Raw genomic sequence first — 52,762 nt, forward strand, 5'->3', positions numbered from 1 at the left:
ATATCGGTAGTCTGAATCGTCTGCACCACACCGTTGCTGCCAATAACGATCTCACCGTTATCACCAATCACCCGGTCATTACCGCTTCCGCTTCTGACCGTATCAGCACCCTGTCCGGCGATAACGGTGTTATCACCTTCACCCACATTAATCAGGTCAGCTCCACCGATACTGGTCTCAGTCGCCCTTGCACGCGTAAGGATAGCGTTGCTGTATACCAGTTCACCGTTATCACCCAGCACGACATCCGAGCCACTGCCAGTGGTGATCGCATCACTGCCCTGACCACCGATAACAATATTGTTACCGGAGGTAGTACCGACCGCGATAGTGTCATCGCCGCCGTGAGTGTTACCGGCATTAACCCGGGTCACCATACCCGCACTGGTGGCACTGACGCCGGTATAACTGATTGACCCCAGATCGCCCAGCACCACGTTGTCGCCGGTGGCATCAGTGACAGAGTCACCACCCAGACCGGCAATAATACGGTCATTGCCTTCACCACCCTCGATGCTATCTTTGCCAGCAGCAGTGATGTCATCGCTGGTGATCAGTGCAAGGCTGTCCAGTTCACGGGCCAGCAGTGCATTGCCTGCTGCGTCCTGTACTGAACCGTCATCACCGAAGAGGATGTCGTTGCCGGTTTCGCCGAAGATAAAGTCATCACCGGCATTACCGCTGATAATATCGTCCCCGAACCCACCTCTCAGGGTATCGCTACCGTCGTTACCCTCCAGGGTATCGCGACCCACATTACCGTAAACGAAGTCATCACCGCCGTTGGCATAGAGACGGTCATCACCGTCATTGCCATAGAGTATGTCATCCCCCTGGCTACCAAAGATCAGGTCATTATCTTCATCACCATGAACACGGATCGCCAGCGTGGCAGCACCGGCATAAATTTCATCGTCACCGGTATTACCAAAGATATCCAGACGACGGGCCTCACTATCACCCAATGGAGCCAGTACTCCGTGAGCCGGACTCAGCAGATCATCAGTGGCGGTGATCGTAATGCTGTCGTTGCCAGCGTTGGCATAGAAGGAGGTCACGCTAACCCCGTCAAGATAGACACCATCAATGGTGATCTGATCCGCACCCTGACCTGCCCAGATAACCAGATCATTATTGTAATCACCATGGCTGGCGGTGTAGGTAATATCCCCGGCCGCCATACCGACAATGCGGCCATCACTTAAGGTGGCGTTATCGGCATCGGTGTCATCAAAGTCACTGATATACAACGCGTTAGAGCCACTGCCTGCATCTATATTCAGCAGGCCGTTGATACCATCCAGAGTGCCGTGAGCCGTGTCCTGATTGCTCAGATCAGCGTTTGCATCACTGGTGACGTAGATTGAATCTTCACCGGCAAAGGTGTTGATACTGGTTTCCGTGTCCTGATGAGTCGAGAGCACATTCACGGTATCGCTGCCGCTGCCTAAATTAATTTCAAGCTGACCAATGTTGTAGTAGTTAATACCCTCCATGCGGGTTTCAACGGTCGCATCACCAATCACCCGGGTAATTTCAACATCGGCATATGCCCCCTGGAACTGAATCAGCCACTCATCACCCACCCGGGTTACCGACACATTGTCAGTGTAAGGCAGGTAATCCTGCTGATCCGACAAGTCACTGTTTACATAGGATGCAGGCTTGTTGTTCGGGTTCAGAATCGGCCGTAGCGCTTCAATGATCTCCGCCTGAGTGGCCGTGACCGCAATTGAAGCGGTTAACTGGCCCAGAATTTCTAACTGATAGGCACCCGTTGATGCCGGAGTCAGCGTTTGAATCCGGCCGGTTTGTGCGCTCAGAGCGCCCTCTCTAAGGGTACTGGTTTTAATCTCTACGGTGGCGTCCGCTGCTGCGTTCAACCCGGTTATATCGGTAATTTGCAACTGAGGGACAGACTCACCAGCCAATTCACCACCAAAGGTGATGGTAAAGGTATAGCCATTCACGATCTCCTGCCGCTCTACCAGCAAACCAGGCCCCGCATTGAAGTGAGTCTTCAGTGCAGTCAGCAGAGTCGATTCCTCAAGATCAGCGATCTCGATCGCCACACCATCGATATCCAGTGTGTAATGGCCCGATACGGCGCGTATATAGAGCGATTGCACCTCTGACAGGGACGGCATATCCAGACCGGTAATACTGTCATACGTCAGCTGCATTTCATTGCTATCGGCATCACCAGAATCATTCACAATCAACTGGTTATTACCGGTACCACCATCAACCACCAGCAACGCCGCAATTTCATCGGCTAACTGTTGCTGGCTACCCACAGTAACACTGTCGTCATCATCACCGGTTTTCAGGGTCAGAGCGCCTGCCACCGTCTCAACGGCTATCCGGTCATCTCCCCCTTGGGTATCAATCGTGGTACTGCCGGTATGAGTCGACTCAATCGTCAGATCATCAACGCCTTCACCCAGTTCAATCGACAGCGCTTCAATATTGGCATAACGGATGCCACCGGGGATTAATTCATCACCCAGTCTGATGTCATCACCCATACCAAAACCGGTGATGGTGTCAGAGGTTAAGGTGCCACTTTCCGCAGCCGGGCTGGCGCCGTTATACAGATTGAACACATCCACCTGGGTCTCTTCGGTCACCCGGGTGTTCATGTTAACCGGATTAATGTAATAGTCGCGTGCCGCTGGCACCGTGCCATTTGGCCAGTCACCGACTAAGGTAAAGCTCTGGCCATTTTGAGACTCAATCTCCATGGTGACAGTTTCGCCGGTGGCGTTATCAACCACAACCAGTTCAAACAGACCGTTCTCAAGGTCGAGATTAAAGCCCGGTTTGTGAGTGAAGCTGTCTTTGTCCCAGTATTCTGAGGCGGTGTCAGTCACCACAATTTTTCCGCCGACCTCTGTAATCGAGGTGAGCGTGCCTTCGGTTTTATACCAGTTATGTTCCTCCGGTAATAAGAGTGGATCCTTAAGGCTCTGACCGGCACTCTCAACCAAACCACCGTCGATAGAGATCGGCCCGCGAATACGGTTGAGGCGTTCGCCTAACGGTTCGAATACCTGCGCATCCCCCCCATCAATAATGTTGTCATCAACGGCGGACAGGGTAACCGTCTGAATATCATCCCAGGCCACCTGGCCAGCACCTGGTGTACCCGCAGCAAAGGTGATACTGGATTTGCCTGGGTTGACCTGAACCAGATTATGCTCGGCGGTTTTACCGTCCTCGAATGCGTAGTTACTATGATAGGTACGGGTTTCAATTCCGGCGAAATCAACGGTCAGCAGATCTGGCACCAGCAAACCGGTGGCAGGATCAAGTACCATTGGCGCCCCGGACAGCACCACCTGATAGGAGTCATCCTGCCAGGTTTGATCGACATATCCATCGACATCGGTCATCAGGTAGCTGACTTCGAACCGGTCACCTGCACTCAGGCTCAGACTGGACACCAGATTTGCCCCGTGACGCTGGGCATATTCGGCGTAGTTCGGATCAGCCAGTACACCAGCAGCATCCTTAAACCGATAGCTATCGGTGAGCGGGTCATAACTCTCAATAATCGCGACCTTCCCGGCATTGGTTCCGCTGGTTACCTTCAGTAACATGCCATCCATTTTCACATAGTTGCTGTCCGTCGCATGGCCATCGAGTGAGATATTCAGCTTGTAGTTCTCTGTCATTCCCTCCAGATAGGTTGTTGAAGCGGTCTTACTGTCGTAGGTGACCGTCGTGCTGGTAGAGCTACTAAACAGAGATTGCTTTAAGGTCGTCACTTCCGTGCGCACGTTAGTATCGGTGGTGTAGGTAACCGAATAGCCCACTTCGACACGATAGCTGCCTTTATTGGCAAACAGGAATTCCAGCATCGGATCCTGCCTACTGCTGCTGCCGTTATCCGCCAACCAGCTAAAGTCTTTATCATAGGTCATCTCGGTGCCGTTAACGGCGCCGGATGTCATGTCGAACACCTTCATGTACGGCACATAGGACTGTGTGGAAGTCACTTGTGTTTCCACCACACGCAGGGTCGTGGTGGCCCCCGTCAGGATATTGCCTGAAGATGACAACGATTTACTGCTGGTGATGCTCGTAGTGACATCACTATAGGCATGACCATAATCGATATCGAACAGGCCCTGAACCTGAGTCTTACGCCCATTGGAAATAAGCGCATCATCGATGTTGTTATTAACCAACACCTGATGACCGGTTGCGGTAGCACTGTCACTCAGACCCGCCGCATAAAGCTGGCTCATCAAGCCGTCAGCAACGACATCATTGATCGGATCAGCGGCATCGATATCACTCTGACTCACGATATGAGTGTAAGTGATGCCATTCACCGTAATCGACCACGCATCCCCCACGGCGGGTGATGCATCAGAATCAATATCCAGTACGTACAGGTCCCAACGATCCCGGGTATCGGCCTGTGGCAGATTAACCGCTTCATTGTTTGTAATCGTCAGGCTGGCAGAGACACTACTTTCATCATCCGCAACGAACACTAAGGCTCCCGCATCGACAGTCACCGTAATGCCCGCCAATCCATTGGTCAGTGCTGTGGCAACGCCCGCTAATCCACCGGTTGCTCCGGCGGTACCATAAATCGTCGACAATGAACTGCCGGTGTAGGCCACGTCATTATCATTAGCGTCCTTAACCGTTATAGTCCAGACATCGCTGCTGCTGTAGCTGTATCCGGCATCAATGGTCAGCGCCTGGGAATAAACTGTCACATTAGCGCTGCTGCGGGAGGCTTCAGTGTTTTCAGTCACCACGGCATTCAGGGTCAGGCCCGGACTGGTCGTACCACTATCACGGGTAATCCTCAGGGTATTATCTGCTGTCACATAATCAGCGGTATACGCACCTGATGTCAGCTGAGTGGCCAGATCTGCGCCCACAACATCAAGTTCAGCATCGCTGGAAGGCGCACTGAGGTTACTGGCCACGGCTGTTGAGCCAGCCAGAACACGCCAGTTTTCAGCCGTAAGCGAGCTATCCAGAACCAGTGTTTGCTGAATAACTTCTGCGGATCGGGCCACGGCCCCTGTACCACCAGTGCCACTGTCAGCGGTGGTCATATCCTGATTTTTCAGCTGTTTGACACTGAAACCATTGGTGGTTGCCGTTAGCTGATAGGTTGAAGCAGCCAACGCCTGCAGCTTAGTATTCAGATCGGTCTGGATAGCCGCAGCGATATCTGCCAGGCTGGGCGCGTCAGCAGCTTTGGTATAACTGCTGGTATAGCTGCCTCGCTGACCATCGACCTCTACCCACCAGGTCTTAGCGGTACTGACTGGCCCGGATACCGTAAAGGTCGCTTCAACCAGCTGAGTGGTGCCTGTATCGACGGCACGATCATCAACTACCCTGACACTGATCGCTTTACTGGCATCGTCAGTAATAATCAGGGTTTTAGTGGCATTGTCATACGTGATCCGATAGTCCTGCCCCAACACTGCTTTCACAGCGCCAACCATGCCTGTACCCACCGTGTTGAGGTTATTAGCACCGGAAGACTTAGCAAAGGTGTAATCCTGACCATCAATGGTAACAATCCAGTCCTGCCCATTGGCAATGCCGAATGAAGGCGCCTTCAGAACCAGACTGGTCTGCTGCAATGCGGTGGATGTTTGCACCGCAGAATAGGTCGTTTCATGGGTGATCGACAACTTAAAGCCGTTGTCAGCATTGGTGATCACAACATCGTCGGCGGAACTTCCCTTAGCCGCACTAAAGAAGCTATCCAGCCCGGTATTGGCATCTTTCAGCTTATTCAGTAGCGCCGTAGCAAGGTCAGCACCACTGGTGCTAGTAGCCTCTACGTCATAGGTCTCACCGGAGACAGTGACATGCCACCGATCACCCACAGTAACGGTAGCTGGGAAATTAATACCCGCGGAGGTGTACCAACCGCCTGTACTGCCGGCTTTAGAATCACTATTAACAGAACCGGCAGCGCTGAACAGCATCTCATCGGTGACTTCAAAGAGGTAGCTATCCGTTTTATCTGAGCCGCCCCCTTCAATGGTGATATGCGACATGGAGTCGTTAATTGCCCCTCCCACTTCGGAGTTGCCGATCAGAATGTTGGACTCTGTATACCAACCCTTATTGTCACTCCCCGTACCGGCTACGCCATCAGTGTCACTGATGATCTGACCACCGGTGCCATTAGCGAAGCCGGTTGCATCTTCATCTTCAAGCAGCGGTGACTGGGTGAAGTCAAACTCCGTGGTAACCTGCTGCGGCAAGCTGAGATGCAACTTATAATCGGTCCCTTCGGGTACACCTTCCCATACCGGATTAAGGCGATTGGTATTGCCTTCAACCTCGACATAGTAAGTGCCTGCTTCGGTGATTTTGTAATTAATGTAGCTGTTGTTGTAATAGGTAGCGGGCAGAACCGAGGTTTTCCCCTGATCCAGTTTCAGCAGGTTGGTTTTGCTCTGCCAATAGACGCTGTCACCAGCAGCATAATCCGAATCCACATCCGCCCAGAAACTAATTCCGGCAGCCCCCGCAGCATCAATCATCGGCTGGGTAACGGTGAATTTGAAGTAATCTTTCGAGCCATCGCCACGACCATTAACGGTGATGTGCGGTGCCGCTTTAGAGTTGGAAATCGTCGGATCAGTGGCGGTGGTCCAGCGTGCGGCACTCACATCCTGAGCCGACTTAACGGTGTCGTTGCCTTGCAACTCTTCCACCTCAGCCAGCCCAAAACTCGCCTGAGCCGAACTGCCGGAACTGCTCACGAGAACCATGCCTTCGCCCAGCACCGCTTCAGCACCGGTTTCAGTAACCTGTGCACGACCATTGTTTTGCAGGATCAGTAACGTTGGTGATTCATCATCGGCGATAGTGACATCAACCACACCCATGGTAAGACCATCGTAATAAGGGTCATCACTGGTCACTGTATGACTTAAACGACCGTAATGAATGCCTTCAACCTCTGCATCATCGATAGCCGTAAAGGTAACGGTTTGTGCTTTATACCAGTCGTCCGGCGTAAACGTAAGTGTCGTGACACCGCCGGTTGATAACTGTCCATCGCTGGCGATGGTGATCGTCACATTAGCTGACGGCTTATGACTTAACATCAGCTCATAACTGTCACTACGCAAAGATGCAACCGCTTCAGCCACCAGTGGTTCACTGCTGCTCTTAGCAATCAGAACCGTCGGAGACACTGAACGCACATCAATGCTGCCCATGACCTGCCCGCTATAGAAGGCATCATCGGTGATCACTAAGTGGGAGATCAGACCATCCGGATCGCCACCATTCGCGGCACTGTAGGAGACGATTTGTGGTCCCCAGTCCGCGGCCGTGAAGGTTAAAACGGTTTTATCCGTCACCATCGAATCAGGGGCATCAATTTCAATCTTAACGTCCGCTGTGGGTGCCTGCGACAACGCCACCTGGTAGCGGTTATTAGCCATCAGGGTCACTGCCACATCAGGATTATCATCAATCACTTTATGGGACGTCAGATCATCATCCACCACTTCTGCAGAGATCTGGCTTACCTGAAGGCGATCATATCCATCACCATCCTGATCAGTATCGCCCTCCTGAACCGCATGGCGGATCACCACATTACGCACACCTTCAGCCAGATCATCATCCGGAGCGGTGACGGTGACCAGCTGCGGAATAAACCAATTGGTACGATCGAACAGCAGCGTGGTGGAGTCTTCGCTGCCATTCAGCGCAACGCCTTTACCGCCCTGCTTCAATTCCAGTTCAGTTGCCAGAACGGCACTGGCGGTTACCCGCACAACATCCTGCGGCGCTCGGGTCAGAACCACTTCATAGGTATTGTTGGTTTTGTTCCGGTCCGCCAGTACAACACCCGCGGCATGTTCAAATGTACGGATAGATGAACCGACAGGGCGAATAATGACACCTGCTTCATCATCGTCCATGACATCGGCGGAGATGGTTTTAGTCAGTGCCTGGAAGCGTGCATCACCGGTCGTCAGGGTGTGTTCCAGCAAGCCACTGTGGCCCTGCAGGTCATCCGCAACCACGGTGACCGGCTTGCCATCGTTGCCACCCGCCGTATTAAAGGTGTCGCTGCCTAAGCCACCGATCAGGTTCAGATCGAGGTTTTCACTGGTGCTGTAAACATAGAAGTTATCGTTGCCTTCCATGCCATTAATAATTAATCGCTCAACCCCTTCAAAGCCGATAAAGCGACCGGCACCGTAAACCCCCTCTTCAGTAATCACATAATCATCACCGAACTCGGTACCCAGAATAGTCACAGTATCCAGACCATCGCCACCGCGAATATTGACCGGAGCGTTCATCGCGTAGTTGATGAAGTCGGCACCCTGACCACCATTAATATTGGCGACCGGTGCGTTTTCATCGTCAGGATCTACCAACACGAAACTGCGGACTAAGAAGGTATCGTTATCTTCATCACCATTCAGATCAACAGAGGCAACGTTGCGATAGACAATAAAATTGTCCTCTCCGATACCACCATTGAGAGACGCATCGTAGCTGATACCGTTACTGATATAGCCCTGTGACACCAGTGTCGTCGCGAAATAGTCTTCCGGCTTCAGACCCGATTCAACATTATCCCGGGCCGAATTGAATACCTGTCCTACCTGGAAGGTATCGTCACCGGCATCACCATACACCGACATCTTCGCGGTGGTGTCATCGAAAGTGAAGCTGTCATTACCATCACGGCCATAGACGTTGATTTCGTCGTTATTATCGATGTTGTAATTAACACGCTGGACAGGTGCACCGACCACCGTATTACCCGCGGCATCCACCTGCAGGGCAAAGATACTATCCGGCCGGAACAGGAAGCTATCCGCCTGATCGGTTCCCTGAATCGCAACCCGGTCAAAACCGGTGTCAGCGGCATCATCATCGATCGTGATGACGGATTCACCTTCACTGGCCAGGCCAATGTAATACCAGTCAGAACCCGTTTCACCCCGCAGCACCAGTTCACCACCGATGCCATCGCGGTTGGTTTGCAGATCACTGGCGTTGTAGTTAACCCGAATCGTATCGTCATCGGCCCCCGCATTCACTTCAGCATAGGCCCCGGTGTCGGACAGGGTAACCGAATCATTGCCCGCCCCCGTATTCAGTTCGATATTCGCAGCGCCTGCAGCGGAAACAAACAGTTTGTCACCACCGGCACCGGTATTAACCGTAACGTCGGTTGCATGGTGCAGACTTTCAATTGAGACTCTATCCACGACAATCTGACTGTTGTCATTGGCATCATCGGCATTCAGGTTGAGGACGATATCTTCGACGCCCACCATACGCACGGCGTATTCCCCCAGGCCTTGCAGCGTATCAAACGATACCACGTTCTCAACTGCACCTTTACCGGTCACAAACTCATCTGTAACCACCAGCGTTTCACTGATCGTCATGAGGACTTCTACCGACTCAGCTAAATAGAAACCATAGTCATCCTGCACACCATTGATATTAATCTCGTGATCCACGGCCTGGCCATTGATATCACGGGTAATGATTAAACCATCAAGCAGTGGCGCTTCGACATCGGTACGCAGAGCCTGACCGCCATCCAGCGTTTCGATTAAGCGGGTGACGTTGGCATCATTGAATTCAAGATCACCGATAGCGCTCTGGCCAACGGCATTGGCGTAAGCTTTCCAGTTAGCCGCGGTGAGATAAACACCGTCATCCAGCACATGACTGGCGGCAACATCGTTGGCAGCACTGTCCTGATTAAAGCGACGCAGGGCGACCGCTTCCAGAATTTCCTGGTGCTGGGCGCCCACACCGTAGTAGGAATAGCTGTAATAGGAGTGATCCAGATTATCGACTATCTCTGCATACAGGGTATTGAGCAGAATCTCTTTGCCCCGGGTCGCATCGCTATTACCCACCGTACCGCTGACCCAGTTAACCCCCTGAACACCAGACGTATCACCAACGGTGTAATTGATCGCCAGAATTTCACGGGTATCAATTTCACGCACCACGTTATAGTTGGTTTTACCCGCGGTACTATCGGCCTGCGGTCCATCCCCATAACCATTATCGTTACGGGTAAGCGCCTGCACATCATCCGCATTAGGGTCTAAACGGCCAACATAATCACCCAGTGAGGCATTCCAGTCATACGCCGCATCCCAGGTATCGTTATCCCAGATATTCTGAGAGTACTCGTAGCTGGTCGAACGAATCGATGTGTCCAGCTGAGTCTGCTTATACACCCTTAGTGCGGAGTCAGAGGCGATGTCATAAACCCGGCCATCCGGTAAGCTGCCATTTTTAAGCTGGTCACGAACCCCCGACAGATCCAGATAGCTTCTCAGATTCTCAAGCGCCGTCACCACATTGGTCACCAGGCCGGTAGCATCGGATATCTCATCCAGCATTGGATCGATCAGCAGGGCATCCAGTACATCCATAGAGAAGTCATAGGTGCTGATGAGGTTCTCACCCATCAACTGCAGACCCCGCTTCACAAAACCATCTAAGCGATCAATAAAGGTTGTGTCCGATACCACAGGGTTTGAATCTGCCAGTGCGGTAACAGCCCCTAGCAAAGGATTGAGGTATTCGAGTGCGGTAAATTTCTCGACCAGAACATCTTTCGATAAGGTGACACTGGCCTCTGCCACATCGCCATTCAGCAGATCGTCAAGAACCCCCACCTGAGTATCTTTATGGGCGCGGATTAACGCGCTCTTCAGATCATCCGGTGTAAAGCCGGTACCGGTGGTCAGCTCAGCCAGTTTGGTGAGATTGAAATCAAAATCAACCGTTTCCAGCTGCTGCTTCGCTAAGGTAATGTCCAGACCGGCATTATCTCTGGCATTAACCGTCACCGTGTCGGTATCCGCGCCACCCACAACCCGAACCAGGCCGGCAATACGCGACATATCGTAGTTTTCAGGCAGTATTTTAGCCACGGTCCGTTCAGGCAGGTTGTCAAATTTATACGCCGCTGTGCCGGTAATCTCTGCCGCACTATAGTTCTGCACGACATTAATCGTGGTATCGCTCTCCTTCTTCGCTTCGACATCGTAGAACAATGAGATCATATCCCAGAACAGATCTTTGCCAGGCGTCGATCCGGCAACACCAACGCGGTCATATGAAGCGTATTTTTCATCGCCTACACCAGTCACGCCCCCCCAGTCAGTGGTATAGGTGTAATGATGCGTACCAAAGAACCAGTAACTCGCCTGGTGATAAACCGGCACATTGCGCACGTAGACATCCGTCAGAAACAGATCCGGATCGTATCCCCAATTATCAATTTCAGGCGCGCTGTTAGACGAGCCCTGACGTACCTGATCACTCTGAATAATACTGCCGGTGACCGTCTGGCCGATAACCCAGTTTAAGTAGGTGCCGAAGAAAACATCGTCCAGCGTCATATTGCCCGCTTTGATAGATCCGCTATCAGCCAGGCTATTGAACAGATCAAAATCGATCTCATCGGGTAGTTTGGGTGCAACGATAGAACGACCACCGGGTTTACCCTCCAGGGCAACATCCGTGGCGAAGTAGTTCTCCCAGTCACCATCGGGATAGTTTTGCCCCCACTCCTGGCCAGCGAAGTTCAGCGCCTGTTCCAGCGAGTTGGTATTCGCCACATAGGCATCGACAGCCGCAGTATTGTCCTGGCGGACATTAAAAATCCAATTGCCAAAACGTTTCTGCACCAGACTGGACAAACTAACCCCATGCACGGGGTTGTAGCGTGCCCGTTCAACCCCCTGAGCAAAGAGTTTTAACGCAACGGTTAAGTTAGCTTCAAACAGACGCCAGTGAGCCTCATCAATCACAGGGTTGGCATCGGCCTTCACCCATTTCTGGAAGAACGCTTCCCACGCGGCAGCATCATAACTATTTTCCCGCTTGCTGAAGACCACCTTATTATCGGTGATAGTTTGCGTATCAAGCACGTCATCAAGTATGTTCTGCTCAACGGTATAGGTGGCATTGGATTCAGGATAAGTAACGTTAAAGGTTCCACCTGCACCACCATAATTGATATGGTCATCGCCAGACCCCAGACTCAGCAACAGGGTGATATCGGCATTCAAGCCGTACAGGTTAATGACATCCTCACCTGCACCGGTCAGCAGGGCCAGACGTTCAATACCCTGAACCCCCTCAACCTTAAGACCCGCACCGTAGATGTACTGTTTATCGTTTTCATCGGTGAAGATATTAAACTCATCGCCAAGACGTGTGCCCGACAGAATCAGGGTATCGAAGCCAGAACCACCAAAAATAGATACGCGATTATTTTGCACGTAGTTAATCATGGTGTCTTTTTCATCTTCGGCGGTGAGATTATTCTCATCGCCAGCACCGGCAACGATACCGCCACCGCCCGTATCGCTCGCGGCACTCGACGGGGATACCCCACTTTGCAGATGGGATTTCAGGAAGAAGGTGTCGTCATCCGCTTCACCATACAAAGACAGCTGGCCAATATTATGGTTGACCTCAAAGTAGTCATTACCTGTACCGCCGTAGAAGAAGCTATTGTTATTCACACCGGCGGTAATACCGTTGAGGCCTTTAACCACTTCGATCAGCTCGCCATGGCCATCATCCACAAAGTGGGTTTCGATAACACGTCCGATCAGGAAGTTATCATCACCGGCATCACCGGAAACATTCAGCGACGCCATGGTGCCATCAACAACAAAGGTATCGTTGCCACCGCCACCGTGCACAGACACGGTGCCAAGGCCATCGTTGTAGTAAACCCGCTGATAGAATTCAGGGTCTGCCATGGAGATTGACGGTGTAGTGCTGGCAATCGCATCCGCAATATCAACCGGCTTATTGATCAGAGCCGGGTTGCTGGACTGCAATAAGTGGAAGTTACCCTGCACATCCTGAGTCGCGCCCTTAAAGGTTATATACCAGGGGTCACGGTTAGTACCTGTCCCCTTGATATTAACATCGGTGATCTTCTTCTCACCGGTCAGCGGATCGGTCAGCGCTAACAGCGCCGCTTTAATAGTGGCTGCATCATCGCTGCTGTTTAACAGACTGGTCGCCACCCCATCATAACTCAGGGTGTAACTACCGGTCTGACCGGGCAATAGACTGTAAACCTGAATTTCATTATCTTTACGCTCAAACATCGCGTCGATATCTGGTTTACCCGCCAGCAGGGCAGCACCGGTACCATCTTCCGCCAGACGTTCCACAAAGGAGCGAATAACAGAGACCGACGCCGCCGTCGCATCATCAACCTCAAAGCGCATAAATTTCTTCTCTGAGGTTTGGGGGGCATCCACCAGCTCGATCATCAGCGCATCGCCACCCACAGAAGCCACCCGGGCAACAATACCGGCACCCGCCAGTTTCGACTGGATGGTGGCAGCGGTATCTGTCGCAGAGACATTGATGTTGCTATCGTAATAGCTGAGCACAAAATCACTCAACGCATTAGTGGCTGAGTCTCTGTGCCGTTCTAACAGCTGATACTGGGTATCAACATCTAAGTGCATCAGGTCATCGGCATCATCAGCACCGCGAATTTCAAGCACATCGCTCTCTGTCGCGCCGGTCCCACTATCCATGATATGGATGTTGGACTGATCATCGACAGTGCCACTCAGGGTCATCACATAGTTATCAGAACCAAAGCCACCATCGAAATAGGCGCTCTTGGTGAAATCTCTCACGCCATAGTCGTTACCACTGGCGCCACCGTATATTTCAAACTGCTCAAACACCCCAACTGTTGTCTCATCTTCATTAATGGCGACATCTTTGGTTGGGTCCAGCAAGGATTGCTGCTGCCCCGTGACCTTGAAGGAAGCATCCGACAAGCTGAAATTGAGATCTCTCTGCTCTATCAGGGTATCGATATCATTATTATCGACATCGATATCTTCGAAGATATCGGTACCACGACCACCGGTAATAACATCATTACCCTCGCCACCATTGATACGGTCGTTGTACTGACTGCCGATCAGACGGTCATCGCCGTCACCACCGCTGAGGCCCAGATTATCCACAGCCCGTGACAGTATGACCGCATCAGAATTAATGGTGTTGCCCAGAATCGGTTCGTCATTCGGGCTAAAGCCCGCAATAATGAAATCATCCCCGCCCAGCGCATCGATATTAATAGTGTCGAACTTGTCTGTGGTATCCGACTCATTCGCTTTGCGATCAATACCTCGAACGGTAATCGTCACCTGCCGCTCGCTTAAGTGATCCGCCTGGGTGTCATCCACCCGGCGGTGCACAACCTGCACGGTTTCGGTGTTTTTCTTCAGAACAGGATTGAGGCTGGCATCAACCAGACCGGTATCCTGTAACTCGTGACCCACAGTAAAGTAATCCCGGATACTGGCATCGTCGCCACCCTCGATTAACACGCTGTCGTTGGCGTTATCGGTATTGTAGGTCGGGTCTTCAAACCAGTCGGTGCCACCATCCAGAACCGCTTCACCGCCGCCCTCAGGAATGGACCAGGTAGGCTTCTCGATCATGCGGGGCACATTCTGTTCAATAGTCTGGAACGATGACAAATATCCCTCCGCCGCACCTGTCGGTGAATTCAGCGGCAGGACCGCATAATCACCTGCGCCGTTGAGCTCGATATGCCAGTTACCCGCAGCATCTACCCGTTCAATCACCTTGTAGCTGGATGAAATATTGTCAATCAGCGCCTGTACACCGGCACCACTGAAGTCATATGTCTGGGTGATCGCAAGCGTGGATGAGAATCCGTCTAACGCAATCGTGAAAGGCGTATTGCGGCTTAAGCCATCACCATTGACCGTAATCTGAGTCGCATTACCCAACTGGTCAACCGCGTTCCAGGCGGCAAATTTTGTTTGCAGCTCTGACACAACATCCTGCGCCGCATCAGAAGCGGTCGTTGCAGCGGCTGTCGCGGCCGCTGTGGCAGCGGCAGACGCCGTTTGCAGTGCAGCATCTGTCGGTGCTGCGGCTGCCGCAGCAATCGCTAAAGTCTCCGCCTCTGCAGCAGCTTCGGCCGCGCTCCTGGCGGCATTCAGCGTGGTTAGATCAACCGTAATGGATGGGTAATCCGGGTGGCTGAATGTTGTACTGGAGACTCCCAGAGGCAGCGTCATACTGACATTAATGTCCTGAGCCACCGTTAAGTCTTCGAGTGAACCGCCCCCACCAGGGTTGACCACAATCGCCTGGCTCGCGGGATTAACGAACTCAATCCGGTAAACGCTGGCCTCATCATACACCAGCACATTCACACCACCGCTGATCAATGCCGTCTGTAAGCCCGCCGCCGTCAGATCAGCAGCTGTCAGTTCAACACTGAAATCGCCGTAATACAGATAGGTTCCGGCAACCACATCTGTCTTATTGATGTATTGCTGTTGTTTGTTATCCGCCGTATTAACATCCGCTTTGACTTCCATATTCTGGATGTTGATGAAGCGATCCATAACATAGTTGGCACCGCTGTTCTGGTCTGCATCCAGAATGGCGACGGTCCATGGATCATTTTCAATCCCCGAACCTCCGACCCAGACATCGGTAATGGTATCCAGCGATTCCAGATACAACTCCACGTCAAGGGCGCTCATGTCACGCTGCAAGACCACCGATTCACCGTTATAGGTGAAGTAAGCATGGTCCTGCCAGTCTTCCAGATACAGCTCTTGCGTGGCAACAACCCCATGACTCAGGTTGCGGGAGAATGCCTCAGTCGTCTGCACCACGGAGCCGCCCAGAGAGTATTGTTCTGCACGCAATTGCAGATAAGCACCCTCTTCGGTTTGCCCGGCCTGCAAGAAAGTGACCTGCCACGGATCAGCCGCAGAGCCCGCTCCGGTCACATGAACATCGTCAATGGCATCCAGCTTTTCAAGGGCGGTTTCTATTCCCGCCGCACTCAATACACTGATATCAATCGCTTTATCGCCATACCAAAGCGATACCGGGCCAGCGGCCAGGGTTAAATTCTGCACTCGCCCGTTGTTGTTCATCTCCTGTGACTGGATAACCACCTGATCGGCCACCGCCAGCATGGAAATTTCAGCCAGCTTCATCACTTCATAAGGCGTATTAACCGTATCCAGCGGAGTGAAACTGATGCTCCAGTCACCCACACCATTAATGACAACAGCAACAGTCGAGGCTCGTAAGCCATCAATAGTATTAAACGCGGCCACAATATCGGCCTCGGTCATTGTGCTGTTGAGTAATACCCGCTCAGTGCCGTACCAGACCATCGCGGAGTCGGTGCTGAAATTGAGATGCTGTTCACCATTGGTGAAAGTGAACACAGCATCTGCAGGGTCGCTCACACCGTCGACATAGCCTGGGTTAGGCAGCGTAGTGTCGCTGGCAGAAACGGCCAGCGCATCGGTGATTTTTTCCACTACGGTCAGGTTCAGGTCAAAGAAATCGCCATCGGTATCTGTTGTGGCATCCAGCAACTGAATAATCCACTGACCCGGTTCAGAGCCCATGGTAGCTTTCACCGCACTGATATCCGGATGGTTCAGCAGCGCCGCTTCTATGGCCGCAGCCGTTGCCTCTGCCAACGACACCTGTACGGTCTCGCCAACCCCATTAACAAAGCTATACGCGGCCAGGTCCAGGGAGATCTCAACCGTCTGGCCGTTATAGGAAAACTCAGCTTTAAACGCATCGGCCGGTACACTCAGGGCCTGACGGTCATTCCCCGGGAAAACCACATGATCGGTTACCGTCGAAGAGATTGCCGTCTGCGTGCTGACGGCCGCGCTGCTGTCGACCAGATCAAAACTCAACAGACTATAGTTACCATCCGCATCCTTGATAGCATCCAGTATTTGCACCACCCAACTGCCAGCGGTATCACCGGCCGTCACCACTACGTCGTCAATACCGAAATGCGCTAACAACGCTGCTTCTATCGACGCTTGCGTCGCATCAGCATCGACAGCAACGGTGCCGCCACCGTAACTGACCGAGGTGATTTTGCTACCCGCAGGAACCGTAAACGACTGCTCTATATTGGTCGGCAGATTAATATCATCACCCAGCACCGTGGTTCTGGTGATGATTCCGGCCCCCAGGGCGCTGCCACCGACAACAAATTCAAGGGTATGGAAATTACCATCCGCGCCTTTGGCTGCTTCATCAGCAGCAGGTCCGGACGGGTTATCGGAGAAGCGAATCAGCCAGGGGTTATTGATTGTTCCCTGACCACTCACACCGACACTTCCAGCGGGAATACCGCTGAGGCTTTCAAGTGCTGCCTGCACCTCTGCGGTTGTCATTGTTGACGATAGCGCAACACCTTCATTGTTGTACCAGACAATGCCATTTACATTGACGGGAGCATCTTCGTTGTAGTCCAGTACGTCAAATGCCAGCAGCTGGGCACCATTGCGCGGGACTTCGCTCATGCTATCGGTGATAGTGGTGACATTCGGGGCGTGATCCGCGTTAGACAGATACTCAGCACCCAACACATCCAGATGATAGAGATACTGCTGCGCCCGCGTATCGTTGCGTTCAGTCATTGGGCCGCTATGCTTCTGCACGTAGTACTGGTGCGCCAGGATCAGATAGTTACTGTTCAGATCGGTCGTCGCGCCATTGAAAGTAATCACCCATGGATTGGCTTGCGTACCATGAGTGCTCTCGGTGGCTGGCGCCGCTGGCGTAACGGTGACATTACCCACGCCGATAGCGGTGATAGACTCCAGCGCTGCCTGCACCTCAGCCGCACTCATACCGGCAGTAATCGTTACTGAGTTGCCCACTGTTCGGCCATCATCGGTTTTCGTGTCATCGTAACCGTAAAAGACCGTGACGTTATCCAGTCCGTCCGCCAGCCACAGTTCCTGCTGGTTGTTTTGCGGTGATGACGCCTGATAGTCTGCCACATTAACGATGGATTCGAGTATCGGAGCCCCGTTAGATGTGGTCAGGTACTTGCCCCCCTCCTGCAGATCATAACGATAGAAGTACTCGCCCTGACGCACGTTGGTGATATAGCTCTGAGGTTCTTGCGGTACATAAATCACATGGCCATTGGAATCTTTGACCACATCGCCGTTTTCATCCAACTGCGGTGTTTGTGCAAGGAAGGCGGAGTAATCCGCAGGATACACCTGATAATTACCGTCGACATCCCGGTCTGGCTGCCATTCACGGGCTTTATCCCGACCCAGCGTGATATCCACACTCAGCAGCGAGGTATCCATCAGGTCACCGATGGCAATATCGTCACTCTCTTTCTGGGTATCGAGTTTTAACGCTTCGATATCGTCCATAACAATATAGTCAGACGCAAAATCGATAGTTAATTTAGCCCGGGTATCCCGTGTTACACCATCTGCTAAGAAGAGCGCAGCATTGAGCTTGCGCAGATCGACATGACTGGCATCGTCATTAACGGTGATATCAAAGGTGTCGGTACCCAGACCACCCAGCATCAGCAGATTGGCACCCGCCGCCAGCGGCGCATACTGCCAGACCACGGTATCATCACCATCACCGGCATCGACATTGACAGAGCCGGTACCCGCATTAATGATATCGTCTCCGGCATTACCCTGAATATCATTCACACCACCCAGGACAGGGTTACCATTCTCATCCACACCACCCACGGAAATCTCATCATTACCCGCACCACCTCTGATGGTGTTATTGCCTAAACCACCGTCGATGAAATCACCAAACTGGGTTCTGAACTGAGAGTTTTCTTTGGTAATGGTTAACACAGGACCACCCGCACCATCAGTGGGCATACCCTGATCGTTGTAATGCGCGTAAGGGGTACCATCCAATTGGTAAATTGGCGTTATCCGCACCTCACCATCCGGGTCGATAAAGGTTGCGATATCAGTGGTAATATCCTCATCGCCACCTTCAACGTAATCGTTACCACCATAGGTTGCGATGGTATCGAAACCGTCACCACCGAAGACCCGGTCATGACCGTCACCGGTGAAAATGATGTCGTCACCGGCGTTACCACGGACCGTCAGTCCGTCATAGGTGAAGTTCTCGCCTTTAACCACCACCTGGTCATTGCCATCACCAGTTTCAATCAGATAGGTATCGTTCGCATTTCCTGCACCGAGATAACCGGTATCGATGGATATAACATCGTCTTCGATGCCCGCTTCCAATGCGTTACCAGTGTTTGCTCCGCCATTTATATACAGCCCCGCGAGGACCGCGGTATTTTCAGGATCGGCAATCATCTCAATGAAGTCACTACCGCCACCCAGCTCAACGTCGATGTGATCCACGCGACCATTCAGACGTTTCAGGCTGTAGCGGTCATTACCTGATGTACCGGCAATGGTTAAGGTATTTACATTTTTAGCCAGATAGACCTCAGCGACCAGCCCGGTACTGACAACAATGATATCTTCACCAGGGTTGTTGCTTTTCAGGCTGCGTATACGGTCACGCAAGGCGGTCTCTTCCGCTTTGGTGTAATACTCGGTATCGAGATAACCCTCTTCCGACAGCTTTTGCAGGGTTAAATCAATATCCGGCGTAATAACATCAACGGTATAGCTATGGGCATCCGCATCGGCTCCCTTGTCATAGCTTAAAATCAGGTTGCCAGTGCTCTGATCATCACGTTCCCAGGAAGCGATGTGATCTGGTGCATGATGGATACATTCAAGTTCGAAGGTTGCCAACACCTCATTGACGAAACGGTTGCGTGCTTCAAACAGGGTTATCTTAGTCAGACCAGCATCGATACCGACCCACAGGAACGCCTCCAGGAACAGGTTCAGGGTGCCCGACATATCAAACAAACACTGCGGGCCATGGGTAATCCGCTCAACCAGCTCTGAACCATAGAGCTTGCCATCACCCACCGGCAGATCATCAAGGAAATTGGTTTCCTTATCGTTGAGATCAAAACCAATAATCGCTTCAATACCCCCTTTGACACCCGCTTCAACCAGGCCACCCAGCCCCAGACTGGCGATAACACCCACAGCAGCGCGCAGTGTGACTTCCGCTTTATCATCAACGGTATTTTCCAGACCGTGATCATCCAGATAGAAGCCATCAAATAAGCGCCAGGATTCAGCCACATCAAAATCGGTATTCATCCATTCACGGAAGCCACGGGTATCAAAGCCGAAATCAAAGTTGGTACTGGCCCCGATCTCACCGAAGAAACCGACGTTAAAACCAGGATAAACCGGGAAGGTCTTCTGATATTCAAAAAACAGATCAAGATCAGGCAGGTCGTACCAGAACAGATCGACCTCACCCCGGCCCGTGATAAATTGCAGCAGGCTGGCCGGATCTTCCAGAATCGGAATTCTGAAGTTCTTCTGCCCCTGAGGATTACCAAAGGTTGCCCGGTTATTGGTTGGTTTATTCGCGCTGGACTTGCCACCTTCTACGCCATCCTGCGACGGACCGGCGATAGTTGACGCGTGGGAACCCAGCTGGGCATTACGATCGGTCTCTGATTTTGCGCCGGCGGTATTTTTAGAGGTGACCGGCGCGGAGGTATCTGTGGCATAGCCTCCGGTCAGATTAAAGTCACCAAAGTCGATATAACCGGCAGATTTTAACGTTTTCGCTTTGTCCAGAAAGTCGATGGTGGCTGCCAGAGCGGCAATCACTTTCTTCGCAGTATCAACCGTTGTGGCAGGCAATCGAAGGTAGGCAATGTCGAGGATTTTAAGCTTCGCAACGCCCATATCTATCTCGGTATTAAGCAGATCAATAACCGGCTTAAGTGGCAGAATAATATCGGAGATAGTGTCGAAGGTATCACCCAGGAAACTTTCAAATACCGAGCCCGCATCTAAGCGGACATTCTGTAAAGTGATATTCGGGTCGCCAAAGGAGATGCTCGCACCACTTTTGGTAGAGAGGGAGCCGCTGGCTAAATCCTGGTAGTAAACGATGGTTGTATCAATAGACGGCAACACATCTGCCGCCGACGTCGACACCTTGGTAAACAACTTCGCCTCGGCAAATGCGTTGGCATTGATGACCAGTTCAACTTTTTCGCCCAGCTCTAAACGGCCGTCTGCGGCAACGGTGCCGGTTGTTCCACCAATATCTTTAATATCAAAACCAAAGTGGCCGCTGATACCTGCCCCTTTGTCGTTGATAACATTCCCGGCGCTGTCGTATTGCAGCACCTTACCGCCGGTTTCGTCAGTCACATCGACCTTTAAGAAGCCCAGAGTACCCTGCGCGGTAGAACCGTTTTTCAGGCGCGCGTCGACATCCAGAGCGATCTCTTCGCCCTTAGCGTTGATACCTGAGGTATTGAGGAACAAACCAAAATCAGGGCCACTGCCTAACGGAGCCATATTGCCTAAGCCGATACCCAACCCCATCAGGTAATCGATTTCAGCAATCAGGGAGGCATCAACATCCAAACCTAATCCGGGCATGCCCACGGCAAAATCAACCGGCAGCTCACCATCGACCAACACTCCGCCAAACTTGATATCAAAACTTAATAAGCCATTAGCTGAGAAAGTTAACTCAATGTCGTCAGCACTGGTGGGCAAGCGTGTTTTTATCTTGCCATTTTCATCGTACTGAACCGCACCGGAAGCATCTAATAATGGCACCACAAAGGAGAACAGCGGGCTATTAATCGTTTTCAGCCCGTCATAAAGCCCCTGACGGATTTCGTTCAGCAGCGCTTCAAACACTTTGCCGCCAACGGCTTCAAGATCCTGTAATTTCTTACCCAGCCCATTGATATAGCCGCTGGCATCCTTTTCACCCAGGACACTGGTCTCAAGACTACGCAGGCTATTCGCCAGATCATCAAACGGCTCACCACCCACCAGCGGCAGTTCGATATTATCGATACCATTGGCCACTTCGTTAATGGCCGAGAATGCGCCTTCCAAACCTTCGCGAACGGTTTTCGGGTCATTCAACAGATCCAGTAGCAACACGATAACGTCGAAATTCATATTGAATTTCGGCAGGTTGTAATCGAAGGTGCTGACAAAGTTCTGGCTTTGATCGACACTGAATGCCGCTTTGGCAAACAGGACATTATCCGCAACGCCATCCGCATCAAGGTCTTTATCTGTGCCGCCCAGCGGCAGTGCCTCAATTGGGAAGAACATCGGCAGATTAAGACCGGCTGAACCATAAGCCGACGCCTGGAAGCCGTCTTTCACTTCGGTTAAGTCTAAATAGCCGTTACCATTGGCGTCGGCGCCTGGGTTACCCATATTGGCGTAAAAACCCAGATCGATATTAGCGCTGCCGTGTTTTCCCAGTAAACCGATGGTCCCTAATGGACCTGCGTCGAAGCCCAGCGCAATATCAAGATCATCGACCCCTCCGTGAAGCGATGCATTGATGCCTGTCGCTTCATCAATGTAGAACAGAGGTGTACGAACATCGCTCAGATCAAAACCGAAACCGAGGTCGAGGCCAGCTTCCGCCCGCAGATCTATTTTCCCGTTCGCTTCAACGTTGATAGCGTCTAATGCACCATCAGGCAGGCCTAACCAGGTGTCGATACCCAGGGCATCAATATCCAGCGCCAGATCAAACTGCTTTTCAGCAATCAGATCGAGGTTCAGATCGAAATCAAACGCAGAGTTGGCGTAGCTCATATCAACCATGTCGGCGTCTGGAGCAATGCCCAGAGGCGCTAACAAGATACGCAGCTCTTCATTGAGCATATCTTCCAGCTGCTGGACGTTACGCGCCGCATCTCGAACGGTGCTAACAGCATTGCTAAGGCCTGCGGCAAAACTGACACCGCCATCACCGAGAATATCGGCAAGGCTGGCATCGATTAAGGCGATCTTGTCATACAGCACACCATCTTTGATATTGAAGCGCGACAGACTTTCTCCGGTCGTCGATGGATTGACACCGGTGGTGTCGATAAAGGTCGCGCCCGTTATCTCATCATCGATAATGGTCTCTATCAATACGTCGTTCGCATCGTAGCTGCCCATTAACTCCCATGATGTCTGGGAGTATGTTTGCACAACACGCACATTGTTCTGGAACAACTCAACGCCCCAGAAGGTATCCGAGGTGGCCGTATCTTCCCACTCCAGCAGCGTGATGCCGGTTCCGTCTTCAAGGATCTCGTAGCGGCTGGCCTGTGGCCCTCCCGCCGGAGAGATAGCATAGCTATCGGTTGCCAGAACAGCGCCAGCCCCCCAACGCTCTTCATAATAGTTGACGACATTACCGGTTTGCTGGCCCAGTACTTCACGATCGGTACCAACAATATCTTTAAGAAGTTCATCGACCCCACCGATAATCATATCCAGTGACAAGCCGCCTAATGAGAAAACTTCTTCTAAATTATCAAACTGAACAGAGCTGGGGATACTGGAGAGGAACTGCGACATTGACGCATTTTCTGGCAAGCTACTGCTGCTGGCGGTGATAAACCCAACCTCATTGCTGAAACCATCCAGCGCACCCGAGAGCGAGACAGGCAACAACACCTCAAAGTGAGCATCGCCCTCCAAGCCAGGCGAGCCCATCAGCGATGCGGAGCTATCACTCAGCATATCCTGATAATGAAGCACACCATCGAAGCCCATACCGACAGAGGCGCCCACGGATAGCGCCGCATCATTCACCTCAAAACCAACGGGCCCTAAATTCACGCCAAAATCGAAGGCTTTTATGAGATTACCGGCAACCTCATCCGCCAGATCAGCGGCCAGAATTTCCTCGGCGACCGTAATGATCGTAGAGTTGCCATCAGGGCTTAATTCGATAGCCGCAACGGTATAGAGTTCATCGGTATTGCCAGACCCTTGCAGATAGAAAGTGTCGCCGACCATAAGCTTACCGGCACTGGTGCTTTTTATCGCACCAATATGATTACCTGCAATAGTAATCGTGGCAGGCGTGGTATCAGCAGAACCGGCAGTAATACCGGTAATATCAATATATTCTTCGCCGAAATTGAAATGCGCATCCAGACCCGGATCACGCACATAGAAGTCACCGTCATCATCAACACCAAAGTTGAACATGAAGTCGATGCCACCACTGATCACCAGCGGCTGAGACTGAGTAATATCGATAGGCAGGTCAAAGTTAAAGTCACCAAACGAGATCAGTTCATTCAGATCCAGATTGACCAGTTCGCTGAAGCTTTCCAGTGTCAGGGCAACACTGTACTCTTTTAAATTCGACGACGAGGCGACATTAATAGCAAAACCATCATTCAAGCCGGTGGTTTGCAGGTGCTGCAGCAGGTCTTTGGTGGTGGCAGAACTGTTGACTTCAAGATAGGCATCAATCGTGTCGACAAACGCCTGCACTTTAGTCTGAATAGTGCCGTCTAAGTTGGTGACTTTATCACCCAGCAGATCAGACAAGGATAGATCGGTAAACGGAATAGTTGTTGTATCGTCCAGATAGTTATCGATTTTGCTACCCAGATGCGAAGACCAGGTCGCCAGCTCACCCAGACCGATACTTAACTTGGTTTGATCCGACAAGCTCTTAAAGTGATCGGAGGTCGGCAGCAAGCGCTGCCCTTTAACCGCCTCTTCCATCATCAGATCGGTGGTGACGAAATCAGGGTGACTCATACCCATCACATGACCCATCTCATGCATCAGCACGGTCAGCAGGTCAATGCTGTCATAGGCTCCGTCATCAGTGTCATTGTTTGCAGTGGCGTCGACATACCAGGTCGCACCCGCGGCATTGTCGTCAAGGGTAATGGTGTATTCCAGGCCATTCGCACCGGCCGCACTGGTCGTCCGACCGATGACATTGCCACCAATGTCTCCGACGGTAACCGTAACATTTTCTAAGTTGATCAGTGCTGCCGCAGGCAAGACTGCGGTCCAGCGGGCAATCGCTTCAGCTTTCAGCGCCTCTAGCGCAGCGGCATCAGTGGTCGCATCAATTGTCGCGCCCGTTCCGACCTCAGCCGTAGTAACAAAATCACCAAAGCCCTGGGATGTTTTAAAGGCAGTCCACAGCCCCTCACCCGAAGCAACCGCATCCAAACCTTTGGTTGCGAAGGAGCCGTAGGCTTTGACCTCATGTAAAGTGCCGGATTCATCGGTATAAGAGTACGCGGTGTACTCGCCATCGGCATCGGTTTGCGGCGCCGATTGAGTAATTTTTTCCGAGATAGATGAAAAGTCTAGGATATCTGCCGACCCGGTAGAGAACACCTTATCCTGACCAAACTTTTCATTAAAACTAAAGGTCGCTTTAGCAACGTCCACTTTAAAGTCGGCCACCAGATCGGGGGCAGTCGTAAACTCAATGCTGAACTTATCATCAACCGCACTGGTTACCGCTACCGCTATACCCTCCAACCCATTGAGTGCCGTTTCAATATTGGCGAGCGTTGCTGCATTATCAGCGCCAATAGCAAAAGCAGCCTCCAGACGGGCAGGGTCGGGAGTCACACCGGCAGACAGTTCAAAATTGGCAAATGACAGCGTAATTAATTCGCCTTCGGCAAAAGAGCTGGCGGTTAAATCCAGTTCAAACAAGGACGAAGCGGTCGACAGATCGGTGATCACGATACCGCCGCTGTTGCCTCTGAAAATATCATTGCCGGAACCGCTTTCCAGGTTTTGAATATTCTTGTAGTTGGCAACAATAACAGCGCCATCCAGGATCGTAGTAATGCCCGATCCCATCTCCAGATTAGCCGTATTCAGAGCAATACCGGTCACATCGGTATAAGCCGGACTGGTAAACTCAATATTGAAAGTAAAGTTACGCTGATCTTCTGCCGCAGCAGGATCGGGCTGAGTGACATTAACCGTCAGACCCGCAACTTCATTCAGCTTGGTTTCGATCTGTTGCATCATCTGCTGATAATCAGCAACTGCCGCAATATTCACTGAAACCGCGCCGGTTGTGCCATCAGGGTGATCAAATGTGAACGTAAACTCACCACCACTTATCTGATTACCCAGGGTAATCTGATGGATATAGTTTAGCTCGGTACCATCTAATGGGTCCTTCGCCGCAACGGCGGCCTGAACCAGACTATCGCTTGCAGCCGTTAAATGGGTTGGCGTAAAGATTAACTTCCCGGGGTTATCAAACCGGTCCAGATTCAAAAAGGTGATCGTAAACGTACCCGGCGTCGCCGCATCAGGCGTCACACTGACATTATTCACCCCGAGAAAAGACTCAAGCGCAGTTTTAATATTCGCAGCGGTGGCAGTGGCGGTTGCCGCCACGGTAATATCCGCCGTGGTGAAGCCACCAACCGCTGAGTAATCACTGACGGGCAGTTCAAGGGTAAACTGATCGCCGGCAACCGCATTAAGCGCTATAGACTGCTGCTCATCTCCCTGCTCCCGCAAGGCGGTACCCCGTGTCAGATCGACAGAATAGTTGTCGGTCTGACCGTCCAGACTCAGGGTGTTGCCATTCTCATCAGTTTCGCCACCATCTATCGTATCGACGCCGCCCTGACCAATCACAAAGATATTGTCATTGTCGTTACCGACAAAGGTGTCATCACCGCTGGAACCGATCACTTTGGTAAAACCGGCAACAGCGTTATTAGACAGGTTGAACTGTGAGTCTGCAGCGACCGCTGCATTGATAAGACCGGACAACGAGTTCCAGCGCTCACCCAGTACCGAGGTCGCGCTGCCAAACAGCACTTTAGACTCGGCAATCTCACCCCACACCGGCACCTCAACCGCATTCCATAAGGTATAATTAACCCCGGCGGTGCCATCTACTGCCACCCCGGTAACGGTATCTGAAGCATCGGTATTATTGTCATAATCCTGATAATTCAGGGTAATATCACCCTCAGAAGAGATCACCCCCCGTAAACGGGCATTCCCGTGGAAGGTGAAGATATTGTCACCACCACCGCCAACAATATTTTCAATCCCTGTGGCAAAAACGTAGTTACCCAGTAAAACGTCGTCAGACAGGGGAATACCGAATCGTTTCAGTGCTGAACCAAAGACCTCGTCCCGGACCATAATAAAATTGGCACCAATGGTTAACAGAGGCACTTCGGCATCATCCCGGCCAATACTGATCAGGTCGGTAAGTTCACTAATGTTATCGGTGGTAATTTCCCAGATATCATAATGCAGGGTATTTTTTACATCACTGCTACCCAGTTGGCCTTTAAGGCCATAGCCCGCCTCGGAAAGATCTAAGGTGTCAAAGAAGTCGCTGACACCTGCGACCTTAATATCGGGGGCTTCAATAACTGCAGTGGCACCCCACAAGCCACTGAACTTATAGGTATCTGCACCCCAGCCACCGGCTAGCACATGAATACCGGGGGCAACAACATTTTCTGAGAACAGTGAAGGCTCACCGTTGATCGCCGTGGAAACCACTGCATTGGCAACAAATTGCGCATAAGGGTTAGCAATCGTGTTTTCAATCAGATTACCACCCACCTCAAACAGATTACTGCCTAATGAGGCATTACCCAACGCCGCAACAGGGTTAAGGGTGGTGTTTAAAGCGATGTTTAAACCGGCGCCGTAGGTTACATTATCGATATTCTGGATGCGCCCGGTAAAACCTGCCTTCTTACCTAACAGACTGGTTAAAACCGTTTGAGTGAAATCATCTTTGGCATAGCCAGTAAGAGCATTAGCGTTATCGCCAATCACAAGGCTATCCGTATCGTTAAGGCGGCTGGCAGCGGTGACCTCAAGTATCCAGGACTTAGTCTTACTGCTATCCGGATTCACACTAACCGTAATTTTGTTTGCACCCAGCGCCGCATCAAGTGCGCTTTGAATGGCGCCCCTGGTGGTTGCATCGTTCTGGTTAACCGGGATATCAAGGGTGCTGACGCCATTGACAGATAAACGGAACGTAGTGAGAGACTGATCCACTAAGGTGACACGTTGCTTTTCTGCCACATTCACTGCACTGCCATTGGCAATGGTGACAATATTGGCTGCCACTCCCGGGGCAGCAATGGCGGTGTCTTTAACAATCTGCAGGGCTGTGCCATCAACGATTAAAGGCTGCTCAGCCGCGCTGATATCCGCCACTACTTCAACCCGGAACTCATTACCCACCAGGGTAGCGGCCTGGGTGTTGATAGCCGATGCGTCAAGCGCCGCATTAATACTCGCCAGCAACACATTATTGTCACCGTCATAGGCAATGGGATCTGTGGTTACACCACCAAAACTAAGTGTAAATGTTCCACTGATGGTTTCACCGGCAACCACGGGAGGCATTGAAAACTTATAGATCCGGTTAGTTTCAACCAGAGTGGGATTACTACTATCGGTGCGATCCAGATAGGCATCAATCCGACCCACCTTAACCGGTGTTAAGGACTGATCGGTTGTGGCCGCTGATAAGCCGTAACCGGTGCCCCCCATAGACTCGACAATATGGGTCAGTGAGGTCAATGTAATGATGAACTTATCACCACTCAACGTCACCGCTGCAGTCGCTTTGCCCGCCAGCTGAGTATTGAGTGCGGTTTCGATACGTCCGCGCAGCGTATCAGCCGTTTCAGCTGTGCTCAGCGCAACATCCACAAAGACGGAACCGGTTACCAAACTGTTATCCGTCACAGTCCTCAGATTGTACTTCAGCCCCACGATTCCCTGCGAAGCACCGTTAATGTTGAGACTTTGAACTTCCTGTCCATTGGTAAGCTGACTTGTAATCGTCGATGTGCCCAGAACAGTACCGGTAAAGATACTATTCTTAGCGACAATGGATGGCACAGAGCCACCCGCAATACTAATGGTGAACGGGCCGGTGCCGGTAACGGTCACCGTACCCGTTAGAGTCGGTTGCTGATTAATGAGCTGCTGTAGTGCGGCCTGAATAGCATTTTTATCGGCATTCTGGGCTAAGTCTGCTGTCTTATAGGTACCGATATATAAATTATAAGGATCTGAATTGGCACCATGAGTAATGGTAATCTCGTGAACCTGTGGCGTTGCGGTAGTTGAGGGCGTTAACACCAGATCAACCGCTGGCGCCGAGAGCGAAATATCAGTCAGCGTGGTGATCGCTTTATCACCCGCTACACGCCAACGCAGATCATATGTTCCCGCAGTCTCACCGGCGCTGACCAAAACAGTTTTTGGTGTTCCGGCAGGCAGCGCCATCGCCTTGTATATAGCATTTTCAATACGTTGCGCTACGGCAGCATAGTTAAGGGGGGCCGTCGTTTCTTTAGTAAAGACTGCTACACTGCCTGACACAGAGGCAGGGGGCAGCACACCGGTGAACTCAACCATGTTGTTCTGATTGGTGTAGGTGATGAGGTAGCCTGCCTCATTCTTAGCCACCGAAACAACTTTTGAGCCCGCAGCCAGACCAAATTCTGTCGCTAACTTCGCGTTTATTTTATTGGCAATGGTCGTCGATATATCGTCCGCTGCAGTGCCGGTCCTTAAACCGGTAATGGTTTCAATGGTTTGAACGCCTGCGGTGGAGGTGGTGACATAGTTCAGATTGAAGTCAGTCGAATCGGTTACCAACAGCTGCTGCTGTATCGGAGGGGTCAGATAGATGGGGGCGGTGGTGACTGATGTAGTGTCACCCTGCACCCTTAATGTAAAGCTGCCACGCTGAGCTTCGGGAATAGACAGGCGCTGAACTTCAGCCCCCCGATGACCATCGACCACGGTATCAACCGCGACGGATGACTTCGAGGTGTTCGCCAGATTAACGTATGAAATTTGTCTCAGGTCTGCGAACGTCCCACCGGATATATCAACGGTATTTTTCACCGCAAAATCAGGCGCGGTTAACGATAACATTCCCACCAGGCCATCAACATTGAGTAGCTGTGCTGACAGCGGTTTGATGCCCGTACCGCCGATCACTGTTCCCTTAAAGGTCGTTTTACCCGCGATGGAAAAGGTATTGGCATTTACACCACCACGCACGATGGTATTTTCACCGACATCGGTAAAGACAAAGGTCTCGAAAACACTCTCACCGAGCAACTTGTCCACCAAGCCTGATGCCTGAGCATCGGTACTTAACGCGGTGGGCCTTGGCGCTACACGCTCGACAGTGAGCGACAATTGGCCGGCATTACCCTCTACCTTGCCTTTTGCAGCCGTTGTAGCCAGTTCAAATTTGCCACTTACCGCCGTCGTGGTATAACTCAACGCTGAGCCATCCAGATTCTTAAGCGCTTTAGTTAATACAACATCGCCCGGATCATTAAAGGTAATATTCAACTTCGTGTTAGCCGCCGTACTGCCAAAGCGCGGCTCTTTAACGCTCACCGAGCCTTCACCCAGCATCTCGCTAAGTTTGTTCTTCAGCTCGACAATATTCGCCTCTTTATTGTCCGCAACAAAAGTAATCATATCGGTTACTTTGTGCACCCCGTCTCTGACGGTAGTCACAGTGGGCGTTACCGATGCAGCGGTTACCTGCAAAAGATCGACATTGACCAGTTCTTTATTGGTAAAGGTGATATTCCAGCTATTGGCTTTGAAGCTTTCATTTGTTGTTTCGGCGGTGACCGGTGAACCATCCACGGTCACACCTGTCACTTTCACTGCGAGATTCACCTGAGAGCCTGTCGCCGACGTAAACTTAAGCTTATTCAGTTCGGTTTGGATTTTTAAAGCGGTGGCTTTAACGTCGACCTTACCAGTCGCGGCATCGGTAACAATCTGAATAGGTGTTGCGGTGGTTTTCAGCGCATTAGAACCACCTGGGTCCTTAAAGCTTAACTTGAAAGTCCCGGTGGGCAGCTCAGCACCGGTAAACGCGAGTCGCTGCACCTCTTGAATCTTATAATCCAGCGCAAACTCACCCTCAGTCGTGTTATCAATAATGAGCGGCTGTACCTCTTTAACCGCACCCACCTGTTCAAAATTGAAATTCAGTTCATCTGCAACCTGGCTAAAATCGATATCCAGTACATGACCATTCGCGGTCAGTGTACTGGTGTCGATGGTTACACTATTGGCTTTACGTAACGCTTCAGGCACCGCAATCGCCGCCAGCATGTCGGCCATCGACGCGGAGCCAAAGATAAAGGTCGCATCAGCATTGGGGGCCAGAATAGTCTCAAATGCGTGGATATTGCCAGGCAGACTACCATCGGCCAGAGTCGTCACCCGTCCCTGTAAATTATTCGTCCCGGTTAAGCCTGTCACATCGACAGACATATCCGTGACATCATTTTCACCCGGGGTTTTAAAGGTGATTTTCCACTCTTTCAGATCCGCGGTGAAACTCTCAGTCTGCACCTCAACCGTGTATTTCTGGACAAAATTACGCTTCAGATTATTTAATGCGGTCTGAATAGCTAAGCGCGTATTTTCTTTTTTCAGTTCAGCTGTCGCGGCCGTTGTATCAATGGTAATAGGGCCGGTGGAATACTTACCAATCTTTAAAACAAAACTACCTTCAGTAACATTGTTGAGTGTTAGCTGCTTAACTTCACGAACAGAAGAGCCCTCAACTGTTGTCCAGATAGCAGGCTTACCTTTAAGCGTTGAAGCGTTAGTAATCGTAGCGGTATTCAGGCCACTGATTTCAGGGTTTAAGACGGTAATTTCAAACTTATTGCCTGCCCCGGCAACAACGACATTGGCAAATATCTGTGGATTGTGTTCGTTTAGTTTTTGCTGAATCTGGGCTGCAACATCGCTGGGGGTTGAACCCGATGCAATCGGTACAGTAACAGAGACAGCCAGGTTGGGCGTTTCTACCCCGGCAACCGTTTTAGTATATTTGAAACCGAAGGTAAAGCTGCCGGATTCGGCCAGTCCGAGGTCGATATTAATTGAACCGTTGGTGTGTTTAGTAATCAGCCCCGTGGTCGCATCGATGATGTTAGAACCTGGCTCCACGGAGCCAACCACCGGCGCAGCATAGGTCAACCCGGTGGTACTGACAATCGTCATTAATGGGATGTTGGTGTAGATCGGTTTTTTGAACTCGACATCAAACGCTCCGGTCCCGGTGCCTGCGGATTTAACTGTCACCAGATCACCGACCGGGGCTACCCCGTTTTCAGTCAGCAGGGTCCTGAGCTTAGCTTCCAGTGCGGTTTTTATATTGGTCGCCGTCGCCGTTTTGGTGCTGCCTACCGTTATAGTAATCGGCGCAGTTGTTTCAACCGAGCCATCCGGCTTAGGAAAATTGTTCAGTTTTACCGTAAAATTGCCAGATGTAGCGCCACCCAGAAATATTCTCTGAACGTCATTGGCGTTACCTTCACTGTTAACCCGGACCGTATTGGCTGTCAGCGCAAAATGACCAGACACGTCACCAAACCCGGAAAGGGTTTTAGTCCAGCTGGTTTTATCTTTAATGAAAGTACCGGTGCCTGCCAATAAGCTGTTGCTGTTAAACAGGTAGGTCATCTCCTGAGTAACATTGGAGAAATCGAGCACATCACCACGGGTTTTCAGCCCTTCGTCGGTGGTTTTATCATCTTTACCTTTTTGGCTTTCAATAACTTCGTCCTGGCCCCAGTCATTGATAAACACATAGTGATCGTAGCCTTTACCACCAATCAGGGTATCGTCACCGATGCCTCCATAGAGGACATCATGGCCAGCGCCCCCCACGATGCTGTCATCACCCAGACCACCACTCAGATGGTCATTGCCTGCTCCACCGTTGATAACATCATCACCCTGGCCGCCACTGATGCGGTCATTACCTGCGCCACCGCTGAGGTTATCATCGCCTTCGCCACCACCAATGGCATCATTGCCCAGGCCACCATACAGAGTGTCGCCCTGTAGCGTGCCAGTGATAATGTCCTGACCAGCACCGCCATCCCAGACTCGTCCGGTTTTAACACTGACCGCCTGAGTGTAGTTATCAGAAAAAATAAGGTCGTCGCCACTACCGGTACCATTGACCAATAAGCCAAAGTCACCCAGTACGGTCATACTCTTAACCGTACCAGCACCTGTATCGGTGGTGCCTTTCAAACCATCGATGCGGTCTATGCCACCCGCTTTTAATCCCGTACGGGCTGCGGTAAATTCCACCGCATCAATGATGATGGTCTTAATGGTGGTGGTCAGTGTGTAACGGTCTTCGGGGGCAGGACCGCTGGAGGTGTATTTTTTTATGATCGTCAGCGGATCAGGATTCGTTTCAGTCTCTGCACTTAAAATCACCGTGGCCTGAGTGGTTCCTCCGGTGGTTTTTTTCTCCTGACGCGCTTCCGCTATCAGCTTAATTTCCGGGATATTCAGTCCAGCGGATAAAGATTGGAAGGTGATAGTGAACTCGTAAGGAGTAGTTCCGGCAGCCGAGCCACTTCCTGTCACAGTCACCAGCGGAAGCGAGGGTGCCGGGGGAGGCGTCGCGGTCGTGTTGGTAGTCGTCACCGGCGTTGCTTTCAACGCCAGAGAGTTGAGCGCTGCAGCCATCTCAGCAGCAATCGAAGCGGCACTGCCTGAGTTGCTGATCTCTCTGGTTTCTACCCCACCCAAAGACAGCCTGAAACTTTGTATGTTGCTTAGTTCCTGAGCAACCGTTGGCGCGGTTTTCACTTTTGGGATGGTCAGTTTTTGTACTTCGTTGGTGGCCGCTGGGGCGACTACACCATCGCCAGTATTTAAAATACCAGTGACCGCTTTATTAATGACACCCGTAGTCGACTTACCCAGATCCACAATCACATCTTTCGTGTTAGTAGACTTGTATTGCGAGTAATCGAGAATATTAACGCCATCGGTTTTAGCAATATTGGCGCCTGCCACATAGACGTTACCGGTCACCAAACCTTCGGCCAGGGTGCCCGTTGTCTTAGCGGTCAGAATCTTGCCCTGCAAGGCATCCTGGTCTTTGATGATATAGGTATTCTTGCCCTGACCACCAATGATGTTAGCGATATTATCTGCGTTAACGACATAGGTGTAAGTGACCGTTTTTAAAACAGGTGCTGCCGTTGTACCAATATTGATCTGCTTCTCGACGACAGCCGTTACTTTCACTTTTGTCGTTATCGTCGTGATCGCCGGAGTCCCGGTCGACGTGGTGCTGACACTATCCAGCTCAAAAATCAGATCGTGAGTGACCTCACGGAAATCAAGCGTCCCCTTTTTGCTGGTAGACTGTGTGTCATCAATAAAAAAGTTAACCGTTTCTGTCAGTGCAGGTGTTGCGCCCTGATAAAACTGGCCCCAGTCATTATTGAATTTATAGGTATTATCCCCCAGGCCACCGATGATTTTTTCAACATTGATGGCATTTTTGACCGAGTGTGTGCTGGTGGTTACATTCTGCCCCTGAAAAACCTGAACACCATATTTATCGGCCGATGTCCGGTCGGTATCCGACACTCCAGAGACCACCGGAATACCCGGAACCGTTGCGGTTGACAGCGGTTTGGTCGACTTAACTGAAGGGTGAAACTCAACAGTAATCGCCTGAGTCAGCGCAGAGAAATCCAGGGCATCAGCATCGCCGCCCTTAATCACCGTTAAGCCATCTTTGGTATCGGCTTTCTCGATAACCTGATCCGCCCCCCAACTGTCTTTAAACACGTAAGTATCGGTTCCAGCACCACCCACTAAGGTTTGTGTACCCGCGCCACCAACAAGGTAATCTTCACCCGCACCGGCATCCACAGTCACACCAGTTAAACCGGTGACATCAAATTTCTGAGCGCCTTTGTCGGCGCTAAAGGATGCGAATGATGCAGTAGTAAAGCCTGTTAAGGTGCCCACACCTTTGATGATATTACTCGCTGACAGGTTGACGTAATTGGTCAGCACAGTGCCTGAACTGCCAGAGTTATACAGCAGATCAATTTTGCCGGTATAATTGGCATTGGCTTTACTGATGTCTATTGGTGCACCAGTATCATCGATAATAAGCCGGGTATTTGCCGCATCCAGGGTCTTACCAATCGATAACTTGCCTACTTCGCCCGTTCCGGTGGTTACCACCGCAACCGTACTTTTAGCATTCAGTTGTGCAGCGGCATCGGCAGCGGCTGGGTCAATTCCCATCGCCGCATAGTCTTTAACCCATTTAAAGGCATCATCACTCGATAGCGCAGTGCCTTTTTTGCTGATAGCGATGTGCGCGGCAGCTAGTGCGGATGTATCCAGAACATCTATTTTGGTCTGCAATTCAAGCTCAGTTTTATAGCCAACCCGACCCACTTTAATATTTTTAATAGTGGAATCATCACCGTCGGCAAACTGGAAAGTGCGCAACGTATTAGGCACCAGGGCACCGGTGGTTTCATTGATTGACTGTGCCGTGATTTTGAACGGAGTGGTGGCGGTTTTGCCCGTCACAGTAATGCGGATGTCACTACTCACACCGGTAAAGTTGATGGTATCGGTACCCGCAGCAAAAATTACCGGTGTCACCGAGCCATTCAGCTCACCTAAGCTAACAGATTTATCGGCAGCCAAAAGCCCCGCATACAGAGGATCATTCGATGCAAAAAACAACTGCTCAGAGGGCATCATATCAAGGGTAGAAGTGACATACCCTGACTCGGTTTCCAGTATCCAGTCGCCGCCGATAAATCGATTACCCGTCGGGTCATCAGACGCGGCAATATCTGCCTGCGTGGCGCCCGCCAGCCGGTCAACAAATGCGATACCCACTTCACCCTGGGCAACGTTACAGCCGTAGATAAGAATATCGCCGTCTGACTTTAATGCCCTGCCCCAGGCTTCCAGCTGTTGACGATAACGTTCTAACGAAGCACTACCCAGGGTCGCAGTACCCAGGCGCAGCAAACCTGTCGCCCCATGGGATAACACATGCAATGCAGCAATATCGTCATACGCCGACAGCACACTCGCTAGCTGTTCAACACCATCTCCTTCGCTATCCAGCAAGACGACCGTGACACGATCCGCCTGGGTGCGCTTGGTTGGCACCTCAGATAAAACATCGCTCAATTCGTTATCAGTGGTTAAGCTCTCATCGGTATTTTCATCAGTAGGGTACCAGTCTGCGACCAGAACATTACCCGCACTGGTGGTTTCTTCATGCCATTCAAGCCCACTGGCGGTCTCGCCCATAAAGGTACTTAACAGGGCGCGATAATCCTCAACTGAACGATCGATAACAACAAACTGATGCCCAGACAATTGCTGAATATGTCGAATCGCAGCAGCCGATTTTGCCGTCTGAGCTTCCGTATCAGCCGTCGCATCAACAGCGACCTCAGCAGCATCCTCTTTAGGCTGAACCGCTTCAACCTCACTATCAGAGTCTGACTGGAGCGCTTCTGGCTGAGATTCCTCCGCCTCAGGCTCTTCTGACTGAAGCTGCTCTGGTTGAAACTCAGCAGGCTGAAGATTCTCAATCCCGGTATTACTGTTGCTATCTGCACCATCCAGATCATAATCATGCTGACGAACTAACTGCAGTTCCTGTGAGTTACTTGCTTCAGCTAAGCCAGCGTCAATCAACTGTTCTACAACGACTTTTTCGTTGAGCAACTCTGCACTTAGTGCAAGCGGTGCCGCATCCGCTGAGAGCAGGTAACGATTTTCCATCTGTTCCATCAGATAGGTATTACGTCGCCGGGCAGTGATCCCCTGACTGCTCCATATGAATTGTCTTAAATTGCGGAATTTGTCATAACGCATTCTGAATAGACGATTAAATATATACGACATAATGTTCATCCAATGATGTTGTCATTTGAAAAAAGCCGCGCACCAGTAAGCTTTTTTCAGTTGATACAGGAGATATGCGGGTGGCTCAGGGCAACAGAACGAAAATAAACAATGCGCCAGAGCAACATGCAGACTAAGACTGATCGTTTGTAAGCCAGTTATTGATTGCTGACAGGTCTTCTTCCTGAAGAGCACCAACCGCAAACTTCAGCCGCAAAACGTTCAATACATAATCGTATCGTGCTTTGATCAACGCCTGCCTGGCATCGGAAAGATCCTGCTCAACATCCAGAACCTCCACCAGACTATTCTGACCACTACGGTGGCCTGCTGACTTAGATTTCAAACGGAGTTCCTGCGCCTGAAGAGATTTCTCAAGAGCGTCGATTTGTACAATGGCTTCATTGATACGGCGATAAGCATCATGAGCGGAACGTTCAACAGAGCGCTGCTTATCATTCCGATCCTCAAGCACACTATTACGCTTCTCAATTGCCTGACGAACTTTCGCAGAGGTTTTTCCGCCAGAATAAAGAGGGACATTCAACTGAACGGTCACCTCAGTTGTATCGATATCACTGGTACCACCAAAGGGAGACCCCTCCTTGGCTTCATTACCATGGGTCAGGAGCAGATCAAGAGTGGGATAGTGGCCACCGCGCAACGCCTTGATCTCTTTATCAGCCTCGTTTAGAGAGAGGTTAAGCACTTGTAATTCGGGGTTGTTCTTTGCAGCAAGCCTGACCCACTCCTCTGGATCAGATGGTACGGGCATCTCAAGTTTGACATCACTTCGCAATCGGGACAGATTGCCCGGCATAGAGCCCAGAGATTCTCGCAGTGCATACCGACTATCCATTAAGCGACTTTGCAGTTCGGTCTCTTTACTCAACGCATTAAGATAACGTGCAGAAGCATCCTGCAGATCAACGGTTCTTACCAGCCCCGTTTTATGTTTCTTTTCGGACACTTCAACATGTTTAAGCATCGCTTTCTTTTCAGCTGCAATCGCCTCTAGCTGATCGCTTCGTTCGAGAACCAGAAAGTAGCTTTCTGACAATCTTAACAACAATTGCTGCCTGGCCTGCTTATATTCGATCTCAGCGCGGTTGGCACTGATTTTTGACTGGTCATAACGCTGCCATCGGGAGTAGTCAAATATTGATTGGGTGAGTGTCAGGCCATAGCTATCAGTGGGATAATCAGCAGAGTTACCATAAAAGACAGCGTTATCTGACTCGTTTATGGTTTGGCTGGTCTCTTTATGCTCATACTGGAAGGAGATGGTAGGAAGAAGGTCTGCTCGACTCAGATTGACAATTTCCTGATCAGATCGGAATTTATGGTATGCAGACAGGTATTTAGAATCGTTCTTTTCAGCTACTTTCCAAATATCAATCAAATCTTCAGCCTGTGCCTGAACTGAGCTGAGCAATACAGAACATAAACCCGCGCTGGCAATGGCACGGATTATTTTTTTGTTTTCCATGGTTCCCCCTCGACCTCATCCTGAGGAATCTCTGCCTGGCAACCATACAGGAGAGTCAGCATCCTTTGCTATTCATTGTTATTAGTTTATAAAACCGCATAGAACATTTTTTTCCTCCACGGAGTATGGCTACATTTCACGCAACATTCAAACAAAAAAAAAGTCAACAGATCTGAACATTTTCACCAGAAAATCAGCCACTTTAACTCAAATAATTGAAACAAAAAACATTTAAAACAATATGTTAACTACCTACCATATAACTACTCATAATGAGCAATACTAGTTTTCAAACAGCCGAATAATACAGAGACATTAGTGTCCTCAATGACAAACAGTAAGCTACTGATCAATTTCTATACAAGACTGCCGTTTTCCCGACAGCACTTAATACGAATAAACAAAAAGGCAGATATCATCGGGACTGATATCTGCCTTAGTTAAGACGTACTAAAATTCCTACTGAAACCGCAATTACAATGAAACCTTAGCGTGATGTTTTACCGCGCAGTTTTTTAAGCTTACGCTTTTTAGCCCGGTTGCTCAGGCCTTTGGAGGGTTTCCTCGACAGCCGGATCACTTCCAGTTCAGATTCGCTTAACCGTGCGCCGCCAGAATTCCCCGGCTTCGCCTCTAACTTTTGCCGCGAGCTTCTATCCGCTTTCGGCTCAGGTGAGCGTTTACGGGCGGGCTTAGCAGAGGCTTTGCGATCGGCAGAACCTCCCCAGGGCGTTTCGCTCTCAGCGTCCTTACGCGGTGATGACCGCTTCGGTCTGGCTGAACCAGTCCTTTCCGGCTCAGAGCGGCCCGACCCCGGCTTGTCTGAGCGACGCCCCCCTGAAGGTTTGCGCCCCTGGCGGCTTTCCAGCTCAGCCATGGCTATCTTACCGGTGCGCAGCAACTCACGCTTACTCAGCCGTTTCGGTTTCGCCTCTGCTTCGCTCCCAGGCTCCGCAGACCCCACAGCCTGCTTATCGGCAGCATCCAGTTTTTTCACCAGATCAAAATCGATCTTGCGATCATCCAGATCCACTCTGGCCACCTGAACCTGCACCCGGTCACCCAGACGGAAAGACTTCCCACTACGTTCACCATACAGACGCTGCAGTGCGGCATCGTAGTGATAATAATCCCCCGGCAACGCCGAGATATGGATCAGGCCTTCAACATAGACCTCTTCCAGCTCGACAAATACCCCGAAACCCGTGACCGCTGAGATAACACCGCTGAACTCTTCGCCAACACAGTCCTGCATATATTCACACTTCAGCCAGGCCATCACATCCCGGGTGGCATCATCGGCACGCCGTTCGGTCATAGAACAGTGTTCACCCAGCTCGACCATCTGCTCCATGGTATAGCGATGTATAAAACGCTTATCAGGCCGGAAGTTGGCTGGCCGGGTAATATGCTGGCTATCACTATCGGAGTGGATCAGGCCGCGAATTGCCCGATGCACCAGCAGATCAGGATAACGGCGGATCGGTGAAGTAAAGTGCGTATAGGCGGGATAGTTAAGGCCAAAATGCCCCTTATGTTCAGGACTGTATACCGCCTGCGACATAGAGCGCAGCATCATCACCTGAATAACATGCTTATCAATCCGCCCTTCGAGCGATTCAGACAGCGCCTGATAGTCTGGCGGGGTTGGCTCATCGCCGCCGCCCAGGCTCAGCCCCAGCGGTCCAAGATAGGTGCGCAGTGCCTGCAACTTAGACTCTTTCGGCCCATCATGCACCCGGAACAGCGCCGGCTGTTTCAGTTTCTGCAACATCTGCGCGGAAGCAACGTTGGCACAGAGCATACACTCTTCAATAATCTTATGGGCATCGTTGCGCACCACCGGAACGATCTTCTCGATCTTGCGGTCTTCGCTGAACAGAATCCGCGTTTCCGTGGTTTCAAAATCGATCGCGCCCCGCTCCTCCCGGGCCGTGCGCAGGGCACAATAGAGTTCATGCAGATCTTCAATATGGGGCAACACCTCAGCATACTGCTGACGCATCGCCGCACCGAAATCAGAATCGGGCTCCTCCAGCATCGCTCCCACCTTGGTGTAGGTCAGTCGTGCTTTGGAGCGGATCACCGCCTCGTAAAAAGTATATTCGCTAAGATTACCACTGGCGCTGATGGTCATTTCACACACCATCGCCAGCCGGTTAACATCGGGGTTCAGCGAGCACAGCCCGTTGGACAGCATCTCCGGCAGCATCGGCACCACAAACTCGGGGAAATACACCGAATTGCCCCGCTTATGCGCCTCAATATCCAGCTGACTATCGGGATGCACATAGGAGGACACATCGGCAATAGCCACCCATAGCCGCCAGCCTCCGGCGCGTTTCGGCTCGCAGTAGACCGCATCGTCGAAATCTTTAGCGTCCTCACCATCGATGGTTACCAGCGGCAGATCGCGCAGGTCAACACGATTCTCAACCGCAGAATCGGGTACTTCCGGGCCAAACTCACTGACCTCCTGACGAATCGCATCGGTCCACTCATTGGGGATATCATAGTTATGGATGGCAACCTTGATCTCCATACCCGGTGCCATATGATCTCCCAGCACCTCGGTGACCCGCGCAGTGGCTTTGGCACGCTTCGAAGGCGGGGTGATCAGTTCAACCACCACCAGTTGCCCCTGCTTATACTCCAGGCCGCTATCTGGGTCGGGCAGAATCTGAATATCATTGGTAATCCGCTGGTTTTCCGGGGTCATATAACCGAACCCACCATGACCATGAAAACGCCCTACCAGCTTGCGGGTTTTGCGCTCCAGGACTTCGACAATCGCCCCCTCTACCCGTCCTTTACGGTCTTCACCGGTGGCCCGCACCAGCACCCGGTCACCATCGAACACCTGGCGCATCTCCCGCGCCGAGAGAAAGATATCATCGCCGCCTTCATCAGGAACCAGAAAGCCAAAACCATCCCGATGCCCCGTAATCCTCCCGGCCACCAGATCAAGCTTACTCAGCAGCACATACTGAGCTTTGCGGTTGCGCATCAGTTGTCCGTCACGCTCCATCGCCCTCAGACGACGGCGTAACGCTTCGGCACTGTCCTCATCACCGATCTCCAGCAACACCTCCAGCTGGGGACGGGTGAGAGGCTCTCCCTGCTCTGCCAGCAACTGCATTATCAGCTCGCGACTGGCTATCGGGCGATCATATTTTTCCGCTTCGCGGTCGGCATAAGGGTCTTCAGAAAAATTCTTTGAATCAGACATTAATGATCTTCTGTTATATCCGTTTTGAATAACTATACTCCAACCATTACTGAATCTGGAGCGTTTTCCTGTTCCTGCAGTTTAGTCAACCAGTTGCAAACCGGTAGCCCGGAGGTGGCCGGAGCGGTTAACAAAAAACCGGCTGATAGCCGGTTTTTTTAACACTAAAAATGCGGTTTATGGCATTTCGTCGATCTCATCACCATCCGGCTTCTCTGGCGGGATCAGATCCTCTTTACAGATGCCCAGCATGATCAGGATGTTCGCCGCCACATAGATAGAGGAGTAGGTACCGATAAAGACACCCACCAGCAGCGCAACCGCAAAGCCAAAGATCATCTCACCACCAAACACCGCCAGCGCCACCAGCACCAGCAGAGTGGTCAGGGAGGTGACCAGCGTACGACCCAGGGTCTGACTCAGTGAGACGTTCATAATCTCAATCGGCTCGCTCTTACGCATCCGACGAAAGTTCTCACGGATACGGTCAGACACGACAATAGTATCGTTCAGCGAGTAACCGATTACCGCCAGAATAGCGGCCAGCACCGTCAGGTCGAAGTCCAGTTGCAGCACGGAGAAGAAGCCCAGCACAATCAGCACGTCGTGGGCCAGCGCGGTTACCGCGCCGATAGAGAACTTCAGCTGGAAGCGGAAGGCGACGTAGACCATCACCATAAACAGCGCCAGCAACATACCCAGGCCGCCCTGTTCACGCAGCTCCTCACCCACCTGAGCGCCCACATACTCGTTACGGCGCAGGGTCAGTTCCTGAGTCTCACCGCTCTGCAGCGTCTGAAGAACCATATCTCCCAGTTTCGGATCGTGAGCAACGCCCATACGGATCAGAATATCGACCGGAGAGCCAAAGGTTTGCACAATGGCATCTTCATAGCCGGCATTCTTCAGCTTATCGCGGATGCCGTTGAGGTCTGGCTCCTGCTGATATCCCACTTCGATCAGTGAGCCACCGGTAAAATCAAGACCAAACTTAAGTCCGTTGACCGCCAGTGAGCCAACCGAGATCAGCAACAGGGTGATCGAAAATGCAGCAGCGATTTTTCGCAGCCCCATAAAGTTATAAATTTTTTCAGTCGTCATCTTACTCTACTCCGTCAGATCGACAGTTTCTTCAGCGTACGACCGCCGTAGGTCAGATTAACCAGCATCCGGGTAACCATGATCGCGGTGAACATGGAGGTCAGGATACCGACCGACAGGGTAATCGCGAACCCTTTCACCGGGCCGGAGCCCATCGCGAACAGAATCACCGCCGCCAGCAGAGTGGTAATGTTGGCGTCAAATATGGTGGAGAATGCGCGGTCAAAACCGGCGTTGATCGCCGACTGTGGAGGCATACCATTTTTCAGTTCCTCCCGTATTCGCGAGAAAATCAGCACGTTAGCATCCACCGCCATCCCCACGGTCAGTACGATACCCGCGATGCCCGGCAGCGTCAGGGTAGCCGATAGAATCGACATCACTGCCAGCAGCATCACCAGGTTAAGTGTCAGGGCAATATTGGCCAGCAGACCAAACACCCGGTAGTACGCCAGCATAAACAGCAGCACCAGGGCAAAACCGATCTGCACCGACATCATCCCCAGCTCAATGTTCTGCTCACCCAGGCTTGGACCGACAGTACGTTCCTCGACAAAGTAGATGGGTGCCGCCAGCGCACCAGCCCGTAGCAACAACGCCAGCTCAGACGATTCTGTAGCGCTGTCCAGTCCGGTGATGCGGAATTGGTTGCCAAGAACACTCTGAATGGTTGCCAGTGAGATAATCTTCTTCTCGACATAGGGGATCCGCTTGGTCACCTGCTCACCATCGACGGTTTCAGAGAGGGTACGGCTCTTATGTTCAACAAACAGCACCGCCATACGCCGTTTGATCGCGTTACGGGTGGTACGGTTCATCAGCTGGCCACCCTTGGCGTCCAGAGTGATATTCACCTGCGGCTGACCATTTTCATCGAAGGATGACTGGGCGTTAGACACGCTGGAACCGGTGATAATGACATCTTTTTCCAGGGTCGCCTCACGGTTCTCATTACGGAACTCGTAGGTTTCGGTGGTCACCCGGGGCGCATCGGTTTTCGCTTCCAGACGGAACTCAAGGTTCGCAGTCTTACCGATAATCCGTTTCGCCGCAGCGGCATCCTGAATACCCGGCAACTGAACCACGATACGGTTACGTCCCTGACGCTGCACCAGCGGCTCAGCAACACCCAACTCATTCACCCGGTTACGCAGGGTGGTCAGGTTCTGCTTGATGGCATAGTCTTCGATCTCACGGACTTTGCTCTCCACCAGAGTAATAGAGAGGTAGAAAGCGTCATCCCTGTCCTCGGTGTTGATGAGAAATTCGGAATAATCTTTACGCAGCAGAGTCGCCGCCCGATCGCGCACATCGGCCGCCGAGAACTTCAGTTCCAGACTGCCATCTTCACGATGCTCTACCGAGCGATAACGCAGTTTCTCGGTACGCAGCTTGGTTTTAATCTCACTGACATAGACATCCAGACGCTGTGCCACTGCGGACACCATATCCACTTCCAGCAGGAAGTGCACACCACCGCGCAGGTCGAGACCCAGTTTCATCGGGCCTGCCCCAATCGATCTGAGCCACTCCGGCGTGGTTGGCGCCAGGTTGAGGGCCACAATATACTTATCACCCAGCGTACGGCTGATAACCTCTTTTGCCTCAAGCTGAGTGCGGCTGTCTTTGAAACGAATCAGACCACCCTGTTCTGTCAGCTCTTCACCTTTAACGCTGATATTGGCCTGCTGCAAGACCTCTGTCATCTGATCCAGCAACGGTTGATTGACTACATTTGATTCCCGGGTACCGGAAAGCTGAACAGCATAATCGTCAGGAAAAAGGTTGGGCGCGGCATAGAGACCACAAACCAGCAGTACCAGCACGATCAGCGCATTTTTCCACAGTGGATATTTATTGAGCATGGCGCTCTGTCCCTAACTAGCCCGGCTATCAGATCAAACGCTTATGCCTGCAAACGTTTGTTCTGACCGGGCACCAATGTTTAGATTTTAACGTTTTAACCAGCGCAGACGACAGCCTGCGCTATCGCGGCTCTAATCACATAAAAACAACGCCACGATAGTGGCGTTTGGTTATGGATTTGTTACTAGATCTGCTTAATGGTGCCTTTTGGCAGCGCAGCACTGACATGAGTTTTCTGGAAAGTCAGCTCAGTCGTGTCATTCACGCTCAATACCACGTAGTCTTCATTAAGACGTACAACCTTACCGATCAGACCACCGGCGGTGATCACTTCATCACCTTTACTCAGTCCGCTCAGCAGTGCTTTATGCTCTTTGGCACGCTTGGCCTGTGGACGCCACATAAACATGTAAAAAATGACACCGAAGCCAACCAGAAAGATCAGGTTGAACATACTTGGATCTAAACCACCCGGTGCGGCAGCTGCTTCAGCGTAAGCTGGAGAGATAAAAAAGCTCATCAAGGCTTCTCCTAATACTTAATAAAATCAATAAATTAAAATCAAATCTCACTATCAAGAGGCGGTGTTTCCATCCCCTTTAAATGGTAGAACTGGTCAACAAAGTCGTCCAATTTACCCTGTTCAATCGCCTGACGCAATCCAGCCATAAGCTCCTGATAATAGTGCAGGTTGTGGATAGTGTTCAGCTGCGAACCCACGATCTCCTTACACTTATCAAGATGGTGCAGATAAGCACGGCTGAAATTCTGACAGGTGTAGCAGCTGCATTGTTCATCCAGCGGCCGGGTATCAGTTTTATTGGCGGAGTTTCGCAGCTTCACCACCCCGTGACGGGTAAACAGGTGACCGTTACGGGCGTTGCGGGTCGGCATCACGCAGTCGAACATATCCACACCACGGCGCACACCCTCGACAATATCCTCGGGCTTACCCACCCCCATCAGGTAGCGGGGTTTATCCTCTGGCATCTTATACGCCAGATGATCCAGCACTTTCACCATCTCCTCTTTCGGTTCGCCCACCGACAAACCGCCAATGGCATAACCATCAAAGCCGATCTCATTCAGTCCCTCGATCGACTCATCCCGCAGGTGCGGATACATCCCCCCCTGCACGATACCAAACAGTGCCGACGGGCTATCACCATGAGCTTCTTTAGAACGTTTCGCCCAGCGCAGAGAGAGCCGCATCGAATCCGCGGCTTCAACTTCAGTGGCCGGGTATGGGGTGCATTCATCGAAGATCATCACGATATCAGAGCCCAGGTCGCGCTGAACCTGCATCGATTCCTCAGGCCCCATAAACACTTTGGAGCCATTCACCGGCGACTGGAAATGCACCCCCGCTTCCGTAATCTTGCGCATTGCCCCCAGACTGAACACCTGAAAACCACCGGAATCGGTCAGAATCGGACCTTTCCAGTTCATAAAGTCATGCAGATCCCCGTGAGCTTTGACGACCTCGGTACCGGGGCGCAACATCAGATGAAAGGTGTTGCCCAGAATGATCTGCGCACCGATCGCCTCAATATCTTTCGGCAACATCCCCTTTACCGAGCCATAAGTCCCCACTGGCATAAACGCCGGCGTCTCGACATCCCCCCGGGGAAAGCTTAAGCGGCCACGCCGGGCTTTGCCATCGGTCGCCAGACGCTCAAACGTCATAAAACATTCTCTGGTCACAATCGGTCCTAAATAAGTTACCTGAACTCAGGTTTCGCCTGGGGAGTTTTGCGGTCTTCTCCCTATATAAGGCTGAATAATATAAATTAAAGGCTCATCACTGTTTTTCGGTTCAGTCCGCACCATTTTGGCGGGTCTTTTTCGACAAAAACATCGCATCGCCATAACTGAAGAAACGATAGCACTGCGCCACCGCCTCTTTATATGCCGCCATCATCTGTTCATAACCGGCAAACGCCGACACCAGCATCAGCAGGGTCGACTCCGGCAGATGGAAGTTGGTGATCAGCAGATCCACGGTGCGAAACCGATATCCGGGAAAGATAAAGATATCGGTATCGCCAAAAAACGGCTGAATCTCTCCCGCCTGACTGGCCGTTTCCAGACAGCGTACCGAGGTCGTACCCACTGCCAGCACCCGGTTGCCCCGGGCTTTGGTCTCACGCACCGCCTGACACACTGCTTCCGGCACTTCGATATATTCAGCATGCATCTTGTGATCCTGAATATTCTCGACCTTGACCGGCCGGAAGGTGCCTGCGCCCACATGCAGGGTCACGAAGGCTTTATTAACGCCCTTTTCTTCCAGACTGGCTAACAGTGCATCATCGAAATGCAGCCCCGCCGTTGGTGCGGCCACCGCCCCAGGTTTCTCGTTATACACTGTCTGATAGCGTTCCCGGTCAGAAAGTTCATCTTCCCGTTTCATATAGGGGGGCAGCGGCATGTGTCCGAACTGTTCTAACGCTTCAATCAGATGCCCCTCTGCCAGATCAAACTCAAGTTCAAACAGATCATCATGACGGGCAACCATGGTGGCTTTCAGGCCGCCCTCCAGAGTCAGCTCGGCCCCCGGCTTGGGCGACCGGCTGGAGCGGATGTGAGCCAGAGCTGAACGCTCATCCAGCACCCGCTCAATCAGCACTTCGATCTTGCCGCCGGAGGCTTTCTCACCAAACATCCGTGCGGGAATCACCCGGGTGTTGTTAAACACCACCAGATCGCCGGGTTCCAGCAGATCCAGAACCTCAAAAAACTGCCGGTGCTGAAACTCACCGCTATTGCCATCCACACAGAACAAACGGCTGTCGCTGCGCTTTTCCAGGGGGTAGCGGGCGATCAGCTCGTCGGGAAGATCAAAATGAAAATCTTTTACCTGCATAGATAAACGTTAACCTGAGACGCAATAAATTAGCTGAAACCGGCCACCTGTTCTCTGACCGGCCGATAAAAAGGGTGCGTATTCTACCCGATTTGCGGTCAAAATTCAGCTAAATTAGACGATGAAAAATGATCTCAGGCATCAGTCACCGGTAAAACAGAGGGGAAAAGGGCGTCAGCGGTGTCAGCGCGACCAAAGAGAGACGAAATAACGCGTGATAACCGGCACAGGCATTACCCGGGCTCAGTAGGCCTATGTCACTCTGACAGAGTGTTCAGCCAGGCAGATAGACAGCTTAAGGATGTGACTCAACTCATTGTTCCGCAGGCTCAAGCACTATCGCGGGCAACCGACACCAGAGATTCAACAGACAGAGTCCACTCATGGCACACACCGCAACAATTTCAACTGTGCCCGCCACCGATATAACATAGGCAAAACCGCTGTAGAATCTGGCCATCCACCAGGAGCCAATATCCAGCCACAAGGCGATCCAGCCTGCAGAGATCAATAGGCTTTTCATCCATGGGCGGAAACTGCTGTAGGCCATTATCATCGATACGATCACCAGAAACACAGCAATACCGAACAGATGTATATGTGCAGTTCTTGCCATCTGGGTCCAGCTGTACCCGCCTTCGGTATACTGCACAATATCCTCGTAGCTGCTGAAGGGCATAGAGGTGATCGCCTTGCTCATCTGCGAATTGCGACTATGGCACTTCTGGCAGTCCTCGCTGATGATATACATCACCTCATCTTTAAAGAAGCCATCATCCTGCGCGCCGTCGGCAATCCATTTCGCAATCACATCAATATCACCATCTTCGGTGACATATTGATACATCGGGCCTTTCATCGCCGCTATCAGGCGTGAATCACTGTAGTGTGACTGAACCCTGTCCATCTCCGGGATATTGAAGCCCCGATCATGGGATGAATAGAGTAGACCGATCAGGGTGGTCGCGCTGAGCGCCGCCAAAATAACAGTGATGAGAAAGCCGGAAAGTGCCAGTTTTGCCGAAACGTTAAGTACCGAGATACGCATAGCTTAACCTCTGATAAGTAGCACCACATAAGCGGAGTCTCTTCCCCCGCCGGAAGAAGAGACCATCTGTTGAGACGCCGGTCATAGCATCAATGCTGTTACTTAAAGATCAGATCATAGGCACCTTCATGGTAGAGGTGATCAATCTGTGAATTATCAAACACCGAAACCCCAAAACTGTAAGCTTTGCTCAGGTCACTGAACTGAACATCCTGAACCCCGGCATTCTCTCCGGTTGTCACCAGCGCCCGTTTGATTTCGATAGTCCACCGGCCATCCCGCCAATCCCCTTTTGCCCAGATATCCCCGCGGGACCCGGTAAAGGGTTCAGACATAATGCCTGGAATCCGGTCACCCTCTCTAAACGTATCAACGAACGGCGTTTTCTGCGAAGGTGTAATGGTATAGCCATCCACATTGCCCTGTGTCCGATTCATAAAAGCAGGTCCGGTCTTTTCGGCATTCACATTATCAACGTAGCCACCACCGGTTTTACTATCCCCATGACGGCCCCATTCACCATTCACTGCGGGGTCATTTACACTGTCGATGTACTGATCGTCAATCAGCCCCAGCGGATTCATACGCACACTTTTCCAGTGCCATATATCGATGGTCTCACCGTCGCGGGTATATTTCCGTCCCGGTGCTTTGCCGGTTTGATCAAAGCCATTAATTTTGCCGCTATCATCCTGCATATGACAGGCGACATCACAGCCTTTCTTGGCGAATCCCCGGGCATTGATGTTCCACAACAGCGCCAGCTTATCTTCATAAAAAACGTTGTCGTGCCCCGTCTGATCCTTCCCCTTCAGCTGTTTCCAACTGCCATCAGCCTGCTTTTCCCAGGGAAAGCGGGCCAGACTTTTAGTCGGATCATTATACTGAACCAGGAGGTAGATAAAATGTTCATCGTAGAGGGATTTCAGTCGCACATTAACGCTGCTCATACCACCATAGTTATCGGCTTTATAGGGCAGGTTATCAAGCTGAATACTCAACTCAGGGGCTTTATCCCATGCGCTTTCAGCCATGCCATCAAGGATAATGGTGGTATCAGTCTTTACACTGGTCAGTGTCTCGTTGGCGGCCTGCACGGCACTACTTAGCGCACAACTTAAAGCGGCGCCACTCAGTAGTACCAGTGACCCTATATAACCTGCTGGAGTTTGCATAAAGCTTCGCATAGCTTAATCCTCTCTCTGAGTTGATATAGCAGAGTCCCCCCTCTCCTTTTTTAAACCCTTACGCTACAGCTAAGCCTATAAACGCCGAAAGTGCGAACCCGGAAGCCAAATGAACCGGCTATACACTATGACCATATTGATCGGCTGTGCAGCTGCGCGACCACTCTGGCCACACAGCAAGCCCGCCGCGTTACCCGCTAACCCTTACAGTTTGTCCGTCTTCCTGCGTCGTTAATCCGGGTACAATGACGCCCCTGATGTAATACCCTACACCCCATAAACCCAAAGGCTCCGGATTTACGTTCCGATCGGCTGAGGAGAACAAAAATGTCACAGACCATCGTCTGCGCAATGTATAAGTTTGTCGCGCTGGAAGATTTTGCAACCCTGCGCGAACCGCTGCACCAAGTGATGCTGGATAACGGCGTCCGCGGCACCCTGCTACTGGCCAGTGAAGGCATTAACGGCACCGTTGCTGGCAGCCGCGAAGGCATTGATGCCCTGCTGGCCTGGCTGCAGAACGATCCCCGACTGGCCGATATCGTGTACAAAGAATCTCTGGACGACAGCAATCCGTTTCACCGCACCAAGGTGAAGCTGAAAAAAGAGATCGTCACCATGGGCGTTGAAGGGATCGACCCGAAACGGGTGGTCGGCACCTACGTTAAACCCCGCGACTGGAACACGCTGATCTCAGACCCGGAAGTGGTGCTGGTAGATACCCGCAACGATTACGAGGTTCAGGTGGGCACCTTTAAGGGGGCGATCAACCCCAACACTGAGACCTTTCGCGAGTTTCCTCAGTATGTAAAAGAGCATCTCGATCCACAGAAAAACCGCAAGGTGGCGATGTTCTGCACCGGCGGCATCCGCTGTGAAAAATCCACCGCCTACCTGAAAGAGCAGGGCTTCGATGAGGTCTATCATCTGGAGGGCGGCATCCTGAAATACCTCGAAGAGGTGCCCCAGGACAACTCCTTATGGGAAGGGGAATGCTTCGTGTTTGATAACCGGGTGACGGTAAATCATCAACTGGAAAAGGGCAGCTACGATCAGTGCCACGCCTGCCGCCTGCCCCTCACTGCCGAGCAGATGCAGAGCGATCAATACCAGGCCGGTATCAGCTGCCCCAACTGCTATGACAGCCTCAGCGATGAACAGCGTGAGCGTTTTATCGAACGACAGAAGCAGATGCAACTGGCACAGCAGCGGGGCGAGGCCCACCTGGGAGCCGATGCCAACGAGACCAGCAGCAAACGCCGGCAGCGTAAACTGCAGGAGCGTCTGGCGCAGCAGGAAAACAACTGATACCTGGCGATGTTATTGCAGTCCGGTCTGCGTGCTTATCTTCAAACACCGCCGGACTGTTTAATCATGCCTGATGACACAGCTCAATCCAGCGCTCGATCCCGGCACTACGGTACTTATGCTTATTGATCACCAGATACAGCTGACGACTGAAATCTCGTCCGGCGACCCACAAGGGCACCAGGGTTCCCAGCTCAAACGACTCTTGTAACGCGATGCGCGACAGACAACCGATCCCCAATCCCTGCGCCACCGCCTGTTTGATCCCCTCGGCGTGTTCCAGCTCCAGCAACACATTCAGATTGGGCAACAGTCCGTGCAACGCCCAGTCAAACGCCTGACGGGTACCCGACCCCTGTTCCCGCAGAATCCAGCGGGCTGACAGCAGATCGGTATCACTCAACTGCGGTTTCTGCGTCAACGGATGATCCGGGGCACAGAACACCTCAAGGCGGTCATTCAGCCAGGGGATCACCTCCAGGTCGGGGTGCTGCACCTCCCCTTCCACCAGGCCGATATCCAGATCAAAATTGACCAGCCGGGCAGCGATGGCCGAGGTATTGGCCACCTGAAGATCCAGTTTCGCTCTGGGTTGCTCGTCGAGATAACGGGCGATCAGCCCTACTGCCAGATAGTTACCGATGGTCATGGTGGCGCCGATCTTCAGCTGCCCTACCGCCTCATGCTGCGCCATATCCTGTTCCAGACTGCGGGCCCGTTCCAACAGCGCTTCTGCCCGGGGACGCAGCAACCGCCCCAGCTCATTGATCTTCAGCCGCTTACCCACCCGATCAAACAGCTGGATATCAAACTGCGCTTCCAGATCCCGCAATGCACCACTAGCCGCCGATTGCGACATCGACAGACTCTCCGCCGCGCGGGAGATATTGTCAAAATGGGCAACCGCCAGAAATACCTCCAGCTGTCGTAAGCTATACTTCATAACCTGTTTTTCCGATAACTGTTACCATAATAATCGTCTTTAACAATATAGCAGACCGATCTACTATGCACTCAGGAAATAGATAGCCCCTTTTTTATAACCTGAATCAACAGTGTTATCAGTTGCATAAGTATGAGGTAGTTCCATGTCAAATATCGGTCGTGAAGAGGTTCTCAGCGTACACCACTGGAACGATACCCTGTTCAGCTTTACCACCAGCCGGGATCCCGGATTTCGCTTCAAGAACGGTCACTTCACCCTGATCGGTCTGGAGCACGAAGGCCGCCCCCTGATGCGCGCCTACAGTATCGCCAGTGCTAACCATGAAGATCAGCTGGAATTTTTCAGCATAAAGGTACAGGATGGCCCTCTGACCTCGAAGCTGCAGCGCATTCAACCCGGCGACCAGATCCTGATCAGCCGCAAGCCCACCGGCACCCTGATCAATGATCACCTGTTGCCAGGCAAACACCTCTACCTGATCAGCACCGGTACCGGACTGGCTCCCTTTATGAGCATCATCAAAGACCCGGAAATTTATGAACAGTACGACAAAGTCATCCTCACCCACGGGGTGCGACAACTGTCGGAACTGGCCTATGCCGATGTGATTCAGGAGCACCTCCCCAGCAACGAGTACTTTGGCGATATGGTCAGCGACAAGCTGCTGTACTATCCCACCGTCACCCGCGAACCGTTCCGTAATCAGGGCCGGCTGACCGACCTGATCTCTACCGGCAAGCTGACACGCGATCTGGGCCTGCCCGACCTGAGCCTTGAGAATGACCGCTTTATGATCTGCGGCAGCCCGAGCATGCTGAAAGACACCACGAATATCCTCGACCAGATGGGCTTTATCGAAGCCCGCCACGGCGATCTGGGGCACTATGTGATTGAGCGGGCTTTTGTGGAACGTTGAAACAGGAACGTTGGAACAACCGTCTGATTGAATGCAGCGGTTGTGACGCAACGATTTCAAAGATATTTCACTAATCGCATTGACCGTTTGCAAACGAGCCGTATAATACGCTCCACGTTTGTGCCAGTGTGATGGAATTGGTAGACATAGGGGATTCAAAATCCCCCGCCCTTAAAAGCGTGCCGGTTCGAGTCCGGCCACTGGTACCATGATCGTAAGACATTAAGCCTCGTTACTCTTTAACCTAAAGAA

At 51.6% G+C, this 52,762-nt stretch carries 13 protein-coding genes and 1 tRNA gene; 3 read left to right on the forward strand and 11 right to left on the reverse strand.

Features of this window, described 5'->3' with window-relative positions; genetic code table 11:
• From BMY09_RS15630 to BMY09_RS15675, 10 genes are all read right to left on the reverse strand, one after another.
• The coding region (locus BMY09_RS15630; RefSeq protein ID WP_175483566.1) for a DUF4347 domain-containing protein at positions 1-36,554 on the reverse strand (36,554 nt) is incomplete at its 3' end.
• A 133-nt stretch (positions 36,555-36,687) separates the two neighbouring features.
• A complete protein-coding gene (locus tag BMY09_RS15635; RefSeq protein WP_091360179.1) occupies positions 36,688-38,043 on the reverse strand; it encodes a TolC family outer membrane protein in 1,356 nt (451 codons plus the stop codon).
• A gap of 487 nt (positions 38,044-38,530) precedes the next feature.
• Positions 38,531-41,272, reverse strand: coding sequence for a ribonuclease R (gene rnr / locus BMY09_RS15640; RefSeq protein WP_091360181.1), 2,742 nt, complete (start codon positions 41,270-41,272; stop codon positions 38,531-38,533).
• Positions 41,273-41,449: 177 nt separating this feature from the next.
• Positions 41,450-42,373, reverse strand: a complete 924-nt coding sequence (gene secF / locus BMY09_RS15645; RefSeq protein ID WP_091360182.1) for a protein translocase subunit SecF — start codon at positions 42,371-42,373, stop codon at positions 41,450-41,452.
• Between the two features lie 14 nt (positions 42,374-42,387).
• Positions 42,388-44,238, reverse strand: a complete 1,851-nt coding sequence (gene secD, locus BMY09_RS15650; RefSeq protein WP_091360184.1) for a protein translocase subunit SecD — start codon at positions 44,236-44,238, stop codon at positions 42,388-42,390.
• A 185-nt stretch (positions 44,239-44,423) separates the two neighbouring features.
• Positions 44,424-44,759: a preprotein translocase subunit YajC gene (gene yajC / locus BMY09_RS15655; protein ID WP_091360186.1), complete on the reverse strand. Its 336-nt coding sequence runs from the start codon at positions 44,757-44,759 to the stop codon at positions 44,424-44,426.
• 41 nt (positions 44,760-44,800) lie between these two features.
• Complete coding sequence (gene tgt, locus BMY09_RS15660; protein WP_091360188.1) at positions 44,801-45,925, reverse strand: tRNA guanosine(34) transglycosylase Tgt; 1,125 nt, start codon at positions 45,923-45,925, stop codon at positions 44,801-44,803.
• A gap of 130 nt (positions 45,926-46,055) precedes the next feature.
• Positions 46,056-47,105 (reverse strand): tRNA preQ1(34) S-adenosylmethionine ribosyltransferase-isomerase QueA, encoded by a 1,050-nt coding sequence (gene queA / locus BMY09_RS15665; RefSeq protein WP_091360190.1) that lies wholly within the window; start codon positions 47,103-47,105, stop codon positions 46,056-46,058.
• 313 nt (positions 47,106-47,418) lie between these two features.
• Positions 47,419-48,153: a hypothetical protein gene (locus BMY09_RS15670; RefSeq protein ID WP_091360191.1), complete on the reverse strand. Its 735-nt coding sequence runs from the start codon at positions 48,151-48,153 to the stop codon at positions 47,419-47,421.
• A gap of 98 nt (positions 48,154-48,251) precedes the next feature.
• The gene (locus tag BMY09_RS15675; RefSeq protein ID WP_091360193.1) at positions 48,252-49,340 is read right to left on the reverse strand and encodes an ethylbenzene dehydrogenase-related protein; all 1,089 of its coding nucleotides are present in this window, start codon (positions 49,338-49,340) and stop codon (positions 48,252-48,254) included.
• A gap of 327 nt (positions 49,341-49,667) precedes the next feature.
• Between BMY09_RS15675 and trhO the strand changes: the two genes are divergently transcribed.
• A complete protein-coding gene (trhO, locus tag BMY09_RS15680) occupies positions 49,668-50,648 on the forward strand; it encodes an oxygen-dependent tRNA uridine(34) hydroxylase TrhO (protein WP_091360195.1) in 981 nt (326 codons plus the stop codon).
• Positions 50,649-50,712: 64 nt separating this feature from the next.
• Here the strand turns inward: trhO and BMY09_RS15685 are convergent, their stop codons facing one another.
• Positions 50,713-51,591, reverse strand: coding sequence for a LysR family transcriptional regulator (locus BMY09_RS15685; protein WP_091360197.1), 879 nt, complete (start codon positions 51,589-51,591; stop codon positions 50,713-50,715).
• Between the two features lie 145 nt (positions 51,592-51,736).
• Here BMY09_RS15685 and BMY09_RS15690 point away from each other — a divergent pair, with 145 nt between their 5' ends.
• A complete protein-coding gene (locus tag BMY09_RS15690; RefSeq protein WP_091360198.1) occupies positions 51,737-52,510 on the forward strand; it encodes a ferredoxin--NADP reductase in 774 nt (257 codons plus the stop codon).
• 122 nt (positions 52,511-52,632) lie between these two features.
• Positions 52,633-52,719: transfer RNA gene (locus BMY09_RS15695), tRNA-Leu, on the forward strand.
• Positions 52,720-52,762 lie beyond the last annotated feature (43 nt).

This window comes from Amphritea atlantica (assembly GCF_900111095.1).
Lineage (GTDB): Bacteria > Pseudomonadota > Gammaproteobacteria > Pseudomonadales > Balneatricaceae > Amphritea > Amphritea atlantica.

What these genes read in the sequence shown, in the direction of transcription:
- BMY09_RS15675 (WP_091360193.1), bottom strand. Translation starts at nt 49,340, where the DNA reads ATGCGAAGCTTTATGCAAACTCCAGCAGGTTATATAGGGTCACTGGTA.
- BMY09_RS15635 (WP_091360179.1), bottom strand. Translation starts at nt 38,043, where the DNA reads ATGGAAAACAAAAAAATAATCCGTGCCATTGCCAGCGCGGGTTTATGT.
- rnr (WP_091360181.1), bottom strand. Translation starts at nt 41,272, where the DNA reads ATGTCTGATTCAAAGAATTTTTCTGAAGACCCTTATGCCGACCGCGAA.
- secF (WP_091360182.1), bottom strand. Translation starts at nt 42,373, where the DNA reads ATGACGACTGAAAAAATTTATAACTTTATGGGGCTGCGAAAAATCGCT.
- tgt (WP_091360188.1), bottom strand. Translation starts at nt 45,925, where the DNA reads ATGACGTTTGAGCGTCTGGCGACCGATGGCAAAGCCCGGCGTGGCCGC.
- BMY09_RS15685 (WP_091360197.1), bottom strand. Translation starts at nt 51,591, where the DNA reads ATGAAGTATAGCTTACGACAGCTGGAGGTATTTCTGGCGGTTGCCCAT.
- queA (WP_091360190.1), bottom strand. Translation starts at nt 47,105, where the DNA reads ATGCAGGTAAAAGATTTTCATTTTGATCTTCCCGACGAGCTGATCGCC.
- BMY09_RS15690 (WP_091360198.1), top strand. Translation starts at nt 51,737, where the DNA reads ATGTCAAATATCGGTCGTGAAGAGGTTCTCAGCGTACACCACTGGAAC.
- BMY09_RS15670 (WP_091360191.1), bottom strand. Translation starts at nt 48,153, where the DNA reads ATGCGTATCTCGGTACTTAACGTTTCGGCAAAACTGGCACTTTCCGGC.
- trhO (WP_091360195.1), top strand. Translation starts at nt 49,668, where the DNA reads ATGTCACAGACCATCGTCTGCGCAATGTATAAGTTTGTCGCGCTGGAA.
- secD (WP_091360184.1), bottom strand. Translation starts at nt 44,238, where the DNA reads ATGCTCAATAAATATCCACTGTGGAAAAATGCGCTGATCGTGCTGGTA.
- yajC (WP_091360186.1), bottom strand. Translation starts at nt 44,759, where the DNA reads ATGAGCTTTTTTATCTCTCCAGCTTACGCTGAAGCAGCTGCCGCACCG.